Annotated in this window: 47 protein-coding genes (2 of these 47 running past the window's edge); 29 read left to right on the forward strand and 18 right to left on the reverse strand. The window is 68.1% G+C overall.

Going from position 1 to position 57,671, the window contains the following annotated elements; all coding sequences use genetic code 11:
• A protein-coding gene (gene argC / locus MKD50_RS17675) for an N-acetyl-gamma-glutamyl-phosphate reductase (RefSeq protein ID WP_115679169.1) crosses the window boundary here: on the forward strand, positions 1–573 show its 3' portion. The gene continues 375 nt to the left of window position 1, outside the view; only the last 573 of its 948 coding nucleotides appear in the window; its start codon lies off the left edge, out of view; it ends in the stop codon at positions 571–573.
• A 69-nt stretch (positions 574–642) separates the two neighbouring features.
• Here the strand turns inward: argC and MKD50_RS17680 are convergent, their stop codons facing one another.
• Complete coding sequence (locus MKD50_RS17680; protein WP_252667961.1) at positions 643–2,577, reverse strand: S8 family serine peptidase; 1,935 nt, start codon at positions 2,575–2,577, stop codon at positions 643–645.
• A gap of 69 nt (positions 2,578–2,646) precedes the next feature.
• On the opposite strand from MKD50_RS17680, the gene MKD50_RS17685 reads away from it, so the two are divergent.
• The gene (locus tag MKD50_RS17685) at positions 2,647–3,555 is read left to right on the forward strand and encodes a tripartite tricarboxylate transporter substrate binding protein (RefSeq protein ID WP_252667963.1); all 909 of its coding nucleotides are present in this window, start codon (positions 2,647–2,649) and stop codon (positions 3,553–3,555) included.
• Between the two features lie 121 nt (positions 3,556–3,676).
• Here MKD50_RS17685 and MKD50_RS17690 read toward each other — a convergent pair whose 3' ends face one another.
• Positions 3,677–4,912 (reverse strand): CaiB/BaiF CoA transferase family protein, encoded by a 1,236-nt coding sequence (locus MKD50_RS17690; protein WP_252667965.1) that lies wholly within the window; start codon positions 4,910–4,912, stop codon positions 3,677–3,679.
• 124 nt (positions 4,913–5,036) lie between these two features.
• On the opposite strand from MKD50_RS17690, the gene MKD50_RS17695 reads away from it, so the two are divergent.
• The 5 genes from MKD50_RS17695 to MKD50_RS17715 all read left to right on the forward strand — a co-directional run bounded on the left by MKD50_RS17695 (position 5,037) and on the right by MKD50_RS17715 (position 11,347).
• A complete protein-coding gene (locus MKD50_RS17695; protein ID WP_240987444.1) occupies positions 5,037–5,876 on the forward strand; it encodes an IclR family transcriptional regulator in 840 nt (279 codons plus the stop codon).
• 140 nt (positions 5,877–6,016) lie between these two features.
• A complete protein-coding gene (locus MKD50_RS17700) occupies positions 6,017–7,015 on the forward strand; it encodes a tripartite tricarboxylate transporter substrate binding protein (RefSeq protein WP_115699641.1) in 999 nt (332 codons plus the stop codon).
• Between the two features lie 42 nt (positions 7,016–7,057).
• Entirely contained in the window at positions 7,058–8,236 is a 1,179-nt protein-coding gene (locus tag MKD50_RS17705; RefSeq protein WP_252667967.1) for an acyl-CoA dehydrogenase family protein, read from the forward strand.
• A gap of 492 nt (positions 8,237–8,728) precedes the next feature.
• Positions 8,729–9,958, forward strand: coding sequence for an alpha-hydroxyketone-type quorum-sensing autoinducer synthase (gene cqsA, locus MKD50_RS17710; protein ID WP_240987443.1), 1,230 nt, complete (start codon positions 8,729–8,731; stop codon positions 9,956–9,958).
• A gap of 51 nt (positions 9,959–10,009) precedes the next feature.
• Positions 10,010–11,347: a sensor histidine kinase gene (locus MKD50_RS17715; RefSeq protein WP_252667969.1), complete on the forward strand. Its 1,338-nt coding sequence runs from the start codon at positions 10,010–10,012 to the stop codon at positions 11,345–11,347.
• 39 nt (positions 11,348–11,386) lie between these two features.
• Here the strand turns inward: MKD50_RS17715 and MKD50_RS17720 are convergent, their stop codons facing one another.
• The gene (locus MKD50_RS17720) at positions 11,387–12,601 is read right to left on the reverse strand and encodes a CaiB/BaiF CoA transferase family protein (RefSeq protein ID WP_240071584.1); all 1,215 of its coding nucleotides are present in this window, start codon (positions 12,599–12,601) and stop codon (positions 11,387–11,389) included.
• Positions 12,602–13,012: 411 nt separating this feature from the next.
• Between MKD50_RS17720 and MKD50_RS17725 the strand changes: the two genes are divergently transcribed.
• The 5 genes from MKD50_RS17725 to MKD50_RS17745 all read left to right on the forward strand — a co-directional run bounded on the left by MKD50_RS17725 (position 13,013) and on the right by MKD50_RS17745 (position 17,539).
• Positions 13,013–14,038 (forward strand): acetamidase/formamidase family protein, encoded by a 1,026-nt coding sequence (locus MKD50_RS17725; RefSeq protein ID WP_115699636.1) that lies wholly within the window; start codon positions 13,013–13,015, stop codon positions 14,036–14,038.
• A 26-nt stretch (positions 14,039–14,064) separates the two neighbouring features.
• A complete protein-coding gene (locus MKD50_RS17730; RefSeq protein WP_092312193.1) occupies positions 14,065–14,274 on the forward strand; it encodes a XapX domain-containing protein in 210 nt (69 codons plus the stop codon).
• A 31-nt stretch (positions 14,275–14,305) separates the two neighbouring features.
• Positions 14,306–14,497 carry a DUF1427 family protein gene (locus MKD50_RS17735; protein ID WP_012355164.1) on the forward strand — a complete coding sequence of 64 codons (192 nt, stop codon included), beginning with the start codon at positions 14,306–14,308 and terminating at the stop codon, positions 14,495–14,497.
• Positions 14,498–14,595: 98 nt separating this feature from the next.
• Positions 14,596–16,959: an acetamidase/formamidase family protein gene (locus MKD50_RS17740; protein ID WP_371925366.1), complete on the forward strand. Its 2,364-nt coding sequence runs from the start codon at positions 14,596–14,598 to the stop codon at positions 16,957–16,959.
• An 82-nt stretch (positions 16,960–17,041) separates the two neighbouring features.
• Complete coding sequence (locus MKD50_RS17745) at positions 17,042–17,539, forward strand: hypothetical protein (RefSeq protein ID WP_252667971.1); 498 nt, start codon at positions 17,042–17,044, stop codon at positions 17,537–17,539.
• Positions 17,540–17,548: 9 nt separating this feature from the next.
• Here MKD50_RS17745 and MKD50_RS17750 read toward each other — a convergent pair whose 3' ends face one another.
• Positions 17,549–17,980: a hypothetical protein gene (locus tag MKD50_RS17750; protein WP_252667973.1), complete on the reverse strand. Its 432-nt coding sequence runs from the start codon at positions 17,978–17,980 to the stop codon at positions 17,549–17,551.
• Between the two features lie 421 nt (positions 17,981–18,401).
• On the opposite strand from MKD50_RS17750, the gene MKD50_RS17755 reads away from it, so the two are divergent.
• The 3 genes from MKD50_RS17755 (at position 18,402) to MKD50_RS17765 (ending at position 23,027) form a co-directional block, all read left to right on the forward strand.
• Complete coding sequence (locus tag MKD50_RS17755) at positions 18,402–21,497, forward strand: acetoacetate--CoA ligase (protein ID WP_252667975.1); 3,096 nt, start codon at positions 18,402–18,404, stop codon at positions 21,495–21,497.
• A gap of 20 nt (positions 21,498–21,517) precedes the next feature.
• Positions 21,518–22,291 (forward strand): 4'-phosphopantetheinyl transferase family protein, encoded by a 774-nt coding sequence (locus MKD50_RS17760; RefSeq protein ID WP_252667976.1) that lies wholly within the window; start codon positions 21,518–21,520, stop codon positions 22,289–22,291.
• 241 nt (positions 22,292–22,532) lie between these two features.
• A complete protein-coding gene (locus tag MKD50_RS17765) occupies positions 22,533–23,027 on the forward strand; it encodes a helix-turn-helix domain-containing protein (RefSeq protein WP_240071579.1) in 495 nt (164 codons plus the stop codon).
• Between the two features lie 17 nt (positions 23,028–23,044).
• Here MKD50_RS17765 and MKD50_RS17770 read toward each other — a convergent pair whose 3' ends face one another.
• Positions 23,045–24,112, reverse strand: coding sequence for a CBASS cGAMP-activated phospholipase (locus MKD50_RS17770; protein ID WP_252667978.1), 1,068 nt, complete (start codon positions 24,110–24,112; stop codon positions 23,045–23,047).
• Between the two features lie 201 nt (positions 24,113–24,313).
• Positions 24,314–25,513 (reverse strand): MFS transporter, encoded by a 1,200-nt coding sequence (locus tag MKD50_RS17775; RefSeq protein ID WP_252667980.1) that lies wholly within the window; start codon positions 25,511–25,513, stop codon positions 24,314–24,316.
• A 201-nt stretch (positions 25,514–25,714) separates the two neighbouring features.
• Here MKD50_RS17775 and MKD50_RS17780 point away from each other — a divergent pair, with 201 nt between their 5' ends.
• From MKD50_RS17780 to MKD50_RS17795, 4 genes are all read left to right on the forward strand, one after another.
• Complete coding sequence (locus tag MKD50_RS17780) at positions 25,715–26,668, forward strand: GlxA family transcriptional regulator (protein ID WP_115699628.1); 954 nt, start codon at positions 25,715–25,717, stop codon at positions 26,666–26,668.
• Positions 26,669–26,916: 248 nt separating this feature from the next.
• On the forward strand, positions 26,917–28,560 hold the full coding sequence (locus MKD50_RS17785; protein WP_252667982.1) for a mechanosensitive ion channel family protein: 1,644 nt from the start codon (positions 26,917–26,919) through the stop codon (positions 28,558–28,560).
• A 233-nt stretch (positions 28,561–28,793) separates the two neighbouring features.
• Positions 28,794–29,264, forward strand: a complete 471-nt coding sequence (locus tag MKD50_RS17790; RefSeq protein WP_115699627.1) for a (2Fe-2S)-binding protein — start codon at positions 28,794–28,796, stop codon at positions 29,262–29,264.
• Positions 29,264–31,555, forward strand: coding sequence for a xanthine dehydrogenase family protein molybdopterin-binding subunit (locus MKD50_RS17795; RefSeq protein ID WP_252667985.1), 2,292 nt, complete (start codon positions 29,264–29,266; stop codon positions 31,553–31,555). The genes MKD50_RS17790 and MKD50_RS17795 overlap by 1 nt, the downstream gene beginning before the upstream one ends.
• A 45-nt stretch (positions 31,556–31,600) precedes the next feature.
• Here the strand turns inward: MKD50_RS17795 and MKD50_RS17800 are convergent, their stop codons facing one another.
• Complete coding sequence (locus tag MKD50_RS17800; protein ID WP_371925367.1) at positions 31,601–32,824, reverse strand: MFS transporter; 1,224 nt, start codon at positions 32,822–32,824, stop codon at positions 31,601–31,603.
• Positions 32,825–33,058: 234 nt separating this feature from the next.
• Here MKD50_RS17800 and MKD50_RS17805 point away from each other — a divergent pair, with 234 nt between their 5' ends.
• Positions 33,059–33,946, forward strand: a complete 888-nt coding sequence (locus MKD50_RS17805; protein WP_115699625.1) for a LysR family transcriptional regulator — start codon at positions 33,059–33,061, stop codon at positions 33,944–33,946.
• Between the two features lie 204 nt (positions 33,947–34,150).
• On the opposite strand, the gene ilvD is transcribed toward MKD50_RS17805, so the two are convergent.
• Positions 34,151–36,010, reverse strand: coding sequence for a dihydroxy-acid dehydratase (gene ilvD, locus MKD50_RS17810; RefSeq protein ID WP_252667987.1), 1,860 nt, complete (start codon positions 36,008–36,010; stop codon positions 34,151–34,153).
• 282 nt (positions 36,011–36,292) lie between these two features.
• Between ilvD and MKD50_RS17815 the strand changes: the two genes are divergently transcribed.
• The gene (locus MKD50_RS17815; protein ID WP_240071570.1) at positions 36,293–37,315 is read left to right on the forward strand and encodes a class I fructose-bisphosphate aldolase; all 1,023 of its coding nucleotides are present in this window, start codon (positions 36,293–36,295) and stop codon (positions 37,313–37,315) included.
• A 50-nt stretch (positions 37,316–37,365) separates the two neighbouring features.
• Here MKD50_RS17815 and MKD50_RS17820 read toward each other — a convergent pair whose 3' ends face one another.
• Complete coding sequence (locus tag MKD50_RS17820; protein WP_252667989.1) at positions 37,366–38,853, reverse strand: amidase; 1,488 nt, start codon at positions 38,851–38,853, stop codon at positions 37,366–37,368.
• Between the two features lie 132 nt (positions 38,854–38,985).
• Here MKD50_RS17820 and MKD50_RS17825 point away from each other — a divergent pair, with 132 nt between their 5' ends.
• Positions 38,986–39,897: a LysR substrate-binding domain-containing protein gene (locus MKD50_RS17825; protein ID WP_240071568.1), complete on the forward strand. Its 912-nt coding sequence runs from the start codon at positions 38,986–38,988 to the stop codon at positions 39,895–39,897.
• 9 nt (positions 39,898–39,906) lie between these two features.
• Here the strand turns inward: MKD50_RS17825 and MKD50_RS17830 are convergent, their stop codons facing one another.
• A complete protein-coding gene (locus MKD50_RS17830; protein ID WP_240071567.1) occupies positions 39,907–41,364 on the reverse strand; it encodes an N-acyl-D-amino-acid deacylase family protein in 1,458 nt (485 codons plus the stop codon).
• A 20-nt stretch (positions 41,365–41,384) separates the two neighbouring features.
• Positions 41,385–42,368, reverse strand: coding sequence for a Bug family tripartite tricarboxylate transporter substrate binding protein (locus tag MKD50_RS17835; protein ID WP_115699617.1), 984 nt, complete (start codon positions 42,366–42,368; stop codon positions 41,385–41,387).
• A 306-nt stretch (positions 42,369–42,674) separates the two neighbouring features.
• On the opposite strand from MKD50_RS17835, the gene MKD50_RS17840 reads away from it, so the two are divergent.
• Positions 42,675–44,288: an ABC-F family ATP-binding cassette domain-containing protein gene (locus MKD50_RS17840; protein ID WP_252667992.1), complete on the forward strand. Its 1,614-nt coding sequence runs from the start codon at positions 42,675–42,677 to the stop codon at positions 44,286–44,288.
• 2 nt (positions 44,289–44,290) lie between these two features.
• On the opposite strand, the gene MKD50_RS17845 is transcribed toward MKD50_RS17840, so the two are convergent.
• Positions 44,291–45,277, reverse strand: coding sequence for a PAS domain-containing protein (locus MKD50_RS17845; protein WP_115699615.1), 987 nt, complete (start codon positions 45,275–45,277; stop codon positions 44,291–44,293).
• Positions 45,274–46,188, reverse strand: coding sequence for a LysR substrate-binding domain-containing protein (locus MKD50_RS17850; protein ID WP_252667994.1), 915 nt, complete (start codon positions 46,186–46,188; stop codon positions 45,274–45,276). Before MKD50_RS17850 ends, MKD50_RS17845 begins: the two co-directional genes overlap by 4 nt.
• 100 nt (positions 46,189–46,288) lie before the next feature.
• On the opposite strand from MKD50_RS17850, the gene MKD50_RS17855 reads away from it, so the two are divergent.
• The 6 genes from MKD50_RS17855 (at position 46,289) to MKD50_RS17880 (ending at position 54,132) form a co-directional block, all read left to right on the forward strand.
• Positions 46,289–47,374, forward strand: coding sequence for a tartrate dehydrogenase (locus MKD50_RS17855; RefSeq protein ID WP_252667996.1), 1,086 nt, complete (start codon positions 46,289–46,291; stop codon positions 47,372–47,374).
• A gap of 272 nt (positions 47,375–47,646) precedes the next feature.
• On the forward strand, positions 47,647–49,239 hold the full coding sequence (locus MKD50_RS17860) for a BCCT family transporter (RefSeq protein ID WP_256503765.1): 1,593 nt from the start codon (positions 47,647–47,649) through the stop codon (positions 49,237–49,239).
• 130 nt (positions 49,240–49,369) lie between these two features.
• A complete protein-coding gene (locus MKD50_RS17865; protein WP_252667998.1) occupies positions 49,370–50,506 on the forward strand; it encodes an aromatic ring-hydroxylating oxygenase subunit alpha in 1,137 nt (378 codons plus the stop codon).
• 38 nt (positions 50,507–50,544) lie between these two features.
• Complete coding sequence (locus MKD50_RS17870; protein ID WP_252667999.1) at positions 50,545–51,993, forward strand: NAD-dependent succinate-semialdehyde dehydrogenase; 1,449 nt, start codon at positions 50,545–50,547, stop codon at positions 51,991–51,993.
• Positions 51,994–52,023: 30 nt separating this feature from the next.
• Positions 52,024–53,001, forward strand: coding sequence for a PDR/VanB family oxidoreductase (locus MKD50_RS17875; protein ID WP_252668002.1), 978 nt, complete (start codon positions 52,024–52,026; stop codon positions 52,999–53,001).
• A gap of 54 nt (positions 53,002–53,055) precedes the next feature.
• Positions 53,056–54,132 (forward strand): porin, encoded by a 1,077-nt coding sequence (locus MKD50_RS17880; RefSeq protein WP_252668004.1) that lies wholly within the window; start codon positions 53,056–53,058, stop codon positions 54,130–54,132.
• A 72-nt stretch (positions 54,133–54,204) separates the two neighbouring features.
• Here the strand turns inward: MKD50_RS17880 and MKD50_RS17885 are convergent, their stop codons facing one another.
• From MKD50_RS17885 to MKD50_RS17905, 5 genes are all read right to left on the reverse strand, one after another.
• A complete protein-coding gene (locus tag MKD50_RS17885; RefSeq protein WP_240071558.1) occupies positions 54,205–54,564 on the reverse strand; it encodes a RidA family protein in 360 nt (119 codons plus the stop codon).
• Positions 54,565–54,649: 85 nt separating this feature from the next.
• Positions 54,650–56,026, reverse strand: coding sequence for an NAD(P)/FAD-dependent oxidoreductase (locus MKD50_RS17890; RefSeq protein ID WP_252668006.1), 1,377 nt, complete (start codon positions 56,024–56,026; stop codon positions 54,650–54,652).
• On the reverse strand, positions 56,023–56,370 hold the full coding sequence (locus tag MKD50_RS17895; protein WP_115682293.1) for a (2Fe-2S)-binding protein: 348 nt from the start codon (positions 56,368–56,370) through the stop codon (positions 56,023–56,025). The genes MKD50_RS17890 and MKD50_RS17895 overlap by 4 nt, the downstream gene beginning before the upstream one ends.
• Entirely contained in the window at positions 56,360–57,493 is a 1,134-nt protein-coding gene (locus MKD50_RS17900; RefSeq protein ID WP_252668008.1) for an NAD(P)/FAD-dependent oxidoreductase, read from the reverse strand. Before MKD50_RS17900 ends, MKD50_RS17895 begins: the two co-directional genes overlap by 11 nt.
• Positions 57,494–57,566: 73 nt before the next feature.
• Positions 57,567–57,671: the 3' portion of a Bug family tripartite tricarboxylate transporter substrate binding protein gene (locus MKD50_RS17905; protein WP_252668010.1), read on the reverse strand. The gene runs 879 nt beyond the window's last position; 105 of the gene's 984 nt are visible here — the last part of the coding sequence; its start codon lies off the right edge, out of view; the stop codon is at positions 57,567–57,569.

The raw sequence follows: 57,671 nt of genomic DNA on the forward strand, positions 1-57,671 counted from the left end.
CGCCCGCTGGTGGATGCGGGCGTGCTGCCGGCCGACTACCCGCTGTCGGCGTTCTCGCTGACCGGCTACAGCGGCGGCGGCAAGTCGATGATTGCCGAGTTCGAAGCCGGCGGTAACCCGAAGCTGAACAGCCCGCGCCCCTACGCGCTGGGCCTGGAGCACAAGCACCTGCCGGAAATGCGCGTGCAGGCCGGCCTGGCGCAGGCGCCGATCTTCAACCCCATTGTCGGTAATTTCCTGAAGGGCCTGGCGGTGACGGTACCGGTGTTTGCCGAGCGCCTGGCGCGCAAGGTCAGCCCCGAGCAGATCGTCGAGATCTATCGCCAGCACTATGAAGGCGAGCAGTTCGTGCGGGTGATGCCGTACAACAGCGCCGACAACCTCGACGGCGGTTTCTTCGACGTGCAGGCCAACAACGACACCAACCGCGTCGACCTGTTCGTGTTCGGCAATGCCGAGCGCCTGAACCTGGTGGCGCGCCTCGACAACCTGGGCAAGGGCGCGGCCGGCGCCGCGGTGCAATGCATGAACGTGCATGTGGGCGCCGATGAGGCCAGCGGACTGCGCGCCTGAGGCCAGCCGCTCCCGCACATCGAAAAAGCCGGCACTGCCGGCTTTTTTGTTGCACGTTGCGGCCGCGCCCTACACGCGTTGCAGCGCGCGCAGCGCATCGACCAGTCCCGCCCCCTGGAAGGCGCGCTCGCGCCCCAGGTCGGTGGCCGCGGCACACAGGATGGTCTTGACGGTCTCGGGCTGGCCCATCAGTTCATTGTTGCGCGACAGCAGCAGCGCCGCGACCCCCGACACATGCGGTGCCGCCATGCTGGTGCCGTCCATCGACGCCAGCGTGCCGCCGGGCACGGTCGAGGTGATCTTTTCACCCGGCGCGACCAGGTCGGGCTTGATGCGGCCATCGCCGGTGGGACCGTGGCTGGAAAAGTAGGAGATGCCGAAGCGGTAGGGATCGGTGCGATGGGTCGCGCCCACCGTGATCACGGCGCGCGCATTGCCGGGATCGGTAATGGTCTGGCCGCGGAAGCCGGCGCCCATGTGTTCGGCGGCGAAGGCCTCGTCGTAGCCGTAGTTGCCCGCCGCCGCCACCACGACCACGCCGCTGGCCACCAGGCGGTCGCATTCGACGCACACCGGCGTGCTGCCGCAGGCGTAGCTGCGCACGTCGTGGCGCAGCGCCACGCTTAGGTTGATGCCGTGCACCGACTGCCGGTCGCGGCTCTGGTTGAGCCAGCGCACGTACTGCAGCGCACCCAGGATGCCGAACTCGTCGCCCCTGCCCTGCGCATCGAAAATGCGCAGGTCGAGCAGTTCGATGCGCGGGCAGATGCCGCTGACATCGCCGGCCTCCATCAGCTCGGGCGGCAGCGGCATGGGGTCGGGCCGCGCCAGGTAGGCCGATGACGGCCAGCCGGCGCCGATGATGCCTGCCACATGCGTGCCGTGGCTGCCGCCCGGCGCCACGTACTGCGCCGGGTCATCGTGGCCGATTTCAAGCAGGGGTTCGATCACCGACCAGTCGATGATGCGGCCATGCGCCAGGTCCTCGGCAATCGCGGCGATGCGCTGCCGCAGCTCGGCCTCGCCGGGCCCGCGCTTGCCCTTGGGCATGGGCGGCAAGCGGCCACTGGTGATCGCCGACAGGCGCGTGAAGTCCAGCGTCCTGACCACGCGCGACAGGCGCGGCGCGATCAGCCCGTCGCGCACCGGCAGCGGCCCGTCCAGCTTGAGCGGATCGTAGAAGGCCGGATGGCGCGCGTCGATGCCGGAATCGATCACCGCCCAGCGCACGCCCTGCCCGCCGGTATCGAACACGCGGATGGCCGCATCGGCCTTGACGGTCTTGCGCGAGGCGAACACCGCATGCTCGGCCGGCCGGTTGACGGAGATGCGCCATAGCGGGGCGATGGCGGCAGTATCGGCGACATCGGCGACATCGGCGACATCCCCGGCAGCCATGCCGGCGGCTGGCGTGGCGGCCGCCACATGGTCCTCCCGCAGGCAGTCCCACAGCGTCTCGAGCACCTGGCGGCTGGCCTGCGTGACGCGCCGCGTCAGGCCCCCGGGCGGGAAGCTGTCGTCGTGCAGACCCAGCAGCGTCAGCGCGACGTACTGCGCGGCAACATTGACCAGCCGCCCCAGCGCCTGCCCGGCCGGCGCGGCGAGGCCGCCGAAGCGGGTACGCGCCGCGGTGTAGCCGATGTCCTTGAAGCGCGCCAGCGCCGCCTCGCTGCCGACATGGGCCAGCACCGACTCGCCCAGCCAGCGCACCAGCGCATCGCCGGTCAGGCTCAGCGCCAGCGCGCTGCGCGCGGCGGGCGTCCACCTGATGCCGGCCATCGGCACGCGCACCTCGCGCTGCCACCAGGCGGTGAGCGGCAGCAGGCGCAGCATGTCGAAGAAATCGATCTGCGCCAGCAGGTGCGATTCATTGGCGGCAAGGAAGCGCGGGCCGGCGGGGTCAGCTGCCGGACCGGCCAGCGCCGGCAGGCGCCGCAGCACCGCGGTGCGCAGCGCGGCAATGCCGGCGCCGTGGTGCGGGGTCAGCAGCAGGCCGCGCGGCACCTCGAACGATTCGCCGGACGCATACAGCAGCCAGACTTCACATGTCTGACGCTGGCGACGAGTTTCGCCATGGCCGGCCCCTACCCCGACAAACCCATCCGCATGGTGGTGCCCTTCCCGCCCGGCGGCACCACCGACCTGCTCGGCCGCGTGCTGGCCACCCGCTTGTCCGAAACCCTCGGCCAGCAGGTGGTGGTGGACAACCGGCCGGGCGCCGGCGGCACCATCGGCTCCGACCTTGTGGCCAAGGCGCCGGCCGACGGCTACACGCTGATGTTCGGCACGGTGGGGACGCAATCGATCAACGCCACCCTCTACAAGAGGCTGCCGTTCGATCCGCAGAAGGATTTCTCGGCGGTGGCATTGTTCGCCGGCGTGCCCAACATCCTGGTCGTCAATCCGAACGTGCCGCCGAAGAACGTGCGCGAGCTGGTCAGCTATGCCAAGGCCAATCCCGGCAAGCTCAATATGGGCTCGGCCGGCAACGGCACCACCAACCACCTGTCCGGCGAGTTGTTCAAGTCGATGGCGGGCGTCGAGATCGTGCACGTGCCTTACAAGGGCAGCGGCCCGGCGATGGCCGACCTGCTTGCCAACCAGGTGCAACTGATGTTCGACAACCTGCCGGGCTCGCTGCCGCATGTGAAGGCCGGCCGGCTGCGCGCACTGGCCGTGACCAGCGCCACGCGCTCGCCGGCGCTGCCTGACGTGCCAACCATGGCCGAGGCTGGCATTGCCGGCTATGAGGCGGATGTCTGGTTCGGCGTGGTGGGCCCGCGCGGATTGCCGCCCGAGGTAACCAGTCGCTTGTCGCAGGAAATCACGCGTATCGCGCAGGACAAGGCGATGCGGGACAAGCTGGTGCAGGCCGGGGCCGCGCCGCTGACTGCGACGCCGGAGCAGTTCTCGGTGCTGATCCGCCGCGATACGGACAAGTGGGCAAAGCTGGTGCGGGCGTCGGGGGCGAGTATTGACTGAGGGGGTCGCGGAACTCCATTCCCACTTGCCGCGAGCGCGCGCTGGCGCGCTCGCCGTCCCTGCTGACCACCTTGCTCCAATGCGCCAAGGCATTTGGGGGCCGGCGAGGCGGCCCGATGGGTCATAGCGCCCCCTCCTCCCGCAACCGCGCCAACTCTTCCTCCCCAATACCCAACTCCCCATAAACCTCCGCATTGTGTTCCCCCACATCCGGCCCGGTACGCGGTAACGGCGGCGCATAGCCCGAAAACCGCGGCACCACGCAAGGGGCCGGCACGGTGCCCAGGTCCGCATCCGGCAGCCTGACGATGGCCTGGCGCGCCACCATCTGCGGGTCTTCGACAATATCGGCGATGCTGAACACCTTGCTGAACGGCACCTGGCATTGTTCCAGGCGCGCCGCGGCGGCGGCGTAGGGCTGCGCGGCGAACCACTCGGCAATGCAGCCGTCGAGGGCTTCGATATGGCGCACGCGGCCGGCATTGGTGGCGTACTCCGGTGACTGGGCGAGATGCGGCGCGCCCATGGCCTCGGCCAGCCGGCGGAAGGTGGCGTCGGACGAGGCCACCACGGTGACCCAGGTATCGTCCGCGGTGCGGTACATGTTGGACGGCGCGGCGTAGGTGGTGCGGTTGCCGGCGCGCTGGCGCACATGGCCGAGTCGTTCGTATTCGATCGCGAGCGGATCCAGCAGGCGGAACAGCGCCTCGGTGGCGGCCAGGTCGATCTCGCGGCCCGGCCGGCCTGGAATGGCGCGCTGCTCCGCCACCGCGGTGGCGATGGCAAAGGCGCCGAACAGGCCGGCGATCATGTCGCCCACCGGGTAGTTCATATGCATCGGCCCGCTCTGCGCCGTGCCGGCCAGGTTGGTGAAGCCGCTGCGCGCTTCGAAGATGCGGGCAAACCCCGGTCGCGTCGCATCGGGCCCGGTCTGGCCAAAGCCGGTCAGCCGCAGCACGATCAGCCTGGGGTTGGCCGCGTGCAGCGTTTCAAGGTCGAGCCCCCAGCGCGCCAGCGTGCCGGTGCGGAAATTCTCCACCAGCACGTCGAAGCGCGGCAGCAGGCGCAGGAAGATCTCGCGGCCGCGCGACGTGCGCACGTCCAGTGAGATGCCGCGCTTGCCGCGGTTGGTCACCTTCCAGTACAGCGCGTGCTCTTCGGTGACGGGCTCCAGTCCGCGCAGCGGATCGCTGCCGTCGGGCAGTTCCAGCTTGACCACCTCGGCGCCCATGTCGGCGCACAGCGTGGCGGAGAACGGCGCCGCCACCACGGTGGCCATGTCGAGGATGCGCAGCCCGGCGAGCGGGGCGGCGCCGGGTGATTCGGGCGATACAGGCTGGGCGTGGGGGTCAGGCATGCGGGTCTCCGGCGGCAGGGTTGTCCGCTGCAAGGTGGCAGGCGGCCGGCCGGCGCGCAAGCACGGTTTCGCTGTGCGGAACGGTCGTGCTACAACGTTGACGGCCCATTTTCCGGATCCCAGCATGGAACCCAAGCAACCACCGCACAGCATGGACCGCAACCCGGAACCCCTGCCCGGCCTGGCCAGCGAGGACGCCCTCGCCACCGACCGCCAGTTCGCCACCAACCTGGCGCGCGGGCTCGAGGTGCTGCGCGCCTTTACGCCGTCCAGCCCGGTGCTGGGCAACCAGGACATCGTGGCGCGCACCGGGCTGCCCAAGGCGACGGTGTCGCGGCTGACGTACACGCTGGGGCTGCTGGGCTTTCTCAGCCGCGTGCCCGGCAACCAGAAGTACCGGCTCGGCGCCGGGGTGCTGGCGCTGGCTTACCCGATGCTGGCCGGGCTGGCGATCCGCCAGGTGGCCCGGCCCTACATGGAGGCGATCGCGCGCGAAACCGGCTGCACCGTGAACCTGGGCATGCGCGAGCGCCTGTCGGTGGTCTACGTGGACAGTTGCCGGCTGGACCCCGGCAACTTCTACCAGCCTGACATCGGCAGCACGCGCCCGCTGCTGGCCAGCGCGATCGGCCGCGCGGTGCTGCTGGCGTGCAGCGCGGACGAGCGCACGGCGCTGCTGAACCGGCTGCGGGTCGAGGACCCGCAGCGCTTCGGCCAGGAGCGCCAGATGTGGACGGAGGACCAGAAACACTTCCGCGCGCACGGCTATTGCCTGAGCCGCGGCGAGTGGCGGCCCGAGATCCACGCGATCGCGGCGCCGTTGCGCCAGTCGCTGCACCAGGACCCGTTCGCGCTGAACTGCACCATCGCGGCATCGCGCAACCGCGACAACCTGCTGGAGCGCGAGGTGGCGCCAAGGTTGCGCGAAGCGGTGCGGCAGATCGAACTGAGCTGCGCGCGCTGACCCGTTACGGGACAGTGGCGCGACGGCGCAGCCTGCCGGCAATGTCGCCGGCAGGGCCATGACAGCGGCCCGACAGAGGCCTGCACGAGACCGACCTCGCGCCCGGCAACGTCCCGGGCGCAGGCAACCAAGGAGACAAGATGGATGCCTTTTACCCATGGCGCCGGCTCGCTGCCGGCATGCTGGCCTGCGCCGCGCTGACGCCCGCGGCGACGCTGGCCGCCGCCGACGACGCGGCGCGCTTCCCGGACCGCCCGGTGCGGATCATCGTGCCGTTCTCGGCGGGCGGCGTGGTCGACTCGGTCACCCGCATCACGGCCGAGAACATGGCCAAGGTGCTGCACCAACCGGTGATCGTCGAGAACAAGACCGGCGCCGGCGGCGCCATTGGCGCCGACCTCGTCGCCAGGGCGCCTGCCGACGGCTATACGCTGCTGGCGGTCAGCCCCAGCTACGTGGTCGGGCCGCTGCTCAATCCGTCGATCCAGGGCAAGGGCGGCAAGGACTTCCGCGCCGTGGCCGGCATCGGCGCGGTGCCCAACGTGATCGTGGTGCCGGCCTCGTCGCCGCTGCGCACGCTGCCGCAACTGCTCGACGCCGCGCGCAAGCAGCCGGGCACGCTGACCTATGCCAGCGCGGGCGTCGGCACCTCCAACCACCTGTCGGCGGAATTGCTGGCGCAGATGACGCACGTCAAGCTGACCCACGTGCCCTACAAGGGCCAGCCCGAGGCCCTGAGCGACCTGCTCGGCGCGCGCGTCTCGATGATGGCGTTGACCTCCGCCATTGCGCGCCAGCAGGTGCAAAGCGGCAAGCTGCGCGCGCTGGCGGTGACCTCGGCCAAACGCACGGCGGTGCTGCCGGACGTGCCCACCGTGGCCGAGGCGGCGCAGCTGCCGGGCTATGAAGTGGGCGCATGGTTCGGGCTGGTGGCGCCGCAGGGCACGCCGGACGCGGTGGTGCGCAAGCTGGCCGAGGCCGCCGCGCGCGCCACCGCCGACCCGGCCACCGCGCGCCGCCTGGCCGAACTCGGCATGGACCTGGCCCCGCAACCCGCGGCCGCGTTCGACCGCTTCCTCGATGCCGAAACCAAAAAATGGACCGGCGTGCTGAAGACCGCCGGCATCACGGCACAGTAGCCGCGCCCCCCACCACCCTCAATCCGCCACCGGAAACCCTCCATGATCCGCGACTCCGCCCGCCAGCAAGCCCTGCTTGCCGAACTCCGCCGCTTCGTGCTGGAAACCTGCATCCCGCTCGAGGCGCAGATCGACCAGACCGATGTCATCCCCGAGCCCGTGGTCGAGCAGATGCGCCGCCTCGGCCTGTTCGGCCACAGCATTCCGGAAGCCTATGGCGGCGCCGGGCTGACCACCGAAGAGCTGGCGCAGGTGAACATCGAAGTGTCGCAGGCGGCCACGGTGTTCCGCGCCCGCTTCGGCGGCAATACCGGCATCGCCTCCGAATCGCTGGTGGCCGACGGCACCGAGGCGCAGCGCCAGCGCTACCTGCCGCAGCTGGCGTCGGGCAAGGTCACCGGCTGCTTCGCCCTGACCGAACCGGAGGCTGGTTCGGATGCCACCGCGCTGCAGACCACGGCCAGGCAGGACGGCGACCACTACGTGCTGAACGGCAGCAAGTGCTTTATCACCAATGCGCCGATCGCCGACCTGTTCACCGTGTTCGCCCGCACCGACCCCGCGATGCCAGGCGCGCACGGCATCAGTGCCTTCCTGGTCGAGCGCGGCACGCCGGGCCTGAGCACCGGCGAGCCGGAGCGCAAGATGGGCCAGCACGGCTCGCCCGTGGGCGATGTCTACCTGAAGGATTGCCGCGTGCCGGCCAGCGCCATCGTCGGCGGCAAACCCAATATAGGCTTCAAGACCGCGATGAAGGCCCTGAACAAGCAGCGCATCAACCTGGCCGGCCTGTGCGTGGGCCCGGCGATCCGGCTGGTCGACGAGATGGTGCGCTACGCGGCGCAGCGCCGCCAGTTCGGCAAGCCGATTGCCGACTACCAGCTGGTGCAGCAGATGATTGCCGACAGCAACACGGAACTGCATGCGGCCCGCGCGCTGGTGCTCGAGACCGCGCGCAAGCGCGACGCCGGCGAGGACGTGACCATGGAGGCGTCGATGTGCAAGCTGTTCGCCTCGGAAATGGCCGGCCGCGTGGCGGACCGCGCGGTGCAGGTGTTCGGCGGCAGCGGGTATATGGCGCGCACCGTGGCGGAACGCTTCTATCGCGATGTGCGGCTGTTCCGGCTGTATGAAGGCACCACGCAGATCCACCAGCTCAATATTGCGCGCCGCACCCTCGAAGCGCGCGGCGCCGCGCTGGAGGGCGCCGGCGCGGGCTGATTGCCGGGCCATGCACTACGGCAGGGCGCCGTGTAAGCGCGCACAGCCGCCCCCCAGACCGCCGCGCGGCCGCCAGGGCCGCGCGGCAGCAAGCCTCGCCCCTCTCACGACAGCGCACCGGGCCGCCCAGCGCCCGGCATCGCGCCACGCACAAGTGCTTCATTAAGCATGTTTTGGTGCGAAAAAACCCAGGCTGAACCCGCCCCGCCTTGCGCTGCCGCGTGACCGTTTTCCCCGGTGCACCTAGTCTGCATGCAGACGTTGGATTGGTGGAAGTCCCGTCACAATCCTTCGCTAAGACTGGCACAGTGGTCGCTACATCAACCGCGTCCCATGGCATGCCGGCATCCGGCGCGCCACCAGGGAACGTTGCGCCCGGCACCCCACGCATGGGCGGCTGGCTTTGGCGCAAGCGCCATGCAAGCCTTGCCGCTTTCCTCCGATTCATATTTATCTGTTGAAGGACGACCGATGCTCTCCGAAGCCGCGCCTGTGCAATCCCGCCACCATGCTTGCCGCAACAAGGCCCCGACCCTGCCGCCCTGGATCACCACGCGCATGGCACAGCATTTCGAGGAACGCATGGGCAAGCTCTGGGGCGGGGACCACCTGCTGCACGGGCTAACTCCCGGGCCCGACGCGCTGCACCTGAGCAGCAACGACTACCTGTGCCTGCTGGGCGAAGCGTCGCTGGTGCAGGCGCAGGCGCGGGCCTTTGTCGATGACGCGCCGGAGCTGCTGATGTCGTCCGTGTTCATGCACGGCGATACGCCGCAGCGGCGGGTCGAGCGCAAGATCGCTGACCTGATGCAGGCCGAGGACGGGCTGATCGCCCAGTCCGGCTGGGCCGCCAACGTTGGCCTGGTGCAGTGCATCGCCGGCCCCGGCATTCCGGTCTATATCGACATGAACGGCCATGCCTCGCTGTGGGAAGGCATCATCGCCGCGGGCGCGCAGGCGGTGCCGGTGCGCCATAACGATTGCGATCATGTGCGCCGCCAGCTGGAGCGCTTCGGCCCGGGCGTGATCATGGTGGATTCGGTCTACAGCACCACCGGCAGCGTGGCGCCGCTGGTGGACTATGTCGAACTGGCCGAGGCGTCCGGCTGCGTGCTGGTGGTGGACGAATCGCACTCGCTGGGCACGCATGGCCCGCGCGGCGGCGGCCTGGTGCCGGCGCTGGGGCTGTCCGAGCGCGTGCATTTCCGCACCGCGTCGCTGGCCAAGGCCTTTGCCGGGCGCGCGGGCTATGTGGCCTGCTCCACCGCCTTCAAGGATTTCTACGCGGTGGAATCGCGGCCGGCGATCTTCAGCTCGGGGCTGCTGCGCCATGAGATCGCATGGTTCGACGCGGTCACGGACTTCATTGCCGCCGCGGACGAGCGCCGCGCGCGCCTGCATGCGATCACCCGCGAGACCCGCTACGCGATCGCCGCACTGGGCTACAACATCAGCGAGGGCTCGGAGCAGATCATCGGGCTCGAGGCGGGCTCCGAGCCGCAGGTGAAGGTGCTGCGCGACGCGCTGCAGCGGCGCGGCATCTTCGGCGCGGTATTCTGTGCGCCGGCCACGCCGAAGAACCGGGCATTGATGCGACTTACGCTGCATGCGAAACTTGGCGCCACCGAAATCGACCGCCTGGTCGGCGTGCTCGCCAGCATCCGCGACGAAGTCCGGCTGGAAGAGTGGTCCTCGACGCGCCGGGCCCGGCGCAAGTCCTGAAAATCCCACAAGCGGGCCGATCGCAGGCATCCGCGAGGAGTAGTCCTGGAGATGGATGCAAAGGTAGCGCAAGCGGAGGACAGCCGCCCGACCCTTGCCGGGCTGGCGCGCCAGGCATGGCAGGCCGTATTCGAGACCGCCGCGCGGGCCACGCTGCTGGACGAAGAGAGCGTCATCCGCCTGCGCCGGATCCAGATGGTGGGCGCGCTTGGCGTGGTGGGGCATCCGCTGTACTACGTGATCTGGTCCTATGTGTTCCCGCAGCCGTATGAAAACCTGTGGCTGCGGCTGGCCTGCACCGCGCTGTTCGTGCCGCTGCTGTTCGCCTCGGCGTTCTCGGGCCGGCGCTGGCTGCCGCCCTATGCGCTCTTTGCCATCACGATAGGTCTGCCGTTCGCCTTTATCTTTTTCTACCTGGAGAACGGCGGCTCGATGGTGTGGGCCGAATCGGTGATCATCGCCGTGGTGATCCTGTATCACTTCAACACCGCCTTCGCCACCATCGCCCTGTTCTCGGGCGCCGCGGCGGCGATTGCGCTGTTCGTGCTGGCGGGCAATTCCATGGGCGGCATCCCGTGGGAGCCGGTGCTGCTGCAGTTGCCGGTGATCGGCTTCGTGATCGCGGTGCTGGTGGTGATCAAGATGGACCGCCAGCTGCTGGCCGAGCAGAAGCGGCGCGGCATGGCCGCCGCGCTGGCCACCGTCGCGCATGAGCTGCGCACGCCGCTGACCAGCCTGGCCATGACCGCGCGCGGCCTGAAGGCCAGGCTGCCGGCGGCGCTGGACCAGGACACGCCGCAGCGCGACGGCCTGATGCAGGCCGTGGCCCGCATGGAATCAGACCTGGCCCATATCAGCAACAGCATCGAGCTGCTGGTGGCCAACTCCAAGAACCCGGAAAACGCCACGCAGGCACTGTTCGAAGTGGGCGAGGTGATCCGCGACGCCGTCGGCCGCTTTCCGTTCGAACCGGGCGACATGGAACGGGTCACGGTCGACCTGCCCGGCCGCGCCTACGTAATGGGCAACGCGCAGCTGTTCGGCCTGGTCACGACCAACCTGCTTAAGAACGCGCTGGAAGCGATCCGGCGCGCCGGCAAGGGCACCATCCATATCCGCTGCGAGGTCGAGTCCGACGCGGTCCACGTGGTGTTCCGCGACACCGCCACCGGTGTGCCGCCGCAGGTGCTGGCGCGGATGTTCCAGCCCTTCTTCTCCTACCCCGCGCACCGCGGCACCGGCATCGGGCTGGCGTTCTGCCAGAAGGTGCTGGGCAGCTGGGGCGCGGGCATCAGTTGCCGCTCCGAGGAACACGTGTTCACGGAGTTCGACATGCGCTTCCCGCGCAAGGGCAAGTGGCCGGAGCCGCAGCAGCCTGACGCGTCGTAGCCCGCGCCGGGCAGCCACCGGCGCGGCTTGCGCCGGCCCTTACACCACGCCGGCAGCCTTGAGCGCGGCCACCTGCCCCGCATCCATGCCGAGCAGGTCGCCCAGCACGCGCTCCGTATCCTGCGACAGCAGCGGCGGCGCGGCGCGCACCGGCAGCCGTTCGCCGTCGAGCCGGTACGGCGGCGCCAGCACTTCCACACGACCGGTTTCCGGATTGGGCAGTTCGGCCAGCAGGCCGGCTTCGGCCGAGCGCCGCGAGCGCAGCGCCTCGAGCAGCCCCAGCACCTCGCCGCACGGAATGCCGGCGGCGCTCAGGCGCGCCAGCAGCAGCTCGCGCGGGCGGCGTGCCAGTTCGGCGCGCAGTTCCGGCAGCAGCGCCTGGCGGTTGGCCGAGCGGCCGGTGTTGGTGGCGAAGCGCTCGTCGGCGGCCAGGTCCGGGCGCTCGATCACCTCGGTGCAGAAGCGCTGGAACTGCGCGTTGTTGCCAACTGTGATCACCAGCGGGCCATCGGCCGCATCGAACACGCCGTAGGGCACGATCGACGGATGGGCGTTGCCGTATTTGGGCGGGTCCTCGCCCATCAGCAGTGCCTCCAGGCCATAGTAGGCCGTGATCATCAGGCCGCAGTCGTACAGCGCCATTTCCACGTGGCGCCCCTGGCCGGTGCGCTGGCGGTCATACAGCGCAGCCAGCACGGCCTGCGCCGAATACATGCCGGTGAACATGTCCACCACCGCCGTGCCGAACTTCAGCGGTCCCTGCCCTTCCTCGCCATTCAGCGCCATCAGGCCGGCCTCGCCCTGCACCACCAGGTCATAGCCGGGGCGGGTCGCCTCGGGGCCGTTGCTGCGGTAGCCGGTGATCGAGCAATACACCAGCCCCGGGTTGATCGCCTTCAGCGCCTCGTAGCCCAGCCCCATCTTGTCGATGCCGCCGAACTTGAAGTTCTGCACCAGCACGTCGCACTTCGCCGCGAGTTCGCGCACGATGCGCTGGCCTTCGGGCTGCTGCAGGTCGATGCCGATGGACTGCTTGTTGCGGTTGGCGCTGTTGAAGTAGGCCGTGTTGCGCGTGCCCACGCGCAGGCCCCAATCGCGCGTATCGTCGCCGCGGCCCGGGTGTTCGACCTTGATCACCTCCGCGCCCAGGTCGCCCAGCGCCTGCGTGCACATCGGTCCGGCCAGCACGCGGGACAGGTCCAGCACGCGCACGCCAGCCAGCGGCAGGCGCGGGGATTGATTGGTGTCAGCCATGCGGCGATCTCCTTATGTGTGTTTCTCCCGGGCTTGCGATGGATCGGCCCGGGCTTCGCCCGGATTTTGCACTGTCAAGGCCTGGTCGACAATTCCATGGATCATTGACACGGTGTCAACCAAAAATTAACACTCCGCCGCAGCCAGCCAGATGGCGGCGGCGTACAGCGGGTTTACCTTAGTGCGCGGCAACACAAGAGTTTGGGGGGAATCGCCCTACTGCCCGGGCCCGCGCCATCCCTAGTATTGACTCACCGCGGCGACGCAAGCCCCGCCAGCGGGAACAGGCAAGACCTGCCTGCCACGCATCGCCCGCATCCCTGACCACCTCGTCGAAGCCAGCCGCTCACCCGCTGAACGGCTGCGGCTGCGGTCGCGGATACGGCGGAAAAGAGAACCAAGGAGACAACCATGCTGCACGACCTGCCCGCCCGCCCCGAGACCATCCACTGGGGCTACTTCGATGCCACCCAGGCGCCCGCGCTGACCGTGAAGAGCGGCGACCTGATCCGCGCCGAAGCGGTGACCCACCACGCCGGCGACGCCCCCGACCTGATGATGGACGACGCCATCCGCGAGATCTACCGCAAGATCCCGCACGACGACCGCCATCCGGGCGTGCACATCATGACCGGACCGATCTATGTCGAAGACGCCAGGCCGGGCGACGTGCTCGAGGTGCGCTACCTGCAGATGATTCCGCGCTTCCGCTTCGGCGCCAATGTCGCCGCCAACTGGGGCCAGCTGTACAAGGAGTTCGAGAAGGAACGGGTCACCATCTATGAGCTGGACCAGGCCTCCAATACCGCGCATGCGCTCTACGCCTACGACTATCCCGGCAAGCTGACCATCCCCGGCAAGGTGGTCGACGAGCGCGAATGCTGCCGCCAGCCGGCGCTGGCCGGCGTGCGTGTTCCGGTGCGGCCGCACCTTGGCACCGCCGGCGTCGCGCCCGACGCGCGCGGCCGCGTCACCACGGTCGAGCCGGGGCTGCATGGCGGCAATATCGACAACTGGCGCATCGGCGCGGGCGCCACCATGTACTACCCGGTGCAGGTCGACGGTGCGCTGTTCTCGATCGGCGACCCGCATATCTCGCAGGGCGACGGCGAAGTCAGCGGCACCGCGATCGAGGCCTCGCTCAACGTGCTGTTCCAGATCGTGCTGCGCAAGGACTTCCATTTCCCCTCGCCGCTGCTGGAAACGCCGGACTGCTGGGTGGTGCACGGCTTCCACGAGGACCTCGATGAAGCCGGCAAGAACGCGGCCCGCGACATGATCCATCTGCTGACCGAGCAACAGGGGCTGTCGCGCGACGATGCCTACTCGCTGATGAGCGTGTCGGCGGACTTCGGCGTGACCCAGGTGGTCGATGGCACCCAGGGCATCCACTGCACCATGCCGCGCACCATCTTCCCGCCCAAGGCCAAGGGCTGAACCGGCGACAGCCACGGAGAACGCGCATGCAATACGTCTACATAGGCCGCAACGAACTGGTGGCGCTGGTGGTCGGGCTGGTTACCGGCACCCTGTATTCCTGGCTCAACCTGCCGATTCCCGCGCCGAATGTCACCGGCGGGATCTGCGCGATCCTGTTCACCTACATCGGCTACCTGATCGTGCACGCATGGCGCCGGACCATCGCCTTCGGGCGACCGCCGGCCAGCCACTGAATCATCGCAACTCATGCGTTGGGGGAATGACATGGTGGAAATTGCATTGGGCAGTACCGAACTGCAGGCCGCGGCCGTTGGCCTGGTGACCGGTCTTCTTTACACTGCGGTACGGGCGCCGATACCGGCCCCGAACGTGCTGGGCGGCATCTTCGCCATCTTCGGCACCTTCGCCGGCTTTGTCCTGGTAGCCGCGATGCGGGGGCAGCTGCTGATTGGCTAAGGCATCGCCGGGCCTTCGCCAGCAACGTTGCGCCGGCGCGGCGGACCGCCATGTCCGCCGCGCCGGCGCTGTGGCAGTCAGACGCCAGGGAGGCTCCATTGCATCTACAGCGTTTTTCCACCGAAGCGTATCCACGCAACCGGCGCGGCGCCGCATGGCGCGACGAGCTCAGGGCCGCGCGCCTGCAGTGCGAGAGCCTGTGCGCGGACCACACCCTGCACGGCACGATCCAGTCGCGCACCACGCCCGCCGGCATCGGGCTGACCTGCATCGCGTCGGTTCCGCAGACGCTGGCCATCACCGCCGGCGACGGCCGCGGCCTGATGCTGCTGATGCTGACCGAGGGCGAAGCGCACCTCGCCACCCCGGACCTGCGCGAGCCCTTGCGCCCCGGCCAGGTGCTGTGCGTGCCCGAGCACGCGGCGCGCAAGGTGGCGCTGATCACCGGCTTCCGCCTGCTGATCGTGCATATCGGCCAAGCCTTGCTGAATGCGCGCATCACGGCGCCGTTGCCACGCTCCGCGCTGGTGCTGGGCGGCGACGCGGCGGAACTGTTCGCGCGCCTGCTGCAGTCGATGGCGGCCAGCATCGACACCCTGGTGTCCGCCGATGACCGGGCGGTGCAGCCCTTCGACAGCACCATCGTCGCCTGTCTGGGGGCAGCCCTGGCGGACAACCAGCCCAGCGCGCCGCCGGACATGACGCCGTCGCGCGCGGCGGTATTCGCGCGGGTCTGCAGCCGCATCGACGCGCGCCTGGCCGAACCCGAGCTGAGCCTCGCCGCCATCGCCGCCGACGAACACATGTCGGCCCGCTACCTGCAGAAGCTGTTCGAGAAGTCCGGCAGCAGCTTTTCGGCCTACCTGCGCACCAGCCGGCTGGAGCGGTGCCGCGCCGACCTGGCCAATGCGCAGTACGACAAGCTGTCGGTCTCCGACATCTGCTATCGCTGGGGCTTCAACGATCCTTCGCACTTCAGCCATGCGTTTCGCGAGCAGTTCGGGATCTCGCCGCGCGCCTACCGCGGGCAAGCCGCGGGCACGCCCGCGCAGCGCCCGCCGCTGAACGTGTCGCGCGGGCTGCCGGCCGATGCCAGACGTGGTCCCGTGCAACCGCGCGTCCCGGCCAACGACGGTGCGCGCGCACGCGCGCTGCCCGCGCCGTCCGTGGTCCCCATCACCCAGGCCCGCTCGCACGCGGCGCGTCCGGAAGGCCGGCACCACTGGCTGCAGGCCACCGACAAGACCGTGCACTGGGGCTACCTGAGCCACGAACTGCCGCCCGTGCTGGAAGTGATGTCGGGCGACACCGTCACCATCGAAACGCTGACCCAGCACGCCTCCGACGACCGCGAGCGCATGATCGACGGTGATCCCGGCGCCGAAAGCGTGTTCCACTGGACCGCCGAGCAGAAGAATGTCGACCGCCGCGGCGCCGGTCCCATTGACGCGTCGGTCTACGGGCGCGGTGCCGGCGAGGGTTTCGGCGTGCATATCTGCACCGGTCCGGTCGCGGTGCGCGGTGCCATGCCCGGCGACGTGCTGGAGGTGCGCATCCTGGACGTGCGCCCGCGCCCGTGCGCCAACCCCCGCTTCGCCGGCCGCGCCTTCGGCAGCAATGCCGCCACGTGGTGGGGTTTCCACTACCGCGACATGCTGACCGAGCCGCGCGAGCGCGAAGTGGTGACGGTGTTCGAGATCGACTGCGAACGCGCCGACGGCTGCGCCCGCGCCGTCTACAGCTTCCGCTGGACGCCGCAGCGCGATCCGTTCGGCGTGCTGCATCCCACCATCGACTATCCCGGCGTCCCGGTCGACCACGACACCATCGTCAAGAACCACGACGTGCTGCGCGATATCGAGATCCCGATCCGGCCGCACTTCGGCGTGATCGCGGTCGCGCCCGCGCAGGACGGCCTGATCGACTCGATCCCGCCATCGAGCTTCGCCGGCAACCTCGACAACTGGCGCGTCACGCGCGGCGCCAGCGTGTACCTGAAGGTGGCGGTGCCGGGCGCGCTGCTGTCGATCGGCGATCCGCATGCCTCGCAGGGCGATTCCGAACTGTGCGGCACCGCCATCGAATGCTCGCTGACCGGTGACTTCCAGCTGATCCTGCACAAGAGCACCATGATCGAACGCGGCGCGCCGTTCGCGGACCTGAGCTATCCGCTGGTGGAAACCGCCGACGAATGGATCCTGCATGGCTTCAGTTCGCCCAACCACCTGACCGAGCTGGGCCAGATGGCGCAGAGCCACATCTACCTGAAGTCCACGCTCGACGACGCCATGCGCGATGCGTTCCGCAAGACGCGGCGCTTCCTGATGACCGTCAAGGGGCTGAGCGAGGACGAGGCGGTGACGCTGATCTCGGTGGCGGTGGATTTCGGCATCACGCAGGTAGTGAACGGCAACTGGGGCGTGCATGCCATCATCAGGAAGGCGTTGTTTACGCGGTCGTGAGGGCCGCTGCGAAGGTCGCCCGGGGCGTGCTGCCGGGCCCTATAGTATTCTCGCGGGTTCCCCGACCCGTACCACGAGATTGATGCCACACACCGAAGACGCGCCGCCCGAGCACGAAGCCTCAGCCATCCACGAACCGCGCCTGTGGCGCGACAAGGGCTGGACCGCCCGCGTGATCAAGAACGAGGATGGTGAAGGCTGGGCGGTCGAGATGATCCGCGACGGCAGCGCCGAGCCGGCACTGGTCGGCCCCTGGACCATGGGACGCAACAAGGTCGACCCCAAGCCGCTCGACGCCACCGCGCACCAGACCCTGGTCAAGACCGCCTCGGAAGTGATCCGGCGCCATGAGCAGCAGCTGCACGCGCAGCTGAACAAGCAGGTCAGCATCGACGCCGAAGCCGGCAGCGTGACCGTGAAGCTGGCGATCACGCCCGACGAGTTCGAGCCCTTCGGCACGCTGAGCGCCGAGGATGCCTTCGGCGAGGTGCTGGCCACCATCAAGGTGCGGCCTGACTTCCGGCTGACGCGCGACAGCGCGGAGCGCTGGGCCGCCAGCGGTTTCGACCGGATTCGCTAGCCAGGCCGATTACTTGCGCATCCGCAACAGGTCGGCGTAAGAAACCAGCTTGCTTTTTTCCTTGGCCAGCGTTTTGGTCCGGGCCGCCGGGCGCTTCGACTGCCCGCGCTCGAATTTGGCGGCGGCGCGTTCGTCTTCGCGCGCGTAAGTCCGTTCGGACTTGGCTTGCGCCTTCAGCCGTTCCGACTCCAGCCGCGCCGCGGTGCGTTCCTCGCGGGCAATATCCTGCGCGGCCGACAGGATCTCGGCCCGCAGCAGGTTGCGCCTTTGCCTGGCGGCGGCACGGGCCGCCTGCAGTTCTTCCTTGCGCTGCCGCAGCCAGTCCCTGCGGTTGACCGGCGCGGGCCTGGCTTCCGCCGGCACGCTCAGGCGCAAGGCCCTGCTGAGCGAGACCTGGTCGGTCCGCCGTGCGGGCCGCGGCGCTTCCTTCCCTTTACTCACGCTGCCTGACTCTCCTGGCACCACCCGGGTGCCGCCTGCGTCTCGTCCATGGATGCCGTTGAAACCATTCACCAACCTTACCACAGCGACAAAACCCGCTTGCCCGGTAGTCACGGCAGCGAAGTGCGATGGCGATCCGGGTTGCCCTGCACTATCCGGTATCGGATTCATCACACGCAACGGGGCTGGAATGAACTCCTTCTCGTGGCGGAGGCAAGGCATCCGCTGATACGGGGGCCAGTGCGGACGATCCTGAACGCAGCGCCGGGACGCCTGCTGCGGCGCTGGCAGCCTGCCGGGCACCAAGCCTGCCGGTCATGCGTGCGATGACGCACAGACCAAAATCTGGCAGGCACTAATCTCCGTCTAAGAACACGCCGTCACTTTCGAATGGCGTGCACCGGTCTCTCAGGAGCATCGGATGGATCGATTTTACTTGTTGGACGCCTCGTTCTGCCCGAGCGTCAACCAGGGTCGCACTCCCATTTACGTCAGCTCGCCCGAGCGTGCCGTGGCGTCGCAGATGACCGCGTTTACAGCGGTCCTGCAGGCGTGCGCCGGACGGTCGTTCCACCGCTACGGCGCGTTGCACGAATACTCGGTCAGGGAGTACCGGGCGTTCTGGCGCTGCTTCCTGCAGTGGTCGCAGGGGCTGGCGTGGTCAGGCAGCCCCGAGCCGGTCTGCGTCGGCGACGATTGCGAGCATGCCCGCTTCTTCCCGAACCTGCTGCTGAACTATGCCGACAACCTGCTCGGGCTGGAAGTCGCGGGCCCAGAAGCACCGGCGCTGACCGCCTGCCACGCCGATGGCCGGCGTGAACGCCTGACCCGGGGCGAACTGCGCGAGCGCGTCGCGCGCGCGGCACATGCCTTGGCGCAGCTGGGGTTGCGAGAAGGCGACCGCGTGGTAGGCGTGATGCGCAACGACGCCGAGGCCATCGTCGCCGCGCTGGCGGTGACCGCGCTCGGCGCCACGCTGTCCACGGCCGCGGCCGAGATGAGCGTCGAGACCCTGCTCGATCGCTTCGCGCCGCTGGCGCCGCGGCTGCTGCTGGCGCACACCGCGCAGCGCGCCTTCGACACCGGCGTCCCGCTGGCGGACAACGTCGCCGGCCTGGCCGGCGCGCTGCCTTCGCTGCAGGGCATCATCCAGCTCGACGACGGCGCCTTGCCGGACACCGTCAGCCTGCCGGTCCATGCGCTGGCGGACCTGATCGGCCGTGGCGATGCGGAGCAGTTTTCCTTCCAGCGCTTTCCGTTCAACCATCCGCTCTTCATCATGTTTTCGTCGGGCACCACCGGCAAGCCCAAGTGCATCGTGCACGGCGCCGGCGGCACCCTGCTGGAACACCTGAAGGAGCACCGGCTGCACTCCGACCTGCGCCCCGGCGACCGCATGTACTTCCACACCACCTGCGCATGGATGATGTGGAACTGGCAACTGTCGGCGCTGGCGTCCGGGACCGAGATCGTGACCTATGACGGCCCGATCGCCACGGTCGACACGTTGTGGCGCCTGGTCGCGGACGAGCGCGTCACGGTGTTCGGCACCAGTCCCGCCTACCTGAAGATGTGCGAGGACGCCGGCCTGGTGCCCGGCCGGCAGTTCGACCTGGGTGCACTGCGCGCGATGATGTCGACCGGCTCGGTGCTGTTCGACGCACAGTTCGAATGGGTGCGCGATCACGTCAAGCCGCTGCCGCTGCAGTCGATCTCCGGCGGCACCGACATCCTCGGCTGCTTCGTGCTGGGCAATCCGAACCTGCCGGTCTATGCGGGCGAAGCGCAGTGCAAGAGCCTGGCGCTCGATGTGCAGGCGTGGGAGCACGGCGCGCCCACCAGCGGCATCGGCGAGCTGGTGTGCGCCAATCCGTTCCCGTCGCGGCCGCTGGGCTTCTATGGCGACGCGGACGGCAAGGGCTTCCACAAGGCCTACTTTTCAGCCAATGCGGGAGTCTGGACCCACGGCGACCGGATCGAGTTTCCGCCCGAAGGCACGGCGCGGCTGCATGGCCGGTCCGACGGCGTGCTCAATGTGCGCGGCGTCAATGTCGGGCCGGGCGAGATCTACCGGGTGCTGCGCGATATTCCCGAGATCCGCGAGGCGATGGTGGTCGAGCAGCGCGCGCGCACTGCATCACCGGACCGCACCCACGCGGAGCGGTACGACCAGCGCATGGTGCTGCTGCTGGTGTTGCAGGACGGCGTCGCACTGACCGGCGCGCTGGCCGCCCGCGTGCGCCGCGACCTCGCGCGCCGCGCCTCGCCAACCCATGTGCCCGACCGCATCCTGGCCGTGCCGGCGCTGCCGGTCACGCATAACGGCAAGTTCTCCGAAGCGGCGGCGCGCAATGCGGTCAACGGACTGCAGGTGGGCAATGCCGCGGCGTTGCGCAATCCGGACTGCCTCGACGCCATCCGCAATCATCCGGGCCTGAACCTGGCCGCACGCGAACTGCCCGCCCCCGGCACGTCGCGCGAGCAGCTCGAACGCCATTTGCAAGCCCTGTGGGAGCGCTTGTTCGACTTCGCCCCGATCGGCCGCGACGACAACTTTTTCGATCTTGGCGGGCATTCGCTGCTGGCCGCGCGCTTGCTGGCGGACGTGCACCAGTCGACCGGCCGCACGATTCCGCTGGCCACGCTGCTGTTCGCGCCCACTATTGCGGGCCTGGCCGCGGCGATCGACGAAGCCGCGTCCCCGCGGCCTTCGCCCAACCTGGTGCCCGTGCGCAGCGGCACCGGCTCGCCGCTGTTCCTGGTGCACGGCGCGAGCGGCTCGGTGATGGAGTGCTGGGCCATGGTCAACGCGCTGCGCACCTCGCGCCCGGTCTATGGGCTGCAGGCGCGCGGCCTCGACGGCGAGCAGCCGACCCAGCGCCGCGTCGAGGACATGGCGGCCAGCTATATCGAACAGGTACGCAGCCTGCAGCCAAGCGGTCCCTACGCGCTGGCCGGTTACTCGTTCGGCGGGCTGGTGGTGTTCGAGATGGCGCAGCAGCTGACCCGCGCCGGCGAGCAGGTGGAACTGCTGTGCCTGCTCGACACCTATGTCTGCGAGCATTTCCTGCCGTGGCGCACCTGGGTGCGCTACTGCTGGAACTATCCCGGCTGGCAGTTGCGCAAGCTGCGCGCGGTGCCGGCGGCACAGCGCGTGCGCTACCTGAAGTACGCGCTGCGCCGGGCCGCAGAAGGTGTCGGCATGCGCCGCGGCGGCATCACCTGCAAGCCCGACGCGTTTACCGAATCGCTGCCGCCGGCACTGCGGCAGGTGCGCGAGACCATGGTGCGAGCCATGACGACGTATCGACCGCGGCCATACCATGCCGGCCCGGTGCTCTATCTGCGCGCCGCGGTCAGGCAGCAACAGCGCGGCGATCCGCTGTCCTTGTGGCGGCGCGTCGCGCTGGGCGGCCTGACCATCGCCGAGGTGCCCTGCAGCCATTTCGACCTGGTCGTCGAACCCAACCTGCAAGCGGTGGCGGCGATCCTGGACGAAGGGCTGGCGGGCGCGTGACGCCGCGGACATGGTACGGCATGCAGCATGATGGCCTTGCGGCACAGGCGGCGGGAACCAGCGCGCCGCTCGTGCTGCCGCAACCGGAGCGCCTCGCGTTGCCGGACGGCGCGGTACAGGTATGGAGGCTGGAGGACGCGCAGGTCGACCCGGCCTGCACGCGGCTGGCCCACACGCTTGCGCCGGACGAGCGCGCACGCGCCCTGGCCTACCGGCACGCCAGGCATTGCCATGGCTATATCGCCCGGCGCGGGCTGCTGCGCTGGCTGGTCGGCGGCTATCTGCACTGCCGGCCCGAGGCCCTGCGCTTCACGATGTCGGCCTTCGGCAAGCCGGTACTGCAATGGCCGCAGGCAAGGCTAGCTTTCAGCGTGTCCCACACCGACGGCCTGGCGCTTCTGGCCTTCGCCCTGGATTGCTGCCTCGGCGTGGACGTGGAGCGGCGTGCCGGTGGCGTGAATGTAGCGGAGGTCCCGGGATTCGGACGCGGCATATTTTCCGCGCAGGAAGCGCAGGTGCTCGCGCGCGCGCGGCCGGCGTCGGCCGACGCGCTGCTAAGCATCTGGACGCGCAAGGAAGCGCTGCTGAAGGCGCTCGGCACCGGCTTCTCGGCCGACCCCACCGGGTACACGACGGAAGACGACTGGCGGCGCGGCGCGGGCCATTGGCGGGCGTCGCACCACGGCACCCCCATATCCGGCTGGACCTGCCTGGACCTGGATGCCGGTGCCGGGTTCCGGGCGGCGCTGGCCGTATCGCTGCCGGACGCAAGTGTCACGTGGCACCGCTGCTGACCAGTCCTGCGGCTCGGGGCCACGTAACACGTTACGTTACACGTAACGCCTGCCGCCCTGATGCAAGCCATGCGCGCGGGCCGGTCCGCATGGGCCGCCCTGCCTCAAACCCGCGGCCCGCCTGGCTCGTGGCGCTGACCGGGAGCGCACGCCCGGGGCCTGCCGGAGTTGGCATCTCCTTTGCTGATTCCGCTGAAAGGCGTTGGCCACCAAGCCAATGCCGTACCAAACGGAGCAAGCAATGAGCTGGACTAACCGTGGAACGCCGGCCCTGGCGCAGGTGCTGGAGTGCGGCGGCGAGGCACATGCCGTGGTCATCGACGACATGCCGATGTACCGGCACGGCATCACGCGCCTGCTTGGCGAGATGCCGGGCATCGGCCGGGTGGAACCGGTGGAGACCGAGGCGCTGGCGGCGCGCGACCCGCGCTTGCCGGCGCCGGCGCTGCTGGTGTTCGGCATGCCGCCGGAGCTGGCCGAAGGCTGGAGCCAGCTGCGGCTGGCCAGCCTGGTGCTGCGGCCGCGGCGCCTGCTGCTGATCGCGGACAATATGTGGCTGCGCCTGCCGCCCGGCCTGGACGCCCGCTTTGCCCGCACCCTGTGCCGCTCGGCATCGCTGGCAACGATCGAACGGGACGTGCGCGCGCTGCTGGACCTGCCGCTCGCCGCGCCGGCCCGCCCCGGGCCGGACGCCGTGCCCGCCGGCTTCCGGCGTCCCTTCCACGCGTTCGCATAAGCCGGCGCCAGTCGGACCTATCGGGCCGGCGCGATCCTGTGCACCTGCGCCGTGGCGCCGATGCCGCGGCGCGCGAACGCGCCTGCGTTCTCGTTCTCACCGTAAAAGAAGGTCGGCGCGGGGGCGAGATGTCTCAGGAACGGCTGGAACTCCCGGCTGCCGATGCAGATCTTGGACCGCTCCGAGGCCGCGCCCAGCAGCACCTCCCTGGCCGCATGGTCGGCCCGGTCCATGCCCACTGCGCGTGCGCGCTGGTCGGTCAGGTCATCGTCGACCAGCACATAGCGTCCCGGCAGCAGGTGCGACAGCATGAAATCGCTCAGCGCTTCCTGGACCGATATCGACAGGCCGAACAATCGCCGCGGCATGTTGGCGGGATTGATACCGCCCCAGTCATAGGTGCCGCCCTCGCGGTTGCGGCGCGGGTTCACGGTGAACTTTGACGACATCGTGCCGATCGCCATGACGTGCACCTCGGCGGGCGAACGCAGCAGGGAATACTGCGCTTCATGCACGGCCAGCAGGCCCGGCGCATTGGCGTAGAGGCCGCCGTCGACGAACTGGTTGTGGTTGAACGTGTAGCGCGCGAAGTAGGCCGGCGCCGCACTGGTGGCCATCGCGATATCCGCGATGCGGAACTTGTGGTCGCGCTTGAAATTGACGTGGTGCGGCGTCTTGAATATCTGCGGCCGCCCGGTGGAGTAATTGATCGCGGGAATGACGACCCGATGCGCGCAGGCGCCGAGCAGGCGTTCGCCGAACAGATGCTCGGCGCACAACAGTTCCAGCAGCCGGCGCGAGCCGAACGGCGCGCGCCAGATGCCGGCAAGCGACCAGCGCCGCTGGAAGATCTGCTCGCCATGCCGCGTCAGCAGGTCCACGATGCGGCTTGCCGGCAGCTCCAGCGCCAGGGCCAGCGCAATGACGCCGCCGATCGAGGTGCCGGCGATCAGGTCGAACCGGGTCGCAATCGGGGCCCCGATTTCCTCCTCGAAATCGGCAAGCAGCCTGGCCGTGTACAGCCCACGAAAGCCGCCGCCAGAGAGCGCGAGAATCTGAAACCGGTCCGGAGCCGACTCGTCCAAGGATTCCCCCTGCTGCCGTATGAACTGTCGTCGCACGGCCGGAAACCCATGTCGAGATCGCGTGGAATGCAGCCCGCCCGAGTGCCATGCGCATCCATACTAGGCGACGGCAGCCTGTTTTTACAGGAACGTCGCGGGCGAGGCAGGCCGACCATGCAGGCAATTAGACGGCATTTCATTCTGATTTGCACGACGGCACTGTCATGCGCCGTGGGGCCCGCGCCCAGCCAGCGCGGCCATTGACGCCGGGGCAGCAGCGGGTCGTTGCCTACGGCGATGCGCCGCCACGGTGAAGCCGAATGCCAGGGCAATGAGCGCGGCCGCGACCACGCCAAGGTACTGCGCGTCGGAGGTCCGGAGCACGAGCCCGCCAAGCACGCCCGAGCACGCAAGGCCGAGATACGTAGCGGTATTGTTCAGCGCGAGCAGCAGCGGTGCCACCTGCGGCGACAGTTCCACCAGCCGGTGCTGTTGCGGCACGATAAGCCCCCATCCGCACAGCCCCCAGACCACCAGCGCGATGACCGCACTGAACGGATGCGCGGAGGTCCATGGCAGCGCGCAGAAATTGACGATGGCCACCCACAGCATCGCGCTGATGATATGGCGGCTCTCGAACCGGTCCACCAGGCGGCCGGCCAGAAGATTGCCCACCGTGGCGGCGACGCCCCATAGCAGCAACATGCCCGCGAGCATGCGGCCATCGCCGAGCGTCACCGCTTCGAGGACCACGCCGGCATACGTATAGACCATCAGGAAGCCGCCGAACGCGAACAGCGAGGTCATCAAGGTCAGCGCGACGCGCGTGTCGCGCAACGGGGCGAGCCGCTCACGCAACCGGACCGGTGCCGGCGGCGCGATGGACGGCAGCAGTGCCCAGACACCAATCATCGCCGCGACGCCCAGGGCAGTGACGAACCACAGTGTCGTCCTCCAGCCGCCGAAGCCACCGATCAGCGTGCCGATCGGCGAACCTAACGCGGTGGCTCCGGTCAGGCCGGCTGTCACGGCAGCCAGCGCGCGCCCACGCTTGTGCGGATCGGCAAGTACCGAAGCCACGCCCAACGCGGTCGGGGCGAACAGCGCCGCGCCGAATCCCGCCAGGGCGCGGCTCATCAGCACCCATTGCATGTCCGTGGCGAGCGCGCTGACGGCATTGCCGACCACAAAGATGCCGAGCGCAGCCACCAGCAGCAGCTTGCGCGGCAAGCCGCCTGCGACGGCTGCCATCACGGGCGCGGCTACCGCGTAGGTCAACGCGTAAAACGTCACCATCAGGCCGGCGGTGCTGACCGAGGCATGCAGCGACGCCGCCACGCTCGGAAGAATGCCGGCAATGACGAAGTTGTCGGTGCCCAATGCGAACATGCCCAGCGCGAGTATCAGTAATCGACGGTCCATACGAAAAACCCGTTGCGAAATGCGGTGAAGGTTGGGGGTCCTGAGGCGGCGCGTGCGCCGTGCATTGCTGTGCAGTTTTCGCCACGGCCGGCCGGTGCAAGGACTGCCAGTCGATCATAGCCAACGTTGACCGCGTCTCAAATGTCATATATACGGTCAATTCAGGACATCAATTCAGGCCACCTCTGCCGGGGACATTCCATGCACACGATCGGCTTTGTCGTCTTTCCGAACTTCTATGTGATGGGTCTGGCGGCGATCACCGCGTTCGAGCTGGCCAACGTCGTACTGGAAGAACAGGCCTATGGGGTGACGGTCCTGTCCGAGGACGGCGGACTGGTGATGTCGTCGGCAGGCATCCGCGTTGAATCAGAGCCCTTCGGCAACACCACCTTCGATACGGTGATGTTCGGTTCCGGCGTCGAGATCGACCTGGTATCCACCGCGCTGACTGCTTTTGTCCAGCAGGCCCTGGAGACCTCGAGACGGATCGCCGCGCCTTGCACGGGCGCCTTCATCCTGGCGCACGCCGGCGTGCTGGACGGCCGGCGGGCAACCACGCATTGGCGCTTCGCGCACGAGCTGCAGCGGCACTTTCCCCGGGTCACGGTCGAGGAAGACCAGATTTTCATCGTGGACGGCCCGATCTGGACTTCCGCAGGGATGACGGCGACCATCGACATGGCGCTGGCCATGATTGAAAAGGACCACGGCGCCGAAGTCTCGCGCGCGGTGGCGCGCAAGCTGGTGATCTACCACCGGCGCGCGGGCGGGCAATCGCAGTTCTCGACTCTGCTCGATCTCGCCCCCAAATCCGACCGGATCCAGAGAGCGATCGACTACGCCAGCGCCAATCTGCGCAGCGCATTGACGGTCGAGGAACTCGCCGGCGTGGCCGGTCTGAGCCCGCGCCAGTTCAGTCGGGCCTTCAGCGCGGAGACCGGGCAGTCGCCGGCCAAGGCCATTGAACTGCTGCGGGTGGAAGCCGCCAGGCTGATGCTGGAGAAAGGCCGGCTCTCGCTCGACGTGATCGCAACCGAGGTCGGGCTTTCCGACCGGGAGCGGATGCGCCGCGCATTTCTGCGTACGACCGGCCAGCCGCCCCAGGCGGTCCGCCGCATGGGCCGGGAAACCCGCGCCCGGGTCCCTGCATGACTGCGGGAGCGTCCGTGCGCCAAGACATGGCATCGCAGCGCTCGCGCCTTCCGAAGACAACCCGCCCCCACAGGGAACCCGCGCGCCGCAGCGGACGGCGCGATTTTTCTAAAGCTCGCCGGCAAAAAGTTTCACTTCCGCGATAAATCGCAAGCTGTAACCATGCATGCAACTCTGTCCCCGGCCCGCATGGATGGGGAACGCGCGCGGCGGTAGCATGGCCGCTTCCCAAATCACGCGAGCGACGGATGACCATGGTGTTCTTGCTGATGCAGCGGCTTACGGTGCTGGCCATCCTGCTGTGGCTAGGCATCGCCGCGGTCCAGGCCGCCCCGGATGCCGGCGCCGCAGCGCAGGCCGCGCCGGTCGAAGTCCGCCTGATGAATCGCCCGATCGTGGTGCTGCGCGCCACACTGGCCGGCGTCACGCCCGAAGTCCGCGCCCGGCGCGCGCGCGACCGCTTCGACGCCCTGACCCCGTCCGACCTGCGCCAGCCCGTGCGCACCAGCCCGGGCGAGCTTGCCGGCCAGCGCGGCGAAGCCATCTATATCGGCGAGCGGCTGCTGCTGGCCGTGGTCGAAGGCGACCGCGACCCCGAGGACAAGGCCGCCTCGCTTGAGACGCTGGTCCGCCAGACAGTCGACAATGTCGGCCAGGCCGTCGCCGCGCGCCGCCAGCAACAGCACTGGCCCACGCTGATTCGGGGCGCCTTGCGCACGGGCGGCGCGCTGGCGGTCGCGGTCTTGCTGGTCTGGGGGTTGACCAAAACCCGGCGCCTGCTGGGGCGCGTGGTGGACGCCTCGCTGCAGCGGCACCTGAAGGCGCGCACCGCCAACGGCTTCGACTGGACCGCCGCGCTCTACCAGCTGACCGACCGCATCGTGCGCATCCTGGCGGTGGCGCTGTTCGCGCTGGTCGCCTTTGTCTGGCTGGAATTCTCACTGCTGCAGTTTCCGCTGACGCATCCGCTCGGCGCGCGCATGGGCGCCTACCTGTGGCGGCTGCTGGAAGGCATCGGCGGCGCCGTGGTCGGCGCCATCCCGGGCCTGCTGGTGGTCGCCATCATCCTGTTCATCACGCGCGGCGTGCAGGTCGTGGTCTCGAGCGTGTTCACGGCCACCGAGCGTGGCAACCTCACGGTGCCGGGCCTGCATCCGGAGACGGCGCCGGCGACCCGCCGCCTGGCCGCGGTGCTGGTGTGGGCGCTTGGCTTCACCTTTGCCTACCCCTACATTCCCGGATCGCAGAGCGACGTGTTCAAGGGCGTGTCCGTGCTGCTCGGCTTCATGCTGACGCTGGGCTCGGCCAATGTCGTGAACCAGCTGATGAGCGGCATGGTGCTGGTGTATGCGCGCGCGCTGCGCGTGGGCGACATGGTCAGCATCGGCGATACGGTGGGATGGGTCGAGAACCTGGGTCCGCTTTCCGTCAGACTGGTCAACCTGCGGCAGGAGCAGGTCACGCTGCCGAACGCGGTGGTGGTCGGCAGCGCCGTGCACAACTATTCGCGCTCCGGGGACATCAACCAGGGCAGCGCCGCGCTGCTATCGTCGGCGGTAACGATCGGCTATGACACGCCCTGGCGGCAGGTCCATGCGATGCTGCTCAATGCCGCGCGCCAGGTGCCCGGGCTGGACCCGGCAACGACACCCTTCGTGCTGCAGCGCGGACTGTCGGACTTCTACGTCGAGTACGAGCTGTTCTTCGCCATCGAAGACCCGCGCCGCCGCTTCTTTGCCCTGTCCACGCTGCATGCCGCGATCCAGGACGAGTTCAATCGCCACAACGTCCAGATCATGTCGCCGCATTTCGTGCTGCAGCCGAAGGAACCGGTGATGGTGCCGACCGAACAATGGCATGCGCCTCCCGCGCAGCAGCGCAGCGACGGCTGAATCGCCTGCGCACTGCACGCTGCAGAGGATATGCCTGCAGACGAGGCCACGCTATCGTGACCCGACCATCCGTAGCGGTCAGCGCTTGCGAACCACGCAGGCTTAATGAGCTTATAAGCTGTACTAATCAATCCGGCACGGCATTCTTGACGACAATGATGGCCTCATGACAGGCGCGCAAGTTCGCGCGCATTGGCATGGCACCGTGCCATTGTCTTCACAAGGAGTTCCCCATGACAAGATTCCAGGTCAACGGCCAGCCCAAGGACGTCGACGTTCCGGGCGAGATGCCGCTGCTGTGGGCGTTGCGCGATGAGCTGGGCATGACCGGCACCAAGTTCGGCTGCGGCATGGCGCTGTGCGGCGCCTGCACGGTGCACGTCGACGGCACCGCGATCCGCGCCTGCGTGACGCCGGTGTCGGCGGTCGCGGGACGATCCGTTGCCACCATCGAAGGCATGGAAGGCGACCGCGTGGGCCAGGCGGTGCAGCAGGCGTGGATCCAGCATAACGTGGCCCAGTGCGGCTATTGCCAGGCCGGGCAGATCATGACAGCGGTCAGCCTGCTCAAGACCACGCCGGCGCCGACCGACCGGCAGATCGATGAAGCCATGAGCGGCAATATCTGCCGCTGCGGCACCTATCCGCGCATCCATGCCGCGATCCGGCAGGCGGCCAGCCGCCTGGCGCAGGGGGGCAAGTAATGGCCGACCTCGCTCGACTCTCCCGCCGCGGATTCCTGCGAGGCAGCGTGGGCCTGATGACGCTGGCCGTGACCAGCGGTGGCCTGGTGACCGTCGCCCGCGCCGCGGATCCGGCTCCGAAGAAGTTCGGCGCCGACTCCATGCCTGGCGGCACCGTGGACGATCCGCTGGCGTTCGTCTCGATCGCCGCTGACGGCACCGTCACCATCGTGGCCCATCGCGCCGAGATGGGCACCGGCGTGCGCACCAGCCTGCCGATGGTGGTGGCCGACGAGATGGAGGCGCGCTGGGAGCGCGTCAAGGTGGCGCAGGCCGAGGCCGACGAGACTCGCTACGGCAACCAGAATGTCGACGGCTCGCGCAGCGTGCGGCATTTCCTGATGCCGATGCGGCGCGTCGGCGCCGCGGCGCGACAGATGCTGGAAGCCGCTGCCGCCGCGCGCTGGTCGGTGCCGGTGTCCGAGGTCCGTGCCGTGCAGCACGAAGTGCTGCACCAACCCAGCGGGCGCCGCCTGGGCTTCGGCGAACTGGCGGCCGATGCGGCACGCCAGCCGGTGCCCAAGGGCGATGCGCTGCGGCTCAAGCCCCGCGCCGGGTTCCGCTATATCGGCAAGAACGCGGTACGGCCGGTCGACCAGGAAGCCATCGGTTTGGGCCGCGCCATCTATGGCATGGACCTGCGCCTGCCCGGCATGGTGTACGCCGTGGTGGCGCGCCCGCCGGTGGTGGGCGGCAATCTGCGCCGGCTCGACAGCCGCAAGGCGCTGGCCCTGCCCGGCGTATTGAAGGTGGTGGAGATTCCCGCCTTCCAGGGTGCGCCGGCGTTCCAGCCGCTGGGCGGCGTGGCGGTGGTTGCGCGCAACACCTGGGCGGCCATGCAGGGCCGCGCCGCGCTGGAAATCGAATGGGACGACGGCCCCAACGGCAGCTACGACTCCACGGCGTATCGCCGCACGCTCGAAGCGGCGTCACGTGCGCCGGGCAAGGCGGTGCGCAACCAGGGCGATGCGCAGCGGGCCTGGGACCAGGCGCCGGCCGCCGAGCGCCTTGCCGCCGACTACTACGTGCCGCACCTGGCCCATGCGTCGATGGAGCCGCCGGTGGCCACCGTGCGCATCCGCGGCGGCAGCGCCGAGGTCTGGACCTCGATCCAGAACCCGGTTGCCGCGCAAACTGCCGTGGCCAGGCGGCTCGAGCTCAAGCCCGGCAACGTCAGGGTCAACGTGCTGCTGCTGGGCGGCGGCTTTGGCCGCAAGTCCAAGCCCGACTTTGTCGACGAGGCCGCCATCGTCGCGCAGGCGATGCCCGATGGCACGCCGGTCAAGCTGGTCTGGACACGCGACGACGACATCCACCACGACTACCTGCACACCGTCTCGGCCGAGCGCCTGGAGGCGATCATCGACAGGCAGGGCCAGGTAAAGTCGTGGCTGCACCGCAGCGCCGCGCCGACCATCGCCTCGCTCTTCACCGAGGGCGCGAAAGGCCAGCAGATGTTCGAGTCGGCCATGTCGGCGATCAATATGCCCTACCGCATCGATAACGTGCGCGTGGAAACCGCCGAAGTGCCGGCACATGCGCGCATCGGCTGGTTCCGCTCGGTAGCCAATATTCCGCACGCGTTCGCGGCGCAGTGCTTTATCGCCGAGCTGGCGCACCGCGCCGGCAAGGACCACCGGCAGTTCGCGCTCGACCTGATCGGACCTGCGCGCAAGATCGACCCCGGCACGCTGGCCGATAACTGGAACTACACCGAATCGCCCGAACGCTATCCGTATGACACGGGGCGCCTGCGCGGCGTGATCGAGGCCGCCACCCGCGGCGCGGGCTGGGGCCGCAAGCTGCCCAGTGGCCACGGACTGGGCCTGGCGTTCTGCTACAGCTTCATAAGCTACACCGCCACCGTGGTCGAGGTGGCGGTCGATGCGAAGGGCGAGGTGCGCGTGGTGTCAGTGGACATGGCGATGGACTGCGGCCCCCAGATCAACCCCGACCGCATCCGCGCGCAGATGGAAGGTGGCGCCATCATGGGCCTGAGCCTGGCGCTGGCCAGCGAGATCACCTTCGACAAGGGCCGCGTGCTGCAGAGCAACTTCCACGACTACGAAGTGCTGCGCCACCATGCCTCGCCGCGGGTGATCCGCACCCACCTGGTCAACGACAACCATGACCTGCCGCCGGGCGGCGTGGGCGAGCCGCCGGTGCCGCCCGTGGCGCCCGCGCTGTGCAATGCGATCTTTGCCGCTACCGGCAAGCGCGTGCGCAGCCTGCCGGTGCGCAAGGTGGCATAGGGAAGGCGCCGCGACCATAGTCGCGGCGCCTTTCACGCAAGCGCGTCAGGCAGCTCGCACTGCTTCGGCGCGCGCGGATAGCCAGGTCAGCAACGCCGCCATCACCAGTAGCGCCGCGCTGGCGACGAAGGTGCTTTGATAACCGCTGCGGTCAAATAGCAGGCCGCCCACGGTGGAGCCCAGCGCGATGGCAAGCTGGACCACCGCCACCAGCAGGCCACCGCCGGCTTCGGCATTATTCGGGAAGGTCCTGGCAATCCAGGCCCACCAGCCCACCGGCGCCGCCGTGGCAACGAAGCCCCACAGCCCCAGCAGCGCAACCGTCGCGACAGTCTTGCCTCCGAATCCAACCAGCGCCAGTGCGATCGCCGCCATCACCACCGGTATGGCAATCATGGTCGCGTAGAAGCCGCGCCTGAGCGCCGCGCCGATGGCCATGGTGCCGATGAAACCCGTAACCCCGATCACCAGCAGGATCATCGACAACGACGACACTTCCACCCGCGTCACCGTCTCAAGGAACGGCCGCACGTAGGTGAACAGCGTGAACTGTCCCATGAAGAACACGCTCGCGCCGAGCATGCCCAGCACCACCAGCGGCTGGCGCAACAGTCTCAAGCCGCTTGGGGAGCCGCTGCCGCGCGCTGCCACCGGCATCGCGGGCAGGCTGAGCCACTGCCACGCGAGAGCGATCAGCGCCACCGGCACCAGGCAGAAGAACGCGCCGCGCCAGCCGATCACCGCGCCCAGGTAGCTGGCCAGCGGCGCCGCCACCACCGTGGCCAGCGCGTTGCCGCCGTTGAAGATCGCCAGCGCGCGCGGCACCTGTCCAGGCGGAACTAGCCGCATCGCCGTCGCCGCCGACATCGACCAGAAGCCGCCAACGACCACGCCGATCAGTGCGCGGCCCGCCATGTAGGCAAGGTAGTTGGGCGCCAGCGCAATCACCGCGCCGGAAACCGCCATCAGCGCCGTCAGCCACAGCAGCAGCGTCTTGCGGTTCATGCTGCCGGCCAGCGCGGAGATAAACAGGCTGGTCACCACGGCAAAGGCGCCGGAGATCGCGATGCCCTGGCCCGCCAGGCCTTCGGTCACATGCAGGTCGACAGCCATGGGCGTCAGCAGGCTGACCGGCATGAATTCCGAGGCAATCAGCGCAAACACGCACAGCGTCATCGCCAACACGCCACCCCAGTGGGCAGGCTGGCGTTCGGCATAGTGCGCAGGGAGGGTCGCGCCCACGGGGGCGTCACAGAGTCGGGTTGTCATGCAGTGCGGAAGATGTGGGTGCGCGCACCAAGCCGCGCGGCGCCGTCATCGTCCGGAGTTGCGTGGCCTGAGCGCGGGGTGCGAAAAAAATGTGCCAGAAGCGGCAATGGCGAAGCCGGGTGTCCGGCCTCTTCGTCCCACCCATGTTCGCGCGTGGACGCGCCCGTGACTAGCTAATGAGTGCTTAAAAACGATATAAGTAGCACTAATCAATATGCCGATGGAGACCGACCCATGGTCCGACGCAATCTCAACGACCTGCTGGCTTTCGTGACAGTGGCGCGCGAAGGCAGCTTCACGCGCGCGGCCGCCTCGCTGGGCGTAACGCAGTCGGCGCTGAGCCAGGCGGTGCGCGGCCTCGAGGAACGGCTGCGGATCCGGCTACTGACCCGCACCACGCGCAGCGTCTCGCCCACCGCCGCGGGCGAACGGCTGATGCAGGCCATCGGCCACCGCTTCGACGAAATCGAGGCCGAACTCGATGCCCTGACCGCCTTGCGCGACAAGCCCGCCGGCACGGTCCGCATCACCTGCGGCGACAACGTGCTGCACACCATCCTGCTGCCACGGCTCACGCCGCTGCTGCAGGAATATCCGGACATCAAGCTGGAGTTCGACGTCAACTACGGCTTCCGCGACATCGTGGCAGACCGCTTCGACGCCGGCGTGCGCCTGGGCAACACCATCGACAAGGACATGATCGCCGTGCCCATCGGCCCGCCGCTACGCATGGCGGTGGTGGCGTCGCCCGCCTACTTCGCCGCCAATCCGCCGCCCAAGACCCCGCAAGACCTGATGGCGCACCGCTGCATCAACCAGCGCATGCCCACCTCCGGCGGGCTTTACGTCTGGGACTTCGAGCGGCGCGGCCGCCAGGTGAACGTGCGCGTCGACGGGCCGCTGATCTTCAATACCACGCAACCCCAGGTGGATGCCGCACTCGCCGGGCTGGGCATTGCCCTGCTGCCCGAGGACGAGCTGATGCAGCATATCGAAGCCGGCCGGCTGGTGCGCGTGCTGGAGGACTGGTGCCCGAAGTTCAATGGCTACCATTTGTACTACCCGAGCAGGCGGCAGCCGTCGCCGGCGTTTGCGTTGGTGGTGCAGATGTTGCGGGGGTAGGGAGGGAAGAGGTGAATCGCAACCGGCGCCCCCTTCCGGCACAACGCCACACGGCGTTTCCAGAGGAGCGGAACGGTATTCTTGCGCAGCACTACATGATGGCACTGGCGGCTGCATCATCCCCGTAATTCGGCGATGAACCAAAAAAAAAGCCGCCCCGAAGAGCGGCTCCTGACGCAAGCAGGCACCCAGCCCGCCTTCGCATCAATCATCCAACAGCGACAAATCACGCACCGCGCCCTTGTCCGCCGACATCACCAGCTTGGCATACGCCTTCAGCGCCGCCGACACCTTGCGCGGGCGCGGCTTGGCCGGCTTCCAGCCCTTGGCGTTCTGCGCTTCGCGGCGGCGCGCCAGTTCATCGTCCGACACCAGCACGTTGATGGTGCGGTTGGGGATGTCGATGCGGATCTTGTCGCCGTCTTGCACCAGGCCGATGGCGCCGCCGGCCGCAGCCTCGGGCGAGCAGTGGCCGATGGACAGGCCCGAGGTGCCGCCGGAGAAGCGGCCGTCGGTCAGCAGTGCGCAGGCCTTGCCCAGCCCCTTGGACTTGATGTAGCTGGTGGGGTAGAGCATTTCCTGCATGCCGGGGCCGCCCTTGGGGCCTTCGTAGCGCACGATCACCACGTCGCCGGCCTTGACCTTGTCGTTGAGGATGTTCTCGACCGCTTCGTCCTGCGATTCGGTGACGTGGGCGGTGCCCTCGAACACCAGGATGCTCTCGTCGACGCCGGCGGTCTTCACCACGCAGCCGTCGAGCGCGATGTTGCCGGTCAGCACCGCCAGGCCGCCTTCATTGGAGAAGGCGTGCTCGTAGGAGCGGATGCAGCCTTCGGCGCGGTCCAGGTCCAGGCTGGGCCAGCGCGTGTTCTGGCTGAACGCGACCTGGGTCGGGATGCCGGCCGGGCCGGCCAGGTAGAACTGCCTGACGGCCTCATCCTCGGTGCGGGTGATGTCCCACTGTGCCAGCGCGTCCTTCAGCGTGGGCGCGTGCACGGTCGGCACGTCGGTGTGCAGCTTGCCGGCGCGCTCCAGCTCGCCCAGGATGGCCATGATGCCGCCGGCGCGGTGCACATCCTCGATGTGGTACTTGTTGGTGTTGGGCGCGACCTTGCACAACTGCGGCACCACGCGCGACAGGCGGTCGATGTCGGTCATGTCGAAGTCGATTTCCGCCTCGCGCGCGATCGCCAGCAGGTGCAGGATGGTGTTGGTCGAACCGCCCATGGCGATGTCCAGCGTCATGGCGTTCTCGAACGCCTTGAAGCCCACCGCGCGCGGCAGCACGCGCGCGTCTTCCTGTTCGTAGTACTGGCGGGCCAGTTCGACGATGCGGCGGCCGGCGCGCTTGAACAGCTGCTCGCGGTCCGCATGCGTGGCCACCACGGTGCCGTTGCCGGGCAGCGACAGGCCCAGCGCCTCGGTCAGGCAGTTCATGGAATTGGCGGTGAACATGCCCGAGCACGAGCCGCAGGTCGGGCAGGCGGAACGCTCCACCTCGGCCACGTCGGCGTCCGAATACGCGCTGTCGGCGGCGATCACCATGGCGTCGACCAGATCCAGCTTCTTGAACTCCATGGCCTTGGTGACGGGGTTGGCCAGGCGCGTCTTGCCGGCTTCCATCGGCCCGCCCGAGACGAAGATCACCGGGATGTTCAGGCGCATCGCGGCCATCAGCATGCCCGGGGTGATCTTGTCGCAGTTGGAGATGCACACCATGGCGTCGGCGCAGTGCGCGTTGACCATGTATTCGACCGAGTCGGCGATGATGTCGCGGCTGGGCAGCGAATACAGCATGCCGTCATGGCCCATGGCGATGCCATCGTCGACCGCGATGGTATTGAACTCCTTGGCGACGCCGCCCGCGGCCTCGATCTCGCGCGCGACCAGCTGGCCCAGGTCCTTCAGGTGCACGTGCCCCGGCACGAACTGCGTGAAGGAGTTGACTACGGCGATGATGGGCTTGGAGAAGTCTTCGTCTTTCATGCCGGTGGCGCGCCACAGCGAGCGCGCCCCCGCCATGTTGCGGCCGGCGGTGGAGGTTTTGGAACGGTATGTGGGCATGGTCTTGCTTTAGAAGTATCGCGGTAGGAAGCGGGCCGCGGGAATAAGGGCCCAGGCATGCCCGTGCGAACAACCTCTTGAGCTGCGCCGTGGGCAAAGCCGCGATTATCCCACAGCCGGCCGGACAGGTTATGCCGTCCCGCCCGTGGCGTCCGGCGCGCGCAAACGCCGCGCAATGTTCGGGCGGCCACCATGGGAGCCCGCCATTTGTCCCCGACGGCCTTGCGCGATCGCCGTTTCGGGGAAATGCTTGCGCTTATGTCACCTGCGCGGAGCAACGTCATGGACACATCAAGTGAACTGCAAGCCACCGTGGATGCCCTGGCACAGCCGGGCAAGGGCCTGCTGGCCGCCGACGAGAGCGGTCCGACCATTGCCAAGCGGTTCGAGCGCATCGGCGTGGAATCGAGCGAGGAGAACCGGCGCGCGTGGCGTCAACTGCTGCTGGGCACGCCGGGGCTGGGCGAGTACATCAGCGGCGTAATCCTCTACGAGGAAACGCTGGGCCAGAACGCCGACGATGGCACGCCGCTGCCGGAACTGGCCGCGCGCCAGGGCATCGTGCCCGGCATCAAGGTCGACAAGGGCAAGCTCGCCCTCGCGCTGGCCCCCGGCGACGAAATCACCGAGGGCCTCGACGGACTGGGCAAGCGGCTTGCCGGTTATCGCCAACAAGGCGCGCGCTTTGCCAAGTGGCGCGCGGTCTACAACGTGTCAGACACCCTGCCCGGCCTCGCCGCCGTGCAGGCCAATGCCGAGGCGCTGGCCCGCTACGCCGCGATCTGCCAGCAGGCCGGCGTGGTGCCGATCGTCGAGCCGGAAGTGCTGATGGATGGCGGCCACTCCATGGCCCGTTGCGCCCAGGTGACCGAGGCCGTGCTGCACGAAGTCTTCCACGCCCTGCACCGCTACGGGGTGGCGCTGGAACACATGCTGCTCAAGCCCAGCATGGTGCTGCCCGGCAAGGACGCCGGCCAGGCGCCACCGTCGGAGGTCGCGATGCAGACCGTGCAGGTGCTCAAGCGCACCGTGCCCGCGGCGGTGCCGGGCATCTTCTTCCTGTCTGGCGGACAGACTCCCGGCGAGGCCACCGCAAACCTCGACGCCATGAACCGCCTGGCGCCGCTGCCGTGGCGGCTGTCCTTCTCCTATGGGCGCGCGCTGCAGGAACCGCCGCTGCTGGCCTGGCGCGGCGACGCCGCCCACGCCGGGCAGGCGCAACAGGCGCTGCTGCTGCGCTCCCGGCTGAATGGCATGGCCTGCCTGGGGAAATATGACGCGGCGCTGGAGGGTGCCGGCGGGTAACTGCACATGCCGACAGCCTGACCCGGCATGCCGCCGCGCCGGCGATCCTGCTACAGCGCAGGCGTGAGGGGCGGCGCACGGCGGTGCCGGGTCAGCTGCTGAAATGCGGACGCCATCGCCACCAGTGCCGCATCGCTGCCAGCCCGGCCCAGCCAGGACACGCCCGCCGGCACGCCGGCGGCGGTAATGCCCATCGGCACACTGACCTCGGGCACGCCGGCGGCGCTGGCCAGATGCATCGCGGCCAGCGGCTGCTCGGCCCGGCAATGGTAGCTGGCATCGGCCATGTCGAAGCGTGGCGAGGCGGGGCACGCGAGCGTGGGGAACACCAGCGCATCGAGGCCGTGTGCCATCAAGTGCCGGCTGAGCACGCCACGCCAGCGCCGCGCCGCGGCAACGCCGGCTGCAGGCGGCTGGTCTCGTGTCGCGAGCGCGTGGCGCAGCGCTGCCAGGGTTCGCGGGTTGACAGCGCCCGCGCCGGCGTCGGGACTGGCTTCCATGCGCACGAGCAGTTCGGCGGCGCTGTGCGGCGCCGCTGCAGCCGCCTGCGCCAGATACTGGTCAAGCCCGCGCACCGATTCAACCCGCGTGATCTCGCCGAGCAGGTCGGTGTATAGCGTCAGCGCGCCGGTGGGCAGGTGCACGGGAATGGCGCGTGCGCCTGCGGCCTGCATCGCCGCGGTCGCGGCATCGAACATCGCGTCGATCTCGTCGTTGCCACCAGCGAAATCCGCCACGATGCCGAGCCTGCGGCCCGCGAGCGTCTGAGCCTGGGCGCCAAAGCCGTGCCCCGGTGCCAGCACGGCCATCACCAGCGCCACGTCGGCCGCGCTGCGGGCGAGCGGCCCGACGGTATCGAACGACGGCGCCAGCGGCAGCACGCCGGCGCAGTCGAGCAGGCCATGGGTTGGACGCAGGCCCGCCAGCCCATGCACGCAGGCCGGTCCGCGCACTGATCCGAACGAGTCGGTGCCGAGCCCGAACGCGGCGAGGCTGGCCGCTACCGCCGCGCCGGTGCCGCTGCTGGAACCGCTGGCATTGCGCGACAGGCGGTATGGGTTCAGCGTCAGCCCGTTCGCCGAACTGTAGCCAAAGCGGCCGTTGGACGCCGCCAGCTCCGACATATTGGACTTGGCCAGCACGATCGCGCCGGCTGCACGCAGCCGCGCCACGCACGCGGCATCGGCGCGCGGGTAAGCCTGGCGCAGCGCCGCGCAACCGGCCGTGGTCGGCATGCCGGCCACATCGATGTTGTCCTTGACCACCATCGGTATGCCATGCAGCGCACCGCGGGGGCCGCGTGTACGCAGTTCCTGGTCAAGCAAGCGCGCTTGGTCCATCGCCGCGGGATTCACGGCGCTGATGGCGTTGATGCAGGGGCCGGCCTGGTCGAAGCTGGCGATGCGGGCCAGACTGGCTGCAACCAGCCCCTGCGCGGAGGTTGCGCCGGTGCGCATGGCCTCGGCGAGGTCGCTCAGTGAAGCCTCGAACGGATCAAGGCGGGCAGGCAGGGCGGGAGCAAGAGAAGACATCGGCATCGCTGGCGATCCATGGGATGCATGCATATTGGCCACCCCGCGCCGCTTGGGCAATGGAAGTTTCATCGCACGTTCTTTCCATATGGGAATGAATCGATGACAATGCCCACAGCCTTCGTCACTGCACCGCCCATGAAAAGCACCACCGGACGCCACCTGCCCGCGCTGGCGAACCTGATCGCGCTCGAAACCACGGCACGCACCGGCAGCGTCACCGGCGCGGCCGAGGAGCTGTGCCTGACCCAGAGCGCGGTAAGCAAGCAGATTACCGAGCTGGAGGCATTTCTTGGTGCGCGCATGCTGAACCGCCGCAAAGGCGCGGTGGCGCCGACACCCGCCGGCGAGGAATACCTCAGGAGCGTGCGCAAGGCGCTGGCCTTGCTCGAGGAAGCGACGCTGGAAGTGCAGTCCGGCCGCGCCGCGGGCGGCAGGCTCAACCTGTCGGTGCCGGTGTCGCTCGGCAATATCTGGCTGCTGCCGCGCCTGCTCAGGTTTGCCAAGGAACAGCCACAGATCCAGCTCAACGTCACCACCAAGGTCGGTCCGGTCGACCTGGAAAGCACCGGGCTCGATGCCGCAATCATGTATTGCGGCGGGCCGCCGCCGCGCCACTTCGCGCTGAAGCTCATGCCGCTGGAGCTCTACCCGGTGTGTGCGCCAGAGCTGTTGCCGGGCGGCGGCACGCTGGCCAGAGCACTCAAGCGCATGCCCTTGCTGCACCAGATCGCCGCGCTGGAAGCGTGGCCGGCCTACCTGCAGCAAATGGGGCTACGGCTGGCGCATTCCGACGATGGCCCGCGCTACGGCCTTCTCACCATGGGCCTGCAGGCTGCAGTAAGCGGCATGGGCATCGCCCTGCTGCCCGACTACGTGACGGGCGAGGATGTCAAGGCGGGACGACTGCTGCGCCTGGCCACCGAGCCCTACGTGTCACCCAAGGCTTACTATTTCATCTGCCTCGAAGAGAAGCGCGACAACCCTGCGATGCGGACCTTTATCGCATGGCTGCAACAGCAAAGCGCAGGCGAGCGCCAGACGCCGTAGGCGACCGCGTCAGCGCGCCGCGTCTGCGCGCACCAGCGTGGACGTGACGAAGCGCCCCGGGCGGCTGCTGACCGGTATGCCGTCGCGCAGCGTGGCCTGCCCGGCCACAAGCACATGGCACACGCCGGTCGCGGGCTGCCGTGGGTCGTCGAAGGTGGCACGGTCCTGGATCGTGGACGGATCGAACACGGTGATATCCGCGACATGGCCCACGCGCAACTCGCCGCGCCGCTCCAGCCCGAAGCGCTGCGCGGCCATGCCGGTCATCTTGTGCACCGCGCGCTCCAGCGGAAACAAGCCCAGGTCGCGTGAATACAGCCCCAGCACGCGCGGAAACGTGCCCCACAGCCGGGGGTGCGGGGTTTCGTCCGAAGGGATGCCATCGGAGCCGATCATGGTGTCCGGATAGGACAGGATGTCGCGCACATCGGCCTCATCCATGATGAAGTACACGGCGCCGCCGGGCACCAGCGCCTGCGCCACCTCGAGACGCGATTGGCCCCACTCCTGCGCCAGTTCTTCGAGGTAGCGCCCGGCGGCTTCGGGATGCCGCGCCGACCAGGTGACGAGTATGCGGTCGCATTGCTTGACCCGCTCCGGCCGCAGCATGGTCGACGATGCCGCGTACGGATAGCAGTCCAGGCACAGCGGCATGGTCCGGGCCAGCGTGCGCACCTGCGCCAGCGTGTCGCGGCTGCGGCCGTGATTCTGCTTGCCCACCAGCTTGTGGTGCGAGATCACTGTCGACACGCCCAGCGCCTTGCCGATGCGCGCGGTCTCGTCGATCGCCTCGGCGATCTTGTCGCCCTCGTCGCGGATATGCGAAACCAGCACGCCGCCGAGCCGCTGCATCGGCTCGCACATGCGCACGACTTCTTCCTCGGGCGCCGCCGCCGAAGGCGGATAGAAGGTGCCGGTCGACACCCCGATCGCTCCTTGCAGCAAGGCGTCTTCCACGTCCCGCCGCATCCGTTCGATCTCGGCGTCGCTGGCGGCCACGCCAAGCTGCGACAGGTGCCGCGCGCGCAGCGTCGACTGGCCCACCAGCACCGCCACATTGACCGCCGCGGGGCTGGCCGCGAACGACTCGCGGTACGCACGCACCGATTCGAAGCGATAGCCGCCACGCATGATGTCGAGCGGCGCCGGCGGAATGCTGTCGGTGACCAGCGGAAACAGGCTGATGCCGCAGTTGCCGGCGATGATGGTGGTCACACCCTGCGTCACCTTGGGCAGCATCTCGGGCGCCTGGAACACCATCCAGTCGTCATGCGTATGGGTGTCGATAAAGCCGGGGGCCACGATCAGTCCGGCAGCATCCACCTCGGTGCCGGCACGCGCCGGGCCGAGGTCGCCGATCGCAGCGATCTCGCCGTCGCGCACGCCCAGGTCGGCCGTGCGGCGCGGTGCGCCGGTGCCATCGATCAGGTCGCCGTTGCGGATAATCAGGTCAAATTGCGTAGGCATGGTGCTTGGGTTCCCTCGGTTCAGTCGACCTTGGCGCCGCTCTTGCGGACCAACTCGCCAAACTTGGCGGTTTCAGATGTGATCAGCGCCTGGAAATCGCGCGGGCTGCCGCCGAGCGGATCGAACGACAGCTTGTCCAGTTGCGCCCGGAATGCTGGCTCCCCGATCAGCGCGTTGACTTCGCGGTTCAGCCGTTCGATGACCTCGGCGGGCGTGCCCGGCGCCGCGACCAATCCGGCCCACGCGGTCAGTTCGTAGCCCTTCAGGCCGGCCTCGGCCATGGTCGGCAAGTCGGGGAAGTGCGGCGAGCGCTGGCTTGACGTGACCGCCAGCGCGCGCACGCGCCTCGCCGTGACATAAGGCCCGATCGACGGAACGTTGTCGAACATCAGCTGCACGTTGTTGCCAACCAGGTCCTGCAGCGCCGGCGTGCTGCCCTTGTATGGCACATGGGTGACATCCAGATTGGCCATCACCTTGAACAGCTCCCCACCCAGGTGGCTGGTAGTGCCGTTGCCGGCCGAGCCCATCGACAGCTTGCCGGGGTTGGCGCGCGCATAGGTGATCAGTTCCTGCACCGACCTGGCCGGGAGCGAAGGATTGACGGCGAGGATATTGAAGGTCGTGACCAGTCCGACGATCGGGACCAGCTTGCCGGGGTCGTAGGGCAGCTTGCTATACAGGAAGCGGTTGGTGGCTAGCGTGGCGTTGTTGCCATAGCCGATGGTGTAGCCGTCCGCTGGTGCCGCCATCAGCGCCTGCATGCCGATATTGCCTCCGGCCCCGGGCCGGTTCTCAACTACCACCGACTGGCCCAGGCGCCGTGACAGCCCCTCGCCGAACAAGCGCGCGACGATGTCGGGGGCGCCGCCCGGCGCGGTCGGCACGATCAGGCGCACCGGCTTCTCCGGCCACGCCGCCACTGCCGCGCCTGGCATCCCGGCGATGATGCCTACGACACCGATTGCCCCTGCCGCCAGGGCCTGTACCGCTAATCTTTTCATCTGCTGTCTCCCATGTGGTGGTCATTGTGTGATCGAGTATCAGCGAGGCACCGGGTAAGACCTAGTGAAGTTTTGTGGGGGATTATTTCCGTGACGGAATGCATCGCCGCGCACCGGGCGTGAGCTGTCCGGGCTTTCCTGCGCATTGCACGACATTGCGCCTGGCCGCGGATGCTTTTAATATGGCAAGCCATCCCCCATCCCCGAGGTACTCGTCATGCGCCATTGATGCCGCCGTCTTCATGACGGCCAGTCTCCACCTACCCCCACGAGCAGGGGGAGTTCCTGGCATCCCTGGATGGACACATGACGCATCCCTATCTCGCGCTGGAAAGCGTGTCTTACGTTCTGCCCGACGGCAGGACGCTTTTCTCCGGCCTCACCGAACAGTTCGACCAGCGCGCCACGGGCCTGGTCGGGCGCAATGGCGCCGGCAAGACCGTGCTGGCGCGCATGCTGGCCGGACAAGTGCAGCCGACCGGCGGCCGCTGTACCCGCTCCGGCAGCGTGTATTACCTCGCCCAGCAGGTATCGCCTGCGCCAGGCGCTACGGTCTCGGGCCTCGCCGGTGTGCAGGCCACGATCGATGCGCTCGAACGCATCGAAGCGGGCAGCAGCGCGCCTGAAGATTTCGACGCCGTGGGGGAGCGCTGGGATGTGCGCGTGCGGCTGCAGGACGAACTGGCGCGCAATGGCCTGGACCATCTCGATGCCGCGACGCCTGCCAGCGCGCTCAGCGGTGGCGAAGCCATGCGCGTCACGCTGATCGGCGCCTTGTTGTCGGATGCCGATTTCCTGATCCTGGACGAGCCCAGCAATCACCTCGACCGGCCGAACCGGCAGGCGCTGGTCGAGCAATTGCAGCGTTGGCCGCGCGGTCTGCTGGTGGTAAGCCATGACCGGCAATTGCTCGACGCCATGGCGCGCATCGTAGCGTTGTCTTCGCTGGGACTGCGCAGCTATGGGGGCAACTACACCTTCTACGCGCAATGCACGGAGCGCGAGCAGCAGACCGCGCTCCAGCAACTGGAACAACGCAAGCTCGAAGGCCGGCGCGAAGAGCAGTCCCTGCGCGAGCAACGCGAACGCCTGGAGCGGCGCCAGGCACGTGGCAACCGGCATGGACAACAGGCCAACCAGGCCAGGATCCTGCTGGGCCGCCAGAAGGAACGCAGCGAAAGCTCGGCCGGCAAGCTGCGCCAGCAGCATGCCGAGACCCGGCTCGAAATGGCCGAGCGCGTGCGCGAGGCCGCGCAGCGGGTCGGGCACGACCTGGCCATCGTCGTGCACGAGCTGCCGGTTGCCCTGGCTTCGCAAAAACGTGTCGCGGAACTGGAGGCCGTGGAGCTGCCCTTGGTCCAGCGTGCCACGCGCCAGATCAGCCTCACGTTGACGGGGCAGCAGCGCGTGGGCGTGGTCGGCCCCAATGGCAGCGGCAAGTCGACCTTGCTCAAGGTGCTCGCGCGCCAGCTGCAGCCCCTGGCCGGGACATGCAAGCTTCCGGTGCAAGGCATCTACCTGGACCAGCGGCTGGCCAGCCTGGATCCGCGGCGTACCGTGCTGGAACAGATGCTGGCGGCCAACCCGACGACGAGCGAAGGCGATCTGCGCATGCGCCTTGCGCACCTCGGCCTGGATAGCCGGAAGATTGCAGTACCTGGCGGCTCGCTCAGCGGTGGCGAGCGGCTCAAGGCAGCGCTGGCGTGCGTGCTGTATGCCGATCCACCGCCGCACCTGCTATTGCTGGATGAGCCCAGCAACCACCTGGACCTGCCTTCGGTACAGGCGCTGGAAGCGATGTTGCGCGGGTACCAGGGCGCGCTGGTGGTCGTGTCCCACGACGACGCGTTCATGAACAATCTTGGCTTGACGGATCGGCTGGTGGCAACGGAACAGGGCTGGCAGACAGCGCCATGGTGAAGTCAGGTCGCCCGCATCGCCAGGGCGTAGTACGACACGCCGTCATCGCTGCGCTCCAGCACCGCGCGCACCGTCACCGGCAGTTCGCTTCCATCTTCCCGTTGCAGTTCGGCGGCAAACGTCGCGCGGGGCCGGTTGCGCGTCATCCGGCGCAGGCGGGCCCCGGCCTCGGCGCAGCGCCTTGCAAACCCTTCGCCCAGCAGCGCCTCGGCGTCGCCGCCGACCATCGCCACCAGCGCCGCATTGACCGATTCGCACCGCAGCTTGCCGTCCAGCAGCGCCATGCCTTCCGAGGTCAGCTCGAACACCGCCCGGAACCGCGCCTGCTGGTCGCGCAGTGACTGCTCGGCGAGCTTGCGCGCAGTGTTGTCCATGCTGATGCCGACGATCTTGACGATGCGTCCGTCGAGTTCGCGCACCGGCGTGGCGCGCGACGAGATCCAGCGGATGCTGCCGTCGGGCTGGATCAGGCGGAAGTCGAATTCGTGGGCCTTGCCGGTGCGCACCGATTCCTCGTAGGCGGCGTTCATCATGGGGACGTCATCGGCGGGCACATGCTTCCAGAAGCTTTCGTTGCTGACGATGCGCCAGCCGTACACGGCCTCGACGTTGGACGAGTAGGTCACGTCGTCGGTGATCAGGTTCCATTCCCACGTGACGATGCGCGCGCCCTCCTGCGCCAGCTTCATGCGCGCCTCGCTCTCCATGATCTCGGCGGTATAGCGGCGGCGCATGTCGGTCATGGGGATTTCCACCGCGCTGGAGGTTTCGGCCTCTTGCCGGGCCTGTTCGCCGTAGCGCAGCCAGATCCAGTTGACATCCAGGAACGCCGCCAGCTTGCGCAGCTTCTCGTAGTCGATCTCGCCGCCCCGGGTCCACTTGTGGACGGCCGGACGCGACACGTCCAGCGCGTTGGCCACCGCCTGCAGCGTGAGCTTCTTGTGTTCGAGCAGTTCCTTGAGGCGGAAGGCAAAGCTGTTTTCTGTCATGTTGTGGATTCCCCCGTGGCACCGCCGAGATGCCGCATGAAAAACTCGACGCAGGCGCGCACGCGCGCGGAGCCGGACAGGCGCGAAGGATACACCGCCCAGATATCCGCGTCCTGGCGGTAGTCGGGCAGCACCTGCACCAGGCGCCCGGCGTGAAGGTCGGGCGCGATATCCCACATCGAACGCAGCATGACGCCATGCCCGGCCAACGCCCAGCCGGTGACGATCTCCCCATGGTTGGACGACAGCCTTCCGCCCACCTTGACGCTGCGCTCGCCCTCCGGCCCCGTCATGCGCCAGATGCCAAACGGGTGGTCGCGCTCCTTGGTGACCAGGCAGTCGTGCTCCGACAGCGCCTCGAGCGTCTGCGGCACGCCGCGCGCCGCCAGGTACGAGGGCGCCGCGCACAGCACGCGCCGGTTGCGCGCCAGGCGGCGGGCGATCAGGTGCGGGGCAATGTCGTTGCCGATGCGGAGGTCGAGGTCGATGCCTTCGGCCACCAGGTCGACCAGCTTGTCGAATACGTCGAAGCGGATTTCCAGCCCCGGAAACTGCTGGCAAAGCGTCGAGATCAGCGGCGCGACATGGCGCCTGCCGAAGCCCACGCTGCTGCCGATGCGCACCAGCCCGCGCGGGGCGCTGCCGGCGGCTGCGATTTCATCCCTCAGCTGCCCGATCTCGTCGAGCATGTGGCGAGCCCAGCGGCACACGCGCTCGCCGTTTTCCGTCAGCGATACCTGGCGCGTGCTCCGGTGCAGCAGTTGCGCGCCCAGCACCTGTTCCAGCGCCTTGACGCGCTTGCTGACATAGGCCGGCGAACTACCCAGTTCTTCGGCGGCGGCGACGAAGCTGGCGCGCTGCGCGACCAGGCAGAACACCCGCAGGTCTTCCAGTGGGGGCAGATTATTCACGATTCGTGTTTCCTGTATCCACGCTGGCGCGGATGATCCGCGCCGGGTTTCGCGGCATTCTCGATCGGACCTGACCACCCGACCCGAGCGAGACACCGCCATGACCACACCATTTCCCGCTGCCTTCCGCATCGCCGCCATTGCCGGCGACGGCATCGGCAACGAAGTCCTGCCCGAAGGGCTGCGCGTCGTCGAAGCCGCCGCGCGCAAGTTCAACCTGCCGATTGAAGTGCGCCACTTCGAATGGGCCAACTGCGACTACTACCTGCGCCACGGCAAGATGATGCCGGACGACTGGAAGCAGCAACTCGACGGCTTCGACGCGATCTACTTCGGCGCCGTGGGCTGGCCCGACAAGGTGCCCGACCACATCTCGCTGTGGGGCTCGCTGCTCAAGTTCCGCCGCGAGTTCGACCAGTACGTCAACCTGCGCCCGGTGCGCCTGCTGCCCGGCGTGCCGTGCCCGCTGGCCGGCAAGAAACCCGGCGACATCGACTTCTACGTGGTCCGCGAAAACACCGAGGGCGAGTACAGCCCCGTCGGCGGCCGCATGTACGAGGGCACCGCGCGCGAGATCGTGATGCAGCAGTCGGTCTTCAGCCGCCACGGCACCGACCGCATCCTCAAATACGCCTTCGAGCTGGCGCAATCCCGTCCGCGCAGGAAGCTGACCTCGGCGACCAAGTCCAACGGCATCGCCGTCAGCATGCCGTGGTGGGACGAGCGCACCGCGACAATGGGCGCGCAGTACCCGGAGGTGGCATGGGACAGCCAGCACATCGACATCCTGTGCGCGCGCTTTGTGCTCCAGCCCGAGCGCTTCGACGTGGTGGTGGCCTCCAACCTGTTCGGCGACCTGCTGTCGGACCTCGGCCCGGCCTGCACCGGCACCATCGGCCTGGCGGGCTCGGCCAACCTGAACCCGGAACGCAGGTTTCCGTCGCTGTTCGAGCCGGTGCACGGTTCGGCGCCGGACATCTACGGCAAGCAGGTCGCCAACCCGATCGGCATGATCTGGTCGGGCGCGATGATGCTGGACTTCCTTGGCGGCGAAGCCGGACGCCGGGCGCATGACGCCATCCTCGCCGCCATCGAGACCGTGCTGCGCGAAGGTCCGCTGACGCCGGACGCCGGCGGCAAGGCCGGCACCAGCGAGGTGGGCAAGGCCATCGCGGCCGCGCTCTGAACCTGCGCGGCGGGCGGAACGTGATGCCGGGTTCGCGCCCGGCATCGTATTCCCACAACGCAGCGCGCACCGTTCGTCACACCCGCAATTTTTTTCCACGCGGAGCTTGTGCATGTCCGGAATTTTGCATAGAGTTTCCGTTAACTAATAGTTACTGTAAACCATTAGTTAACAAAATGCAAGCAATCTGAACGCGGGCACGCCCGCGCCCGGGCAGACAAGTTCCACCCCAAAACCAACCCGTGCGCCACGACGCATCGGAGGAGACGCACTTGAAAACTCCCACGCCCCGCCTCGACGGCTTCCTGACCGTCTGCACGCTCACCGCCGTGCTGGTCACCGTCATCGCCATGGTCCGCTGGCCCGCCGAAGCGGCCGCCACCGCCACCCTGCTGTTCGAATGGTCCACGCGCTCGTTCGGCTCGCTGGTCCAGATTTTTGTCTTCGGCTGCGTCATCGCCTGCCTGGCGCTGGCCTTCAGCAAGTACGGCAACGTGCGGCTGGGCGAAGGCAAGCCCGAATACTCCACGCTGTCATGGGTGTTCATGTTCATCTGCGCCGGCATGGGCTCGTCGACCATGTACTGGGGCGTGATGGAGTGGGTCTACTACTACCAGTCGCCCGGCCTGAACGTGCCCACCGGCACGCGCGAGGCGCTGGAGCACTCCATCAGCTACTCGTTCTTCCACTGGGGTCTGAGCGCGTGGGCGGTGTATGCGCTGCCGTCGCTGGCGATGGCGTACCACTTCCATGTGCGCAAGAACAAGGGGCTGAACCTGGCGTCCATCGTCGAGGCCATCACGGGTTTCCGCGCTACCGGGCCGGTGGGCCGGCTGGTGGACCTGATCTTCCTGCTGACGATGTTCGGGGCGCTGACGGTGTCGATCGCGCTGACCGCGTCGACCTTCACGCGCGGCCTGTCCGGGCTGTTCGGCGTGCCGGATACCTTCGTCACGCAGCTGGTCGTAATCGTCGGCGTGTCGGTGCTGTTCTCGGCGAGCGCCTACGTCGGCATCGACGGCGGCATGCAGCGCCTCAGCCATATGGTGTGCTGGGGCGCGCTGCTGCTGGCCGCGGTGGTGTTCGCGATCGGGCCCACCCTGTTCGCCGGCAATAACATCGTCAACGGCCTGGGCCTGATGCTGCAGAACTACGTGCACATGAGCCTGTTCACCGATCCCACCGGCGACGGTGCCTTCAGCCGCGGCTGGACCGTGTTCTACTGGCTGTGGTGGGTGTCGTACTCGCCGGGCGTGGCGATGTTCGTGGCGCGCGTGTCCAAGGGCCGCAAGATCAAGGAAGTCATCTACGCCCTGCTGCTGGGCGGCAGCGTCGGATGCTGGTTCTTCTTCGGCGCGCTGGAAAGCTACAGCATGCACCAGTTCATCACCGGCGCCATCGACGTGCCGCGCATCCTGAAAGAGCATGGCGGCGAGGCCGCGGTGGAAATGCTGCTGAGCGCGCTGCCGGCCGGAAAGGTGTTCCTGGCGGTGTACCTGGCGATCATGATCGTGTTCCTGGCCGCCCACGTCGATGCCGTGGCCTACGCCGTGGCCGCCACCACCAGCCGCCATCTGAAGGAGGGACAGGACCCGTCGCCGACCAGCCGCGTGTTCTGGTGCGTGATGCTGACGCTGGTGCCGCTGGCGATGCTGTTCGTCAAAGCCTCGCTGGAGACCATGAAGACCGCCGTGGTGCTGACCGCGATCCCGTTCCTGGTAATCCTTGCGATCAAGTTGTTCGGCCTGTTCCGCTGGCTGATGCAGGACTATGCCGACACGCCGGCCCACCTGATCGAAACGGCCCGGCCCGAAGCCGAGGGTGCCGTGACCACCGAGCGCCAGGCCGCCATCGCCAAGGCCTGATCGCGCCAGAGGGGGACGTGCCTCGGCGTCCCCTCTCGAAAAATTTTGCCGCCAACTGGCTCTTTTTTTACGCCTTGTTGTTAAACAACATTTAACTAGTAACCACAAATTAACCAAAGGATACGGAATCATGGAGAAGACCCTGGACACCGCCGCCGTCAAGCTGCCTGCCGGCTTCTGCGCCGACGACGAAAACGCCTGGACCTTGCCCGCCTCCTTCTACACCAGGGACGCGGTGTTCGAGTACGAGAAGGAGAAGATCTTCGCCACCAGCTGGATCTGCGTGGCCCACCGCAGCGAACTGGCCGAGTCGAACGACTACGTGACGCGCGAAGTCATCGGCGAAAGCATCGTCGTGCTGCGTGACCGCGAAGGCGTGCTGCGCGCCTTCTACAACGTCTGCCCGCACCGCGGCCACCAGCTGCTGCAAGGCAGCGGCCGCGCAAAGAACGTCATCACCTGTCCGTACCACGCCTGGACCTTCAAGCTCGATGGCGAACTGGCGCTGGCACGCAACTGCGACAACGTGCCCAATTTCGACAAGAGCAAGTCGAGCCTGGTGCCGGTGCGGGTCGAGGAATACGCCGGCTTTGTCTTTATCAACATGAACCCGGACGCCGGCAGCGTCGAGGAACAGCTGCCCGGCCTGGAAGCGCGCATGCGCGCCGCCTGCCCCGCCATCGACGAGCTCCACCTCGGCGCCCGCTTCGTCACCGAGACGCCGGCCAACTGGAAGTCCATCGTCGACAACTACATGGAGTGCTACCACTGCGGCCCGGCGCACCCCGGCTTCTCTGACTCCGTGCAGGTCGACCGCTACACCCACACGCTGCACGGCAACTGGACGCTGCAGTTCGGCCATGCCAAGTCGTCGGAGAACTCCTTCAAGCTGGACGAGTCGGTGAAGGACCCCAGCTTCAGCGGCTTCTGGGCCTGGCCCTGCACGATGTTCAACGTGCCGCCGGGCGCCAATTTCATGACGGTGATCTACGAGTTCCCGGCCAGCGCCGAAGTCACGCTCCAGCACTACGAGATCTACTTCCTGAACAAGGAGCTGACCGAGGAGCAGCAGAAGCTGGTCGAGTGGTATCGCGACGTGTTCCGCCCCGAAGACCTGCGCCTGGTCGAAAGCGTGCAGAAGGGCCTGAAGTCGCGCGGCTATCGCGGCCAGGGCCGGATCATGGTCGACCGCCAGCGCAGCGGCATCAGCGAGCACGGCATCGTGCATTTCCACCGCAAGGTGGCCAGCGAATACGAAGGCGCGTGAGCGCCGGTACAGCCAAACCCGAAACGGAGACCAGACCCATGCAACTGAAGGACAACGCCCTGTTCCGCCAGCAGGCCCTGATCGGCGCCGAATGGACCGACGCCCCCGACGCCGCCACCGTGGCCGTGACCGACCCCGCCACCGGCGATCTGGTCGGCACCGTGCCGCTGATGCGCGAGGCCGGCGCCGTGGCCGCGATCGAGGCCGCCAATGCCGCCCTGCCCGGCTGGAAGGCCCGCACCGCCAGGGAGCGCGCCGCGCTGCTGCGCAAGTGGTTCGACCTGATCATCGCCCACGAGGACGACCTCGCCGCCATCATGACGCGCGAGCAGGGCAAGCCCCTGGCCGAGGCGCGCGGCGAGGTGCGCTACGCCGCCTCGTTCATCGAGTGGTTCGGCGAGGAAGCCAAGCGCCTCTATGGCGATGTGATCCCCTCCCCCGCCGCCGACAAGCGCCTGGTGGTGGTGCGCGAGCCAATCGGCGTCTGCGCCGCGATCACGCCATGGAACTTCCCGGCGGCGATGATTGCGCGCAAGGCCGCTCCCGCGCTGGCGGCCGGCTGCACCATGGTGGTCAAGCCCGCCAATGAGACCCCGTTCAGCGCCCTGGCGCTGGCTGAGCTGGCGCTGCGCGCCGGCATCCCCGCGGGCGTGCTGAACGTCGTCACCGGCGACGCCGCGGCGATCGGCAGCCAGTTCACCGGCCACCCGCTGGTGCGCAAGCTGTCGTTCACGGGTTCCACCCCGGTCGGCCGCCTGCTGATGCAGCAATGCGCCAGCACGGTCAAGAAGGTGTCGCTGGAGCTGGGCGGCAATGCGCCCTTCATCGTGTTCGACGACGCCGACATCGATGCGGCGGTCGAAGGCGCGATCCAGGCCAAGTACCGCAACGCCGGCCAGACCTGCGTCTGCGTCAACCGCCTCTATATCCACGACGCCGTCTATGACCAGTTCGTCGAGCGCTACGTGAAGAAGGTGGCCGGGCTGCGCGTCGGCAACGGCTTCTCCGCGGGCAGCGAGATTGGCCCGCTGATCACCGAGAAGGCGGTCGCCAAGGTCGGTGAGCTGGTGGCTGATGCCGTGAGCAAGGGCGCGCGCATTGCCATCGGCGGCGGCGTGCATGAGGCCGGTGCGCAGTTCTTCGCGCCGACGGTGCTGGCCGACGTCAAACCCGGCATGCGAGTGCTGGACGAAGAGATCTTCGGTCCGGTCTCGCCCATCGTCCGCTTTACCTCGGAGGCCGACGTGGTGCGCATGGCCAACGACACCATCTACGGCCTGGCCGCCTACTTCTTCAGCCGCGACATCGGCCGGGTCTGGCGCGTGGCCGAGCAGCTCGAGTACGGCATCGTCGGCATCAACACCGGCCTGTTCTCGAACGAGGTGGCGCCGTTCGGCGGCGTGAAGCAGTCGGGCCTGGGCCGCGAGGGCTCGAAGTACGGCATCGAGGACTACCTCGAGATGAAATACCTCTGCATGGCGCTGTAACGCGCGGCAGCATACCCGGAAGACAGCAGCATGGGCAATTTCTACCAGACCCTCCAGGTGCGGGTCTCGCGCATCGAGCACGTGACCCCGCTGATCAAGCGCTTCACCATGGAAGCGCTCGACGGCGGCGAGCTGCCGCCCTTTACCGGCGGCAGCCATGTCATCGTGCAGATGCGCGACGGCGAGCGCCAGTACAGCAACGCCTACTCGCTGATGAGCTCGCCCGACGCGCTCGGCAGCTACCAGATCGGCGTGCGTCGCGAAGAGCAATCGAAAGGCGGCTCGGCGTTCCTGCATGACAAGGTGGCCGAGGGCGACGCGCTGACCATCACCACGCCGAACAACCTGTTCGCACTGGACCATGGCGCGCATCACCACGTGCTGATCGCCGGCGGTATCGGCATCACGCCGTTCATGTCGCAGATGCACGAGTTGCGCAAGCGCGGCGCGTCGCACGAACTGCACTACGCGTTCCGCGCCGACGAGCACGGCGCGTTCCGCGATGAACTGGCAGCGCTCACGCAGCAGTCTTCCGGGGGCCAGGTCCGCTTTTACATCGACAGCCAGGGACAGAAGCTCGACCTGTCCGGCCTGCTGGGCGGCATGGATGCCGGCGCGCATGTCTATGTGTGCGGCCCGGCCCCGCTGATCGACGCCGTGCGCCAGGCGGCGCAGGACGTGGGCCTCGATCCGGCTCGCGTGCACTGGGAACAGTTCGCCGCGCCGGAACAGGCGGGCGACGCCTTCACCGTGGTGCTGGCCAAATCCGGCAAGACGGTCGAGGTTGGCGCGGGCGAGTCGATCCTGAAGGCGATCGAGCGCGACGGCACCGTGCCGGTCGAATGCCTGTGCCGCGAAGGCGTGTGCGGCACTTGCGAGACCCGCATCCTGGAAGGCGAGGCGGTGCACTTCGACCAGTACCTGAGCGACAAGGAGAAGACTGCGCAGAAGACGATGATGATCTGCGTCTCGCGAGCCAGGGGCGGCAAGCTCGTGCTCGACCTGTAAGACCACGACAGGCCGGCGCATCGGACGCCGGCCACCATCCACCGAGGAGACCCCATGAGGAAATCAGCCAGCCTGTGGCTGCTGGCGGGCGCACTGCTGCCCGCCGTTTCGTATGCGCAGTCCAGTCTGACGCTCTACGGTGTGATCAGCACCGCCGTGCGCTACACCTCCAACATCGACGGCCGCCATCACGACCAGGGCGAGCTGGTCTCCAGCGGCATCGGCGGCAGCCGCTGGGGCCTGAAGGGCGACGAAGACCTGGGCGGCGGCAACAAGGCGGTGTTCCTGCTCGAGAACGGCTTTGGCACCGACGACGGCAAGACCGCCTATAGCGCGCTGTTCGGCCGGCAGGCATACGTCGGCCTGTCCGGCGACTGGGGCACGCTGACCTTCGGCCGCCAGTACAACGCCCTGAACAACATCGCCTGGTCTTTCGATCCGCTCGACCAAGGCTGGGGCAATTTCTGGTCGGACCCGCTCTACACCGGCGGCGATATCTTCTTCCAGGGCTACCGCGTCAACAACAGCGTGGTCTACAAGAAGAAATTCGGGCCGGTCAGCGTGCAGCTCGACTACGGCTTCGGCGAGCGCCCCGGCAGCATGGCGCGCGGCGCGACCTTCGGCGGTGGCGTGATGTACCAGGACGGGCCGCTGGCGCTGGGCGTCGCCTATGACCAGCAACGTCCCGGCGGCGGCGACAACACGCTGCACAACTACTCGGTCGGCGCCTCCTACGTGATCGGCAAGGCCACCGGCTATGCCGGCTACATGGGCCGCCGTGAGACCAATCCGGACGCGCGCTTCTGGATCGCCTTCGTCGGCCTCGGCTATCAGCTCACGCCGGCGCTGCACCTGTCGGGCGCCTATTACCGCTACCAACAGAACGGCACTGTGACCACCCAGTTCCAGGCCACGCCGGTGGTGCTGGGGAGCGGCAATGCCGATGCGATAGCGGCGGTTGCCGACTATGCCCTGTCGAAACGCACCAGCCTGTTCCTCGAGGCCGACGCCACCTTCGCACGCGGCGGCACGGTCGGCCGCGAGACCGAGTACTGGGCCGGCACGCCGGTGACCGATGTCCGCAGCACCACGCGCGTGGGCGTGATGGCCGGGATCAGGCACGTGTTCTGAGGGGGCTTCAGCGGTACGGGCTGCGCGGCCGGCGCCACGCCGCGCGCCCGACACGGCGCTCTCGCCAACACGTCAGTCCGCCGTAGCGGCGGTGACAATGATTTCCACCAGAATGTCCGGATGACCCAGTTCGCACTGCGCGGTCGCTCGCGTAGACGCGGCGTTCGGCGCCGTCCATGCGTCCCAGATCTCGTTCATGCCTTCGAAATCCCGCTCGAGGTTCTTCAGCCAGATCTGTGCGGTCAGCAGGCGTCGCTTGTCGGTGCCAGCGTCGGCGAGGAACTTCTCGATCTTGGCAAGGGTCTGCCGGGTCTGGCCCCGAATGTCCTGGCTGCGGTCATCGGCCGTCTGGCCGCCCACAAATACCATGCCGTTGTACACCACCGCGCGGCTACGTCGTTGGTCCGTAGCGATTCGCCGGATTTCAGCCATAGGTCCTCCTGGTTGAGGCTGTTGATAGTCATGCAGAACCGGTGTGCCGGCGGGGCTATGCCATGGCCCCGGCCAGGCCGCGGTGCTATCCCGCCAGCTCGCCCAGCGTGACGGGCTTGATGGGTGGACGGATGCGGTAATAGCCCACTTCCTGTGGCGCCACGCCGCGTCCCTGCGCGATCAGTTCGGTCACGGTCAAGCCGCAGAGGCGCCCCTGGCACGGGCCCATTCCGCAGCGTCCAAACGCCTTGGCCTGGTTGGGGCCATGGCAACCCACCTCGACATACTTCCGGATGGTCCCCGCCGTCACTTCCTCGCAGCGGCAGACAATGACGGCGTCATCCGCGGGCATGCGATGCGAGTCGCTGGGGCGGTACAGCGCATCCAGGAAGGGGCGGATGCGCAAGTGTCTTTGCAGCTCGGCACGCATCGATGACTCTCTCACCTGCCGCTCGCTCACGCCGAGTCGCTGCAACCTGGAAGCAATCGACAACGCGGCCAGCCTTCCCTGCACCGCGGACGCCCTGGCACCGACAATGCCTCTGCTGTCGCCCGCGATATAGATGTGCGTGTCTTCAATTTCGCCATACTCGTCCGTCTCCGGAATCCAGCACAGCTGGGCATCGCTCCAGTTGTGCCTGGCCCGCAGCGCCCAGCTGATCTGGGTATTGGGCACGACCCCCTGGTGGAGCAGTACCAGCGAGGTGTCGATACGACGCTCGACACCCCGGTGCGTGAAGCACAGGGCTTCGGCCCGAGTTTCGCCCTGGATGGCGAGGGCTTGCGCTCCCGCATACACCGGGACGCGATGGCGCCGCAGTTGCCTGAACATGTCCATGCCCTTGCGCAGGTCCCGCCAACCGCGCAAAGCCGCCGGCAGATGGGAGACGGCGCGCAGATAGTCAGCGCGCTGCGTGGTGTGCACGACGGCCTTGAGCTCGATGCCCGCGCGCAGATATTGCACGGCCAGCAGGTACAGCAGCGGCCCGCAGCCTGCCAGGACCGCCGGCTGCCGTGGCAGCGCCGCCGCGCTCTTGATCAGGATCTGCGCCGCCCCAGCGCCCATCACGCCGGGCAGCGTCCAGCCTGGCAAGGGGAAAGGACGTTCCATGGCCCCGCTGGCCAGCACGATGGACCTGCCCTCGACGGCGTGGCTGGCACCGTCCTGCAGATAGCTGACTTTCCGGTCCCGGCCGACGTTCCACACCGAGGCCCCGGCGATATGCCGCGCTCCCGACGCGGCGAAGGCCCTTGTCAGCGCCGCGCCGGCAACATAGTCATCGCCAAGGACCGCGCGCAGCGTCGGGCTTGCCGCGTCGACATTCCGATAGATCTGGCCGCCAGCCGCCGGCTGTTCATCCAGCACCGCGACGCTCAGCCCCCACTGCCGCGCTTCGATCGCTGCGGACAGTCCAGCCGGGCCCGAGCCCACCACGACCACATCGAACACTGCACCGTTCATGCTTCAACCTCTTCCTGGATAGCAATTGCCGAGGCACCTTGCTGGCGCTTGATGACCATGCCGTCCCGGACCGGAGTCAGGCAGGCCTGGCGGCTGGGTTTTCCGTCGATCTCGACCAGACACTCGAAGCAGACGCCCATCATGCAATACGGCGCACGCGGCGCGGATGTCACCGGCGTGGTGCGGAACGGGGCCACACCGTTCAGCAGCAGCGCCGCGGCAACGGTGGCACCGGCCGGCGCCCTCAGCGGCTGGCCTTCAAAGGTCAGGGTGACGGTGGACGATCGATCGGTCTCGACCGCCGTGAATAGCGGTGCACCAGCGGCGTGGTCATTAGTGGGCATTGGCAAAGCTCCTGGTGGGGTCGAGGTAACGATCCCCGGCGAATTCTTCGATATCGTCCGGTGCGGGTCCAAGTCCGGAAATCCATGGCCCTACGACATAGGCATGCGTGCCCGCAAGCGTCACGCCACTGTGGCTGGCCGCGACGAATGCTCCCGGACATGACCGGGATTCCTGGTAGATCGGGTGTCCATCCGGCGTCATCACGCGCAGCGCGCCCCAGGCGCGGACCAGGCGCACGTTGGCCAGCAGCGGGAAGGTGTCCACGGCACGCCGTGCGATCCACTCAATGGCTGATACGGTGGTGCCATCATCGAAGCCAACATCCTCGATGGAATAGCCAAGCTGCACCGTCCCTTCCGCCGTCTGCCGCGCCTTGTTGGTCGGATAGGGCAAGAACGGCCTGAGCCGCTCGGTGATCAGGACCTGGCCCCGGTTTGGCTCGACCGGCGCGTGCAGCCCCACCTGCGGCGCGAGCTGCTTGTTGCCCAGTCCGGCCGCCAGCACGAGCCGGTCGCCGCTCCAGCTCCGGTTGTCCGAACCTGCCACGACAAAGCCGCCGTTGGTCCGATGGCGCACGGCAGTCACATCCACCCCCGAAAACACCTGGGCGCCCAGCGCTTTCAGACCCGCGTGCAAGGCGTGCAGCAGCTTGAGCGGATTGACATGCCCGTCCAGCGGACACCAGCTGCCGCCAGCCACCTTCGGTCCGATGGCGGGGAGATGGGTCTTCAGCTCGGCATGCTCCATCATCCGGTAGGGCACGCCCGCACCCGTGTGCCTGAGACGCTCCAGCAGCTTCTCGCGAGCGCGCATTTCCGTTTCGCTGAACCCTATCCAGAAGCCGCCTGCCTGTTGCAGATCGACGTCGATCCCGGTGAGGGACAGCAACTCGGCCGCGAGCGGTTGCCAATGATCGATGGCATCCTGGGACCAGCGCGCATAGCGGGGAAACCCGTCGCCTTTGCTCTGGAGCCATACCAACCCAAAATTTCCCCGCGAAGCGCGGTTCGCGATGTCGCCCTGGTCGAGCAATGTGACCGGCGCCCCGGCTTTCGCGGCCCCGAAGGCTATGGCCGCACCCACCACGCCGCCCCCCACAACGATGACTTCTTCCTTGCGCATGTCTATCCTTCGGCCGCCCCATCCTTCAGTCCGGCACAATGCGTTCTCTTGCGAGACGGGCGGCGTGGTTGCTTCAATCGATACTGATGTGACCGGCCTTGATGACCGCGCCCCATTTGGCGGCATCGGCCCTGATAAGGTCGGCAAACTGGGCGGGGGTACCGGGGGCAACGGTGGC

The organism is Cupriavidus mimosae (assembly GCF_023952485.1).
GTDB lineage: Bacteria > Pseudomonadota > Gammaproteobacteria > Burkholderiales > Burkholderiaceae > Cupriavidus > Cupriavidus taiwanensis_C.

Bases quoted from the DNA above. Each gene is read 5' to 3' on its own strand.
- MKD50_RS17685 (WP_252667963.1), top strand. From the start codon at position 2,647: ATGGCCGGCCCCTACCCCGACAAACCCATCCGCATGGTGGTGCCCTTC.
- MKD50_RS17690 (WP_252667965.1), bottom strand. From the start codon at position 4,912: ATGCCTGACCCCCACGCCCAGCCTGTATCGCCCGAATCACCCGGCGCC.
- MKD50_RS17695 (WP_240987444.1), top strand. From the start codon at position 5,037: ATGGAACCCAAGCAACCACCGCACAGCATGGACCGCAACCCGGAACCC.
- MKD50_RS17700 (WP_115699641.1), top strand. From the start codon at position 6,017: ATGGATGCCTTTTACCCATGGCGCCGGCTCGCTGCCGGCATGCTGGCC.
- MKD50_RS17705 (WP_252667967.1), top strand. From the start codon at position 7,058: ATGATCCGCGACTCCGCCCGCCAGCAAGCCCTGCTTGCCGAACTCCGC.
- MKD50_RS17715 (WP_252667969.1), top strand. From the start codon at position 10,010: ATGGATGCAAAGGTAGCGCAAGCGGAGGACAGCCGCCCGACCCTTGCC.
- MKD50_RS17720 (WP_240071584.1), bottom strand. From the start codon at position 12,601: ATGGCTGACACCAATCAATCCCCGCGCCTGCCGCTGGCTGGCGTGCGC.
- MKD50_RS17725 (WP_115699636.1), top strand. From the start codon at position 13,013: ATGCTGCACGACCTGCCCGCCCGCCCCGAGACCATCCACTGGGGCTAC.
- MKD50_RS17730 (WP_092312193.1), top strand. From the start codon at position 14,065: ATGCAATACGTCTACATAGGCCGCAACGAACTGGTGGCGCTGGTGGTC.
- MKD50_RS17735 (WP_012355164.1), top strand. From the start codon at position 14,306: ATGGTGGAAATTGCATTGGGCAGTACCGAACTGCAGGCCGCGGCCGTT.
- MKD50_RS17745 (WP_252667971.1), top strand. From the start codon at position 17,042: ATGCCACACACCGAAGACGCGCCGCCCGAGCACGAAGCCTCAGCCATC.
- MKD50_RS17755 (WP_252667975.1), top strand. From the start codon at position 18,402: ATGGATCGATTTTACTTGTTGGACGCCTCGTTCTGCCCGAGCGTCAAC.
- MKD50_RS17760 (WP_252667976.1), top strand. From the start codon at position 21,518: ATGCAGCATGATGGCCTTGCGGCACAGGCGGCGGGAACCAGCGCGCCG.
- MKD50_RS17765 (WP_240071579.1), top strand. From the start codon at position 22,533: ATGAGCTGGACTAACCGTGGAACGCCGGCCCTGGCGCAGGTGCTGGAG.
- MKD50_RS17775 (WP_252667980.1), bottom strand. From the start codon at position 25,513: ATGGACCGTCGATTACTGATACTCGCGCTGGGCATGTTCGCATTGGGC.
- MKD50_RS17780 (WP_115699628.1), top strand. From the start codon at position 25,715: ATGCACACGATCGGCTTTGTCGTCTTTCCGAACTTCTATGTGATGGGT.
- MKD50_RS17785 (WP_252667982.1), top strand. From the start codon at position 26,917: ATGACCATGGTGTTCTTGCTGATGCAGCGGCTTACGGTGCTGGCCATC.
- MKD50_RS17790 (WP_115699627.1), top strand. From the start codon at position 28,794: ATGACAAGATTCCAGGTCAACGGCCAGCCCAAGGACGTCGACGTTCCG.
- MKD50_RS17795 (WP_252667985.1), top strand. From the start codon at position 29,264: ATGGCCGACCTCGCTCGACTCTCCCGCCGCGGATTCCTGCGAGGCAGC.
- MKD50_RS17800 (WP_371925367.1), bottom strand. From the start codon at position 32,824: ATGACAACCCGACTCTGTGACGCCCCCGTGGGCGCGACCCTCCCTGCG.
- MKD50_RS17805 (WP_115699625.1), top strand. From the start codon at position 33,059: ATGGTCCGACGCAATCTCAACGACCTGCTGGCTTTCGTGACAGTGGCG.
- ilvD (WP_252667987.1), bottom strand. From the start codon at position 36,010: ATGCCCACATACCGTTCCAAAACCTCCACCGCCGGCCGCAACATGGCG.
- MKD50_RS17815 (WP_240071570.1), top strand. From the start codon at position 36,293: ATGGACACATCAAGTGAACTGCAAGCCACCGTGGATGCCCTGGCACAG.
- MKD50_RS17820 (WP_252667989.1), bottom strand. From the start codon at position 38,853: ATGCCGATGTCTTCTCTTGCTCCCGCCCTGCCTGCCCGCCTTGATCCG.
- MKD50_RS17825 (WP_240071568.1), top strand. From the start codon at position 38,986: ATGAAAAGCACCACCGGACGCCACCTGCCCGCGCTGGCGAACCTGATC.
- MKD50_RS17830 (WP_240071567.1), bottom strand. From the start codon at position 41,364: ATGCCTACGCAATTTGACCTGATTATCCGCAACGGCGACCTGATCGAT.
- MKD50_RS17835 (WP_115699617.1), bottom strand. From the start codon at position 42,368: ATGAAAAGATTAGCGGTACAGGCCCTGGCGGCAGGGGCAATCGGTGTC.
- MKD50_RS17840 (WP_252667992.1), top strand. From the start codon at position 42,675: ATGACGCATCCCTATCTCGCGCTGGAAAGCGTGTCTTACGTTCTGCCC.
- MKD50_RS17845 (WP_115699615.1), bottom strand. From the start codon at position 45,277: ATGACAGAAAACAGCTTTGCCTTCCGCCTCAAGGAACTGCTCGAACAC.
- MKD50_RS17855 (WP_252667996.1), top strand. From the start codon at position 46,289: ATGACCACACCATTTCCCGCTGCCTTCCGCATCGCCGCCATTGCCGGC.
- MKD50_RS17865 (WP_252667998.1), top strand. From the start codon at position 49,370: ATGGAGAAGACCCTGGACACCGCCGCCGTCAAGCTGCCTGCCGGCTTC.
- MKD50_RS17870 (WP_252667999.1), top strand. From the start codon at position 50,545: ATGCAACTGAAGGACAACGCCCTGTTCCGCCAGCAGGCCCTGATCGGC.
- MKD50_RS17875 (WP_252668002.1), top strand. From the start codon at position 52,024: ATGGGCAATTTCTACCAGACCCTCCAGGTGCGGGTCTCGCGCATCGAG.
- MKD50_RS17880 (WP_252668004.1), top strand. From the start codon at position 53,056: ATGAGGAAATCAGCCAGCCTGTGGCTGCTGGCGGGCGCACTGCTGCCC.
- MKD50_RS17885 (WP_240071558.1), bottom strand. From the start codon at position 54,564: ATGGCTGAAATCCGGCGAATCGCTACGGACCAACGACGTAGCCGCGCG.
- MKD50_RS17890 (WP_252668006.1), bottom strand. From the start codon at position 56,026: ATGAACGGTGCAGTGTTCGATGTGGTCGTGGTGGGCTCGGGCCCGGCT.
- MKD50_RS17895 (WP_115682293.1), bottom strand. From the start codon at position 56,370: ATGCCCACTAATGACCACGCCGCTGGTGCACCGCTATTCACGGCGGTC.
- MKD50_RS17900 (WP_252668008.1), bottom strand. From the start codon at position 57,493: ATGCGCAAGGAAGAAGTCATCGTTGTGGGGGGCGGCGTGGTGGGTGCG.